This window comes from Amycolatopsis sp. lyj-108, from assembly GCF_046549005.1.
Lineage (GTDB): Bacteria > Actinomycetota > Actinomycetes > Mycobacteriales > Pseudonocardiaceae > Amycolatopsis.
Genome location: NZ_JAJPWQ010000004.1, coordinates 280,107 through 335,170 on the forward strand (window position 1 = coordinate 280,107; position 55,064 = coordinate 335,170).

A 55,064-nucleotide genomic window follows, 5' to 3' on the forward strand; every position below is an offset into this window, starting at 1 on the left:
CGGGTTCGAGCACGAGGCTGACGCCGCGCACGGCGGCGACCTCACCGCTTCCGGTGGCGTAGGTGACGCCGAGGTTCTTCAGTTCCAGCAAGGAGCTCATGAGTGCTGTCCCTTCAGGCGCGGGTTCAGCACGGTCTCCAGCGCGCGTCCGACGAGGGTGAAGGCGAGAACGACCACGACGATCGCGATACCCGGCGGCAGCAGGTTCCACCAGGCGCCCTTGCTGATCGCGCCGTTGTTCAAGGCGGTCTGCAGCATGGCTCCCCAGGAGACGGTGTTCGGGTTGCCGACGCCGAGGAACGCCAGCGTCGCGTCCGCGATGACCGCGTTGCCCACGACGAGCGTGGTGTTGGCCAGCACGAGCGGCATCACGCCGGGAAGGACGTGCTTGCCGACGATGTGCAGGTGACCGCCGCCGAGCGCTTTCGCGCGCTCGATGTACGGGCGGCCCTCGATCGTCAGGGTCTGCGCGCGGACCAGGCGCGCGGTGCTGGGCCAGGCGGTGACGCCGATGGCGATGATCACCGTCATCGTGCCCTGATCCAGCACCGAGGCGAGCGCCACGGCGAGGACGAGCGACGGCAGCACCAGGAAGAAGTCCGTGAACCGCAGCAACAGCCCGGACAGCCAGCCGCCGAAATGCGCGGCCGCGATCCCGATGACGGTGCCGATCAGCACCGAGAGGAATGCCGCCGAGAAGCCGGTGAGCAGCGAGATCCGCGCGCCCCAGAACGTCATCAGCAGCACCGAACGGCCGTCGATGTCGGTGCCCAGCCAGAACTCGCCGCTGGGCGGTTCCAGCGAACTGCCTTCGGCCTTGGTGACGTCGAGGCCGGACTCGTCCGAGATCACCGGCGCGAGGATGGCCAGCAGCGTGATGAGGCCGAGGAAGGCCAGTCCGAAGACACCCGCCTTGTTCGTCGTGAACTCGTGCCAGCGCTTCGCCACCGACTCACGGCGGCGGCGCCAGACGATCGAACCGGGTTTTTCCGCTGTGGTCATGCCGTCCGCACCCTGGGGTCGAGCACGCGGTAGAGCAACTCCGCGAGCAGGTTCATCAGCACCACCGCACCCGCGAGGGTGACGAAGACTCCTTGCAGGACAGGCAGATCAGGCCCGCGGAGCGCTTCGTAGAGCAGCTGCCCGAGCCCCGGCCAGCTGAACACGGCCTCCACCGAGACCGCACCCGAGACGACCATCCCGAACTGCATGAAGACCAGCGTCACCGTCGGCAGCAGGGCGTTGGGCACGGCGTGCCGCTTGCGGACGAGGTCGTCGCGCAGCCCCTTGGCCCGCGCGGTGGTGAGGTAGTCCGAATTCATCTCGCCGATCAGGGACGACCGCATGACCAGCATGTACTGCGCGTAGAACACCACCAGCAGGGTCACGCACGGCAGCACCAGATGGTGGAGAACGTCGAGCCCTTCGCTGAAGAAGCCCGGCGCGACATCCGGGGAATGCATGCCACGGCTCGGGAAGAGACCATTGCTGGCCACCAGCAACATGAGCCCGAGCCAGAACTGCGGTACCGACCACAGCGTCAGCGCGAGTCCTGTTTGGACCTTGTCGAACCTGCTCCCCCGGCGCCAGCCCGCGCGGATGCCGAGCCACAGGCCGAGCATCACCGCGAGCACGGTCGCGCTGCCGACGAGCAGGATCGTCGGCCACAACCGCTCGCCGACCATGTCGAAGACCGGGCGCCGCTGCAGGTACGAGACCCCCATGTCGCCCTGGAGCAGGCCGACGACGTAGTCCCAGAACTGTTGCAGCAGCGGCTTGTCGACGCCCATCTGCTCGCGCAGCTCGGCCATCATCTTCGGGTCGGTCGGCCGGTCGCGGACCATGAACCGCACGGGATCGCCGGGCAGTGTCCGGAACAGGAAGAATCCCAGCACGACGACGAGCGCGAGGCTCGCCAGCGCGCCGCCGATCTTGGAGAGCACGAACCGGGCGGTGCCGGTCCCGCCCCGGCGCTCGTCGGGATCGACGAGCGCCGGGGTCTGGCCGAGGGAACTGAGTGCTTCGGTCAACGAGCTCTACTCCCGGTCGTCGGCCGACTTGCCGCGCCGCCCGAGCAGCACGCCACCGCCGACGAGCACCACGAGCACGACCGCGCCGATGCCGATCCACAGTCCGGTGTTGCCGCCTTCCTCCGCGCCCGGTGCTGCCGCGTCGGCCGGAGTGGCGCCGTAAACGCCCCAGTAGCCGGACTGCTCGAGGATCGCGCCGTCGGGCTGCGGCTGCTTGGTGAACGAGGCGAACTTGTCCGAGCGGTAGGCCTCGAGCACGTTGTCGTAGTCCAGGACGACGTCGACGTACTCGCCCGCCAGCACGGCCTGGGCCTGCTTGACGAGCTCGGCGCGCTTGGCCGGATCGAACTCGGTCAGCTGCTTCTTGTACAGGTCTTCGTAGCGCGGGTCGCAGAAGAACGTCGCCGAGCTGCCGCCGTTGCCCTCCGCGTTCGGGCGGCCGGCGCAGGTGTTCAGGCTCAGTGCGTAATCCGGGTCGGGCGAGGTGCCGTAGCCGGAGATGGCGAGATCGTAGTTGCCCGCGGTGGTGCGGTCGTCCAGTTCGTCGTCGGAGACGAGTTCCTGCTTGACGCCGATGCCGGCGTCCTTGAGCCAGCCGGTGAGGAACTGCGCGACACGCTGGTCGAACGGCCGGTTCGCGTGGCCGGCGAGGCGGAACTCCAGCTTCGCGCCGCCGGGGGCGACGCGGATGCCGTCCGCTCCCTTGGCGTAGCCCGCCTGGTCGAGCGTGGCGTTCGCGGCGGCGATGTCGAACTTGGTCTTTTCGGCGTCGGACGGGGTCCAGGTGTAGGCCTTGTAGATCGCCGGCACGACACCGGTCCCGGCCTGGCCGTAGCCGTTCATCACCTTTTCGACGATGGTCTGGGTGTCGACGGCCTGCGCGATCGCCTTGCGGACGCGGAGATCCTTCAGGATCGGGTTCCCGTCACCGATCGGCTGGTCGAGGACGTTCTTGACGCCGAAGTTGATGATGAGCTCGTTGTACCGGCGGCCCGGCGCCTTGTTCGTGGTGATGTTCTTCTCGCCCTTGAGCGCGTCGAACTGCGTCGGCGTGAGCCGGTTGATGACGTCGACCTCACCCTGCTTCAGCGCGTTGACCGCGGCCTCGGCGTCCTTGAACTGCAGCAGCTGCAACTCGTCGACCTTGGGCGCGCCACGCCAGTAGTCCTTGTTCGCCTTGAACTTCACGAACTCGTTCTTCTTGTACTCGGTCAGCAGATACGGTCCGCTGCCGACGCCGACGACGGCCATCTCGTCGGTCGAGGGGGCGTTGAGATCCTTGATCGGCTCCCAGATGTGCTTGGGCACGATCGGGACGTCGAGTGAGGTCACGCTCGCCTGCGGGGCCTTGGTCTTGATGACGAGCGTCTTGTCGTCCGGCGCAGAAACCGACTCGAAGTTGGTGACGTAGCTGCCGTTCGCGGTGCGGGCGTTCTCGTCGTCGAGCATTCGCTGGAAGGTGTACGCGGGGTCCTGCGCGGTGATCGGCTTGCCGTCGGACCACTTCATCCCCTGACGGATGGCGAAGGTCCAGGTGAGCTTGTCGTCCGAGGTCTTCCAGGACTCGGCGATGCCACCCGTGGGCTGGGTGTCCTCGGCCGAAGGCAGGGTGAGGAACTCGTAGTTGAACCGGCCGACCTGCGTCGACGCCGCCAGCTGGGCGGTGAAGGGATTCAGGTGGTCGATGCCGGTCGTGAGCGCCACCCGGAGGACCTTGCCCTGCTGCTGTGCCGCCGCGACGGGCACGAAAGGCACCGTCGCGACCGCCGAAGCGGCAAGGACCGCGACTACGCGAAGACCGCGTAGTCGCTTCGGAAAACGCTCAGTGCGCACGAAGACCACCCCATCGAAACTCGCTGTAACCCAACCCCCGAGGCGGAAAAGTAACCACATATCGCGGTAACCGCGCAATGACTCGCCAACACCGATCGTGCACGGCGGATGCCGTCGCGTGGTCGACAGCTACTTTACGTCTCGTCGACGTTGCGGTGAGTCACCGTTTCGGCGCGCGAGACGGCACCACGTGCAGTGTCCTGGGTATTCAAGGGAAGCGTGCTTGCAGAACGCTTGCGCCCGATGATGCTCAATCGATACGTGCGACGAAGTGCGAGCAAAGCGATTCGTCACCTGCTTGCGGTACTTGCGTGCGCAACCATCGCAAGCAGGTGACGAATTGCGGGGCGTCAGCCGACGGGGACCTCACGCCGCCGCGCGGTGGCGGCGGCCGCGTAGAGCCACGCGAACAGCATCCACATGCCGGCGAAGATGAGCCCGACGGTCACGTACGCGACGGTCCACAGCACGGCGGGCGTCTCCGACTTCCGTTCCCGTTGCAGGAACTCGATCTCGGACATGAACGGGCGGGTACCGGACGCCGCGTCGATCGCCGGGGCGTCCGCGGCCGGGTCGGCGGGCGCGTAGATCGGGGCGAGCCCCATCACCCGGTTCGGGACGTGCACACGGATCCCGGTCTTCCACTGACCGAACACCGGCAGCGGCTGGGTCGTGCGATACACCCCGTCGCCGATCTTCTCCAGCGGCGCGGTGAAGAAGTCGCCGCCCTGCCAAGCGAAACCGTTCAGCCACACGGCGTCGTCGGCGAGGTCGGGACGGGAGATCGTGACGGTCGCGTCGACCCAGCGGGGCGTGCCACCGCCGTGCGGATTCGAGATCGGCAGCCCGGCCGCGGCTTCGCTCAGCCGGACGTCGGCGCTGAATCCGGCTTCCGGATCCTGCGGGACGGCGACGGCCGACATCAGGGCGACCGCGCCCAGCGCGCCGACGAGTCCGACGGTGTGCCGGGGCCCTGCCGCGGGCACCAACGTCGCCGTCTCCTCCACCCGCTGGTACTGCCAGACACCGATGAAGGCACCCGCCAGTGCGGCGCCGGTCCCGAACAGGACGAACAACGGCAAATGGGCCGTCGGCCAAGGGTTCGGCATCAGCCACTGGGTGAACGCCGCCTCGGCGAGCATCCCGGCCGTCCCCACGAGCAGACCGGCGACAGCGGCGAAGGTGTAGCCCTGACGGCTCCGCATCGCCAGCGCGACGACCTCGATGATCACCGCTTCGGCGACGTACGGCAGCAATGAGGCCACATGCAGATCGGCGAACAGCGGGATGACGGTGAACGAAGCACGGGAGGCGAGGAAGACAGCGAGGACGATCAGCGCGCCGCCGGGTCCCCAGGACAGCCGCCCGTAGGTCAGCGTCCAGGCGCCGATCAGGCCGACGAGCACGACCTGCGACAGCATCGGGAACTGCGGGACGCCGAGGTCGAACTCCATGAGGAACGCCGAAGCACCCATCATCCAGGCACCGGCGAGCACCGGGCCGAGCAGACGCACGACCGGTCCGGTCGCGCCGACCTGTCGCGCTTCGCCGAGCAGCAATTGCAACCCCAGCACCACGCAGACGCCGCCACCGATCATCAGGACGTGCGTCGGCCCCCATTCGGTGACGTCCTGGCCGAACAGGCGGTGCCAGACGTCGTCGAGCGGGAATCCCGCGATGCCGACCAGCCCGGTCGCCATCATCTGGATGGACCCCATCGGCGCCCGCCAGTGCGGGCCGATCTTGAACGTGCGCTTGGGCAGGTCCTTCGTCGCCAGTGTCGCGCTGAGCACGCCGCTGGCGAAGATGCCCATCAGTCCGAAGTAGATCGGGAAGTGCGAGGGGTTCGCGAGCGGGCCTTCGTCACGGCCGAGCTCCATGTGGATCGGCACGTCCCAATAGACGCCGATCAGCGCCGACATCCCGGAGAGGAACGCGACGAACATCGGCAGCGCCGCCCAGCGCGGCAGACCGCTGAAGTCACCCATCCAGTCGGCGACGCGGCCGATGACGGTCCGCTTCCCCGCGCGTTCGCGGAGCACGAAAAGGGCCAAGGGCAGGAAGACCGCGGTGAACATCAGGCCCGCGATGACGATCTGCCCGAATTGCGCGCCGCCGGCAGGCGGGCTCTCCTGAGCCATGAACACCGTTCTCGCCTTCCTGCTAACCTAAGTAACTGTTACCTTGGGGTAACACGATAGAGGCATGGTTCCGGCCAGGCAAGCCGGGGCGTACGACTTGGAGGAACCTCGATGCGGAGGATCGGCGGGATCTGCGGGATCACCGTGGCCGCGCTGCTGGCTGCGACCGGCTGTTCGGGATCGACCGGTTCCGAGCCGTCGCCGGGCACCGGCACCCGGACCGTGAAGTTCTCGATCACCGAGGGCAAGCGCACGGCGGGCCCGGAGGAGGTCGCGGTGCGGACCGGCGAGAACGTCGCGCTCGAGGTCACCTCCGATCAGGCGGACGAACTGCACGTCCACGGTTACGACAAGGCCGCACAGCTGGCCCCCGGGGTTCCGGGGACGGTCTCCTTCACCGCGAACATCGACGGGATCTTCGAGGTGGAACTGCACAGAAGCGGCGCGGCGGTGACCAAGCTCCGGGTGAGCGGATGATCCTGGCGCACGGCCTCGGCGGCCGGTCCGATCTGCCGGTGCCGCTGTGGCTCGCGCTCTACGCGGGAGCGGCGGCCGTCGTCGTCTCCTTCTTCGCGCTCACTGTGTTCTGGAAGGAACCAAAGCTCCGCGGCGACGACGCCGGCCGCGCACTCCCCCTCCCCCTGCAGCGGTTCGTCGACAGCACGTTCTCGCGGGTCGCGTCACGCGTGGCCGGCGCGGTGCTGTTCGCGGGTTTCCTCGCGATGGCGTGGGCCGGTCCCGGCAGTTCGGCCGACAACCCGGCTCCAGCATGGTTCTACGTCTGGTTCTGGGTGGGACTGGTTCCGCTTTCGCTCCTGTTCGGCCCGGTCTGGCGGCGATTGAATCCACTGAGGACGGTCGCGTCGCTGATCCCCGCGCGGCATCGCGAACTCCCGGACCGGCTGGGCTACCTGCCCGCGATCGTCGGCCTCCTGGCGTTTCTCTGGCTGGAACTGGTGTTCCCGCATTCGGATTCGCCGCGCGCGATCGCCCTTTTCTGCACCGTGTATGCCGTTATACACATTGCTCTCGGCGTGGTCTACGGCCCGCGATGGTTCGACCGCGGTGACGCTTTCGAGGTCTACGCGCGCCTGATCGCGGCCTTGTCCCCGTTCGGCAGGCGCGCCGACGGACGGCTAGTGGTCCGGAATCCGCTGGACGGGCTGGTCACCGTCTCCCCCGCGCCCTGGTTGACCGCGCTGGTACTGGTGGTGCTCGGCTCGACGGCGTTCGACGGCCTGACCCGGCTCCCGTTCTGGACTTCGCTGGACGCCGGCGTCCTCGGGGGTACCGCCGGGCTCGCGGCCTGTATCGCGCTCACGTACGGCGCCTACGCGGGCGCGATCAGCCTGACCAGACCGTATCTGCGCCGGGGTTTCGACCCGTATCCCGCGTTCGCGCCGTCGCTGATCCCGATCATGGTCGGCTACACGGTCGCGCATTACTTCTCGTTCGCCGTGTTCTCCGGGCAGCAGGGCTTCGGCCGTGCGATCGACTACACGGTCGTCTCGACCGGCGTGATCGCGCTGGTGCAGATCGCCGGAATCGTCGCGGGGCACGTGCTGGCCGTAACCTCGGCGCATGACCGTTCCGTCGGCGTGCTGCGCGCGAACTACGTCAAAGTGGGCCAGTACCCCATGCTGGCGCTGATGATCGGCTACACCGCGCTCGGGATCGCACTGGTGTCCGGCTCATGACCATCGCGGCGCGGGTGATGATGATGCACCAGGGCGGCTGGGACGAGATCCTCATCTTCGTCGGCCCCGTGGTGATCATCGGGCTGCTCATCTACGTCGCGCGCAAACAGGTCCCGACGACGCCCGAAGAGGACGACGACTAGGCCGTGTCCTGTGAGTACCGCCTGGCGTGCTGACCTGCGGAAAGGAAGCGGGGGACCTTTGGTGTCACGGGAAGGGGTGTGTGGATATAGGGACGTTGAGTGTCCCTATATCCACACGGTCACCACGCGGGGACCACGAACATGACTTGCAGGAAACGGCCTAGCGCGCGTTTCATAAGCCAAGTTCGCGGTCTTCGCGCCCAAGCGTGGTTCCGGACTGGCCGACAGGAGTCAGCTGCGCTCTGAGTGTCCACAAGAGACGCTTTCCAGCGACGAAATGTCTACTTTAAGGCATATGCCCCTTGAGGCAATGGGGGTCGTGAGTGGCAAGTAGCGTTCTAACCCTCTTTACCGCTCACGACCCCTCGCCACACCGCACAACTCGCCCAACTCGGACACTGACACCTCGGAAAATGTCCCTAATGGACAGTCAGGAAGGCGTCTCTTCGGCCAGTCCCGCCCCAGCCGCCAACTCCGGCCACGACACGTTTGACTTACCCCTCAATAGGAAACGGCCTAGTCACGAAACCGATCCGTCGCCGCCAGCAACGCGGCCAGGATGCCGGGTTCGTCGTACACGTGCCCGGCATCCGGCACGATCACCAGTTCCGAATCCGGCCATGCCTTGTGCAGGTCCCACGCGGAGACCATGGGCGTGGCAAGGTCGTACCGCCCCTGCACGATCACGCCGGGTATGTCCTTCAAGGTGGCGGCGTCCCGGATCAGCCGTCCTTCTTCGAGCCACCCGTTGTTCACGAAGTAGTGGTTCTCGATCCGCGCGAACGCCAGTGCGAATTCCGGCGAGGCGAATTCCGCCACCAGTTCGGGCCTGGGAAGCAGCGTCGTCGTCGCGGCCTCCCAGGTGCTCCACGCGACAGCGGCCGGCCCGTGCACCCGGGGGTCGGGGTCGGCGAGCAGCTTCGCGTACCGCTCGACGGGATCCCCGTCGAGCTCCGCGATCGGCGCCATGAACTTCTCCCACAAGTCCGGAAAAACGTTCGCCGCGCCACCCCGGTAGTACCAATTCAATTCGGACGAACGCAGCGTGAAGACCCCGCGCAGCACCAACTCCGACACGCGTTCAGGGTGCTTCTCGGCATACGCCAGCGCCAACGTCGATCCCCATGACCCGCCGAACACCTGCCACCGCGAGATGCCCAGCGACTGCCGCAGTCGCTCGATGTCCTCGACGAGATGCCAGGTCGTGTTCAACGAAAGATCGCCCGACGCGGAGGCGTGCGGCAACGACCGTCCGCAGCCGCGCTGGTCGAACAGGACGATCCGATAGGCGGCCGGGTCGAACAGCCGGCGGTGCGACGGTGAGCAGCCGCCGCCAGGGCCGCCGTGCAGGAAAACCACGGGCTTGCCGTCAGGGTTGCCGCATTCCTCCCAGTACACGAGGTTGCCGTCACCGGTGTTCAGGTGGCCTGAAGTGTAGGGCTCGATCTCCGGGTACATGCCGCCTATCGTCGGACACCTAGCGCAGCTCACGGACGAGACGAGGCTTCAGACACACCCTCAGCCGTGTTGGCCGGGCTTGCCACCGAGAAGCAACGCCCCCGCCAGCTCGGTGACCTCGTCCCTGGTGCGGCCGTTGTGGTCGGCGGCCATGAAGTGCTTGCCGATCAGGAGCGAGAACGCGAGCAGGCACCGGGCTTCGACCTCGTCCTCGTCGGCGAAGATCTCGCGCATGAGGGAACGCAGGTAATCCATCCGCTGGTTGTCGACCCGCCGGAGCCGCTCGGCCACCGTCTGGTCGCGCCGGGCCCAATCCCTGATCGCGAGGTCGATCGGCAGCAGCCGGTCCGCGGCGAGCAGTCCGGCTCGCCGGATCTTGGCCCTGGCGTCGCCGCCTTCGCGCTCGACGCTCTCGAACAGCAGGTCGGTGCTCATCCGCTCCCAGGTGACGAGCATTTCCTCCAGCAGCGTGCCCCGATCGGCGAAATGGCCGTAGAACCCGCCTTTCGTGACGCCGAGCGCTTTCGCGAGCGCCTCGACACGGACGGCGCCGGGACCTCCGGCGGCGAGGGCGTGCAGTCCCGCGTCGATCCAGGCGCTCGGCGGGGTCCGGATTTCGGCGGCCATGCGATCACCGTATCTCCCGTCACTCCGGCACCACGACGACGATATATACGCTACCGTATAGATGGCGGAAGTTCACTGGGAGGAACAACGACGATGACTGTCGGATTCGTGGCCACGCACTACCCGCACACCGATCATCACGACGATTTCGTCTCGCGCGTCCAGCGAGTCGCCACCGTCCTGCGCTCCACTCCGGGCTGCCTCGCAGCCGAATGCTGGGTGACCGCCGCCGGAGACGCCGTGGTCTCGATCGTGCGGTGGGAATCCGAGGCGGCACAGGCGGCCTCGATGCAAGCTCTGGGCTCGGCGGACGTGGACGTCGCCTTCGACGACCGCGAAGTCCGGCCGCGCGAGATCGTCCAACTGGTGTCGGCATGAAACTCGCGAACACGGCGCACACGACCCACTCCTGGCGGATCCACGAAATCGCCGGGGACTTCGACCTCGAAGACGTCTGGGCACTGGAAACACCCGGCGGTCCGGACGACTTCGCCAAGCTGGTGAAGCAGTTCTCGTCGGGCGATTTCCCGAACGGGGCGCCACTGCCCGTCCGGGCGTTGTGGGCGCTGCGCTGGAAACTCGGCGGACTGTTCGGCCTGGACAAGCGGACTTCCGGCCTCGACACCCGGGTGGGATCACTCCGCGCCAAACTGCCGGGAGACCTCCGCGACACACCGACCGGGCCGGACGAAGACTGGTCGCCGTTCACTCCGGTGTATCGGCTCGAAGACGAATTCGCCGCCGAAATGGCGAACGGGACCATGCACGGCGTCCTGCACATCGCGTGGGTCGAAGACGGGCGGGGCGGGTATCGCGGTCAGATGGCGGTGCTGGTCAAACCCAACGGCCTGTTCGGCCGGGTGTACATGGGATTCATCAAGCCGTTCCGGTACCTGATCATCTACCCGGCGCTGATGCGGATGATCGCGCGGGAATGGCGGAACCGCGGTTAGCGAAGGTCCGTGAAGGCCTCCTTGAAGGACCCTGCGTCCCTCAAGGAGGCCTTCACGGACAGCCGAACCGCGTCATCGCCTGCTGCTCCGCACGAGCGTCATGTCCTTCTCCCGCACCGGTTCCCGGCAGTGCGCGCAGACGGTCTCCGGTGCGAGGACCTCGCCGCACGAATGGCGCCACACCGTCGGCGGCGGCCCGTCCGTGACGTACCGGTCGCCCCACGCCATGAGGTTCAGCAGCACGTGGTTGAGCGCGTGCCCCGCCTCGGTGAGCACGTACTCGTAGCGCGGCGGATGCTCCTCGTAGAGCCGTTTTTCGAGGATTCCCGCCTCGACGAGCTTGCGCAGCCGCGCGGTCAGGATGTCCCGGCTCGCCCCGGTGTTGCGGACGATCTGGTCGAACCGCCGCGCCCCGAAGAACACCTCGCGCAGCGCGAGCAGGCTCCAGCGCTCCCCGATCACCTCCATCGCGTTGGCGATCGAGCAGTCCCTCGGTCCTTCGGTCATGCGACCAGCGTAAACCCAGTGAGTCTTGATTTCCAACCCACTCGGTGCCAGAGTGAGTTGGAGATTCCAACTCACTCTGGAGGCAACCGTGCACGACGCGGTCATCGTCGACGCCGTCCGTACCCCGATCGGCAAGGGCAAGCCCGGTGGCGCCCTGAACGGGGTCCATCCCGTCCAGTTGCTCGCCCACACGGTGCGCGCGCTCGTCCAGCGCAACGGCCTCGACCCGGCGCTGATCGACGACGTCATCGGCGGCGCGGTCGACCAGGTCGGCGAACAGGCCCAGAACGTCACGCGGTGGGCCGCACTCGCGGCCGGGCTGCCGGAGTCCGTGCCCGCGACCACCGTCGACCGGCAGTGCGGGAGCAGCCAGCAGGCCGTGCACTTCGCCGCGCAGGGCGTGATGGCCGGCGCGTACGACGTCGTCATCGCCTGCGGTGTCGAATCCATGAGCCGCGTCCCGATGTGGTCGAACGTGCTGCCCGGCACCGATCCGCTCGGCCCCGGCGTCGCCGAGCGTTATCCGGAAGGCCTGGTGCCGCAAGGGATCAGTGCCGAACTCATCGCCGCGAAGTGGTCGCTCAGCCGCGACGCGATGGACGAGTTCGCGGTGTCCTCGCACCGGAAGGCGGCGCGGGCGCACGCGCTCGGCCGGTTCGCGAGCCAGATCGTGCCGATCGAAACCCCGTCGGGCCTGGTCTCCACCGACGAGTCCGTCCGGCCGGGCACCGACCTCGAAACGCTGGCCAAGCTGCGCCCCGCGTTCCAGGACGAAGGGATCTCCGAAAGATTCCCGCAGATCGACTGGTCGGTGACCGCGGGCAACAGCAGCCCGATCAACGACGGCGCCTCCGCCGTGCTCATCACCTCCAGCGAGACCGCCGCCAGACTGGGCCTGCGGCCGCGCGCCCGGCTGCACAGTTTCGCCGTCACCGGCTCCGACCCGCTGCTCATGCTCACCGGCGTCATCCCGGCGACGGAGAAGGTGCTGCGGCGCGCCGGGCTGCGCCTCGCGGACATCGACCTGTTCGAGATCAACGAGGCGTTCGCCAGTGTCGTGCTGGCGTGGCAGCAGGAGACCGGGGCCGACCCGGCCAAGGTCAACGTCCACGGCGGCGCGATCGCACTGGGGCATCCGCTCGGCGCGAGCGGGACCCGGCTGATGGGCACGCTGGTCAACGCGCTGCACCACCACGGCGCCCGCTACGGCCTGCAGGCGATGTGCGAAGGCGGCGGCCAGGCCAACGCGACCATCCTGGAGGCGTTGTGACCGACCGGCTTCCCAAGAAACTGGCGAGCCATCCGTCGGTACGGGCGGTGCTCGCCAAACCGCGGGACAAGCCGTCACCGGTGATCGACGCCGGCTGGCTCAAGGAGATCTGCCTCGCCGCCGGTGCCGACGACGCGGCGGCCGTCCCGCTCGACCATCCGGATCTTGCGGGCGAACGTGAACACGTCCTGCGCGCGCTCCCCGGCACCAAAACCCTGGTCTCGCTCGTGGTGCGGATGAACCGCGACGACGTCCGCTCCCCCGCCCGCAGCGTCGCCAACCAGGAGTTCCACCGTGGCGGCGAGATCATCAACGAGGCCGGGCACACGATCGTCCGGACACTGCAGGACGCCGGATACCGCGCGATCAACCCGTCGGCGACGTTCCCGATGGAGATGGAGCACTATCCCGGCCGGATCTGGGTGGTCGCGCACAAGACCGTCGCCGTCGCGGCCGGACTCGGCGCCATGGGGCTGCACCGCAACGTGATCCACCCGAAGTTCGGCAACTTCGTGCTCCTCGCGACGTTGCTCGTCGACGCCGAGGTGTCCGGCCACGGCGAGCCCCTCGACTACAACCCCTGCCTGGAGTGCAAGCTGTGCGTCGCGGCTTGCCCGATCGGGGCGATCTCGAAGACCGGCGAGTTCGACTTCCTAGCCTGCTCGACGCACAACTATCGCGAGTTCATGAGCGGCTTCACCGACTGGGCGCAGACCGTGGCCGACAGCGAGGACGCCGCCGACTTCCGGTCCAGGGTGACCGACTCGGAGAACGTGTCGATGTGGCAGAGCCTTGCGTTCAAGCCGAACTACAAGGCCGCGTACTGCATGGCCGTCTGCCCGGCGGGTGAAGACGTGCTCGGACCGTACCTCGACGACCGCCGCGGGTTCCTCGGCACCGTGGTGAAACCGTTGCAGGACAAGGTGGAGACGCTGTACGTACGAGAGGGTTCGGCCGCGAAGGCCTACGCCGAACGCCGGTTCCCGCACAAGCCGGTGAAGGAGGTCGACGGCGGCTACCCGCGGCGGTAGGGCCGCCCCTACCTCGCGCTCGGGGGCCTGTCCCCTGTCCGGTGACGGCAGGTCTCCCTAACCTGGCGGCAAAGCCTGGGGAGGACCTTCCACATGATCGCGACCAAGCTGGCGTTCTCGTCGCTCCGCCGTCGTACCACCGGATTCATCGCGAGTTTCGTCGCGCTGTTCTTCGGCGCCACGATTCTGATGACGTTCGCGTCCCTTCTGGACACTCGCACCGCCGCCGGACCGGAGACCGCGAAGACGCTGCTGATCATGGCGAGCGTCGTCGGTGGCTGGAGCCTGGTGATCGTCCTGTTCGCGACGCTTTCGACGCTCTCTCTGCTGATCCGTCAACGCGCCCCGGAGCTGGCGTTGCTGAAGAGTGTCGGCGCGACGCCGTCCCAGATCGGCCGGATGATCGTCGGTGAAGCGGCGGCCGTCGCGGTCCTCGCCGCGGCCACGGCCGTCGTGCCGTCGGTCTTCGCCGGACGGTGGCTGGTCGCGCTGCTCGGTGACACGGGCCGCGTACCGGCCGGGCTCGAGGCGCGGTTCGGCCCGATCGCGGTCTCGATGGGCACCGGCATCACGCTTCTCGCGGCGCTGGTGGCAGGGACGGTCGCCGCGCGACAGGTGACCCGGCGCGGAGCGGTGGAGGCGATCCGCGAGGCGGGCGTCGACACCCGGCCGACCAGCCGGCTCCGGGTGGTCGGCGCCACGATCGTGCTGGCCGCCGGGCTCGGCTTCGGCGTGGTGACGATGACCGTGTTCACCGGGACGGAACCCGCGCTGATGGCGGTCGGCGGCCAGGGCGCGATCCTCGCCGCGATCGGGTTGGCACTCCTGGCCCCCACGCTGCTCGGCCCGATCGCAGCCGTGCTGGCCGCTCCGCTGCGACGCGCGGGCGTCAGCGGTCACCTCACGGCGGCGCACCTTCGTGTCCGAAGCCGCCAAATGGCCGGTGTGCTGGTGCCGATCATCCTGTTCACCGGGATCGCGACCGGGACGCTGTACATGCAGGCCATCGAGAACGCCGCCGTCACCGCACCGGTCGAGATCGCGAGCAGTATCGAGACCCTGAACTACGTCGTCGTCGGCATGATCGCGCTGTTCGCCGCCGTGATGCTGGTGAACACCGTTGTGGCCGCGATCGCCGGACGCCGCCGGGAGTTCGGTCAACAGCGGCTCATCGGTTCGACACCGTCGCAGGTCCTGCGGCTCGTCGGCACCGAAGGCATCGTCCTGGCGGCGGTCGGCGTGCTGTTCGGCTCGCTCGCCGCGGCCGTCACCGTGATCCCCTACAGCGTCGCCAGGACCGGCGGTCCCGTACCGGACGCGACGATCGGCGCCTATCTCGTCATCGTCGCCGTCGCGGTGACCCTGACCCTCGGTTCGCACCTGGGCGCGGCGGCGACGGCGATGCGCGCCCCGGCGATCAGAGCCGTCGCCCGCGGCTGAAGGGCTGTCACATCTCCGCTCCCCCACGCGTCAGGGTTACGACTGATCGATGAAGGATGGGGACCGTGGACGAACACGACTGGCTGGCACGACGCTTCGAGGGGCATCGGACGCATCTGAGGGCGGTGGCGTACCGGATGCTCGGTTCGCTCAGCGAAGCGGACGACGCCGTGCAAGAGGCCTGGTTGCGGCTGAGCCGGTCGGAGTCCGGTGACGTGGACAATCTCGGCGGCTGGCTGACCACCGTCGTCGGCCGGATCTGCCTCGACATGCTGCGCTCACGCAAGTCACGGCGCGAAGACCCGGTCGGCGCGCAGCTCCCCGACCCGATCATCGGCCGTGAGGACGGGATCGACCCGGAACACCAGGCCCTGCTGGCGGACTCGGTCGGCTTGGCGCTCCTGGTCGTCCTCGACACCCTGGACCCCGCCGAACGGCTCGCGTTCGTGCTGCACGACATGTTCGCCCTGCCGTTCGACGAGATCGCGCCGATCGTGGGCCGGTCCTCCGCGGCGACCCGGCAGCTCGCCAGCCGCGCGCGCCGCCGCCTGCAGGGCTCACCGACGGTCCCGGACGCGGACCTGAGCCGTCAGCGGGCAGTCGTCGACGCGTTCTTCGCGGCCGCGCGGGACGGCGATTTCGACGCGCTGGTCTCGGTGCTCGACCCGGACGTCATCCTCCGTGCCGAAGGCGGCGCGGCCCCGGCCGGTGCCACGCGTTTCGTACGCGGCGCGGCCACGGTCGCGAGCCAGGCGCTCATGTTCCGGTCGACGGGCGCCGGTGGGGTACCGCGCCCCGCCCTGGTCAACGGCGCGGCCGGGATGGTCGTCACCAAGGACGGCGTCCCGACCACGGTCTTCGCCTTCACCGTCGTGGACGGGAAGATCGCGGCGATCGAGATCCTCGCCGACCCGGACCGCCTCGCCGCGCTGGACTTCGAACCGCTCGGCTGAAATGTCAGGAAGGGGTCGTCCAGGACATTTCTTGTCCTGAACGACCCCTTTCCTGACATGCGCGCTGCCGGGATCAGGAGGTCGGGAAGTTGTCCGCGGTGCGGATGCGGTCCCGGATCCAGACGCCGGCGGGCTTCAGCGGAGCCGTGCCGGTGAACGAGCTGCCCGAGCAGGTGCCCGGCTTGAACACCGCGCCCGAACGGCTGTCGTCGGAGAAGTTCCAGTTGGTCCAGCTGATCTTCTTCGACGCCAGGAAGTCCAGGTACTTCTGGGAGTTGGTGAAGTCGTTCCCGCCGTCACCGCTGGCGGTCTGGGTGCCGAACTCGGTCACGAACAGCGGGATCTTGCTCGCGGCCCGGCTCAGCGCGTTGAAGTACTCGGTTTTGTGCGACGCCGCGTAGAAGTGGAACGTGTACATGAAGTTGGTGGCGCGCACCGGGTTGTTGATGATGTCGGTCTCGTTGCGGCCGTCGGAGATGCCGAGCGAGCCCCAGCCGTGGGTGCCCACGAGCACGACGCCGTCGGAGTCCTGGGCGCGGATGACCGGGATCATCTGCTCCGCGTAGCTGCGGACGCGGTCCCAGCTGACGTTGTTGGGCTCGTTGGCGATGTCGTAGATGATGTTGGTCTTGTCCTTGTGCCGCTGGGCGATCTCGGTGAAGAACGTCTTGGCGCGGCTCAGGTTCGCGTTCGGATCGCCGGGCGTGAGCTGATGCCAGTCGACCAGGGCGTACATCCCGCGTTTGGTGGCTTCCTCGATGTACCCGTGCACCATGTCGGTGAACTTGCGCGGGTTGGTCTCGTAGCCGCCTTCCTGGATGTACATCGAGATCCGGAGGACGTCGGCCTTCCAGTCGTTGGCCAGCGCGTCGAGCGAAGCGGTCTTCACGCACTGACTGAACCACTGGATCCCGTGGGTGCTCATGCCACGGAGCTGGATCGGCTTGCCGGCGGAGTTGCAGAGCTGGAGACCGCAGACCTTCAGCTGTCCGTTGATCGCCGCCGGGCTGCCCGGCGGCAGCGCGGCGGCTGCCTGCGTTGCGGGTGCTGTGCCGGTCTCGGTCGCCATCGAGGTACTCGCGGCGGCGACCGGCGCCAGCAGTCCGGCGGCCAGTGCGGCCGTCACCCGGAGACGGATCTTGTCCCAACGCATTCGGCTTCTCCTCTCGCGTCGACGGCGCCGTCGTTGGCGCGCCGACGGTCAGGGCGGCGGGATTAAATAGGAAACTTTCCTTACTATTGGAAAGTAAAGGAGAGATTACCCACGGGATCGACGGACGGTCAAGACTTGACCACCCACTGTTTCGACAAGCTCCGGCATGATCGGAGCGTGACCACCATCGTGGCCTTCCACGCCCACCCGGACGACGAAGCACTGCTGACCGGCGGCACCCTCGCCCGCGCCGCCGCGGAGGGGCACCGAGTCGTACTCGTGGTCGCCACCATCGGCATGAAAGGCCCGGCCCCATCGCGCCGGGCCGAACTCGAAGCGAGCGCGGCGGTGCTCGGCGTCGCGCGGGTCGTACACCTCGGATACGCCGGCAGTGGCCACGGCGCGATCCTCTACCCGGACCCGCCGGGCTGGGTCCGCTTCGTCCGCGCGAGCACCGACGAAGCGGCCGCGCGGCTCGTGGCGATCCTGCGCGAGGAGAAGGCGTCCGTGCTGCTGAGCTACGACCGCAACGGCGGCTACGGCCACCGCGACCACGTCAAGGTGCACCAGGTCGGCAAGCGCGCGGCGGAACTCGCCGGCGACGTCCGACTACTGGAGGCCACGATCCCCCGCGACGCCGTCGCGCGCCTGGTGCGGATCGTGCGCCTGTCCCGGATCCCGTTCCGCTACGACGTCGACGTGCTTCTCCGCGCCTACAGCGCCCGGTCCGAGATCACCCACACCTTCGACGTCCGGCGCTTCGCGCGCCAGAAGCAGGCCGCGATCGCCGCGCATTCCACCCAGGTGAAGGGAACCGGCAGGCTCGCGCCGCTGATGCGGGTCATCACCCGGCTTCCGGCGCCGCTCTTCGGCCTCGCGTTCAGCCGCGAGTGGTACATCGACGCGACGCCGCGCGGCTCACGCCCCTGACCGGCGGGCGCGATACGCGGCGGCCTTCACCCGGTTCTGGCAGGCCAGACCACAGAACCGTTTGATCTGCGCCTGGCTCGCGTCGATGTACACCTGATCGCACCGCGGCGCCGCGCACAGCCCGACGCGATGCGGGATGTGCTCGCCGAACGCCGCGGCCACCGACACCGCGAGCCCGGCCGTCCACTGCTGGACGAGGTCGGCTTCGGGGCCGTGAAAATGCAGGTGCCACGACTGGTCGCCGTGGCGGTGCAGCGACGGACGCGCCCGGCTGTCGGCGAGCATCCGGTTGAGCAACCCGGCCGCCTCGTCGTGCTCGCGCCTGGAGAGCGACTCGATGATCTCCCGCAACCGGGACGCGAGATTTCGCAGCCTCTCCGCACTGGACAGGTCGACGCGGCCGTTCCCGGTGTCACCGACCGCTTCGGCGGCCGCACGAACCAGATCACGACCGCCGAGCGCGGGCTTCGGCCTGCCGTGCACGTGGTTCCCGGTCAGCGCGTTGATCAGCACGACCCCGGTTTCCAACCGCATCGCGTGGTGCCCGTCCGGCTCGCCGGCCATTCGACCCCTCCCCCGCGCGTCACTGGTTCGCAGGACGCCCGCGGTGACGCTACCAAAGGCTCGCGCCACCACAAGGGCGGTGAAGTCTTTCGGAGCAACGGAATCCGGCGGAAGGCGGAGTGTCAGTCCACTGTGGACAGGTAGGCGCCGGAGGAACTTGGTGCAGGTCTCGTGAGTGGCTAGGACGGTTAGCGCCGAGGAGGTCTTCGGGTACCTACGTGATTGCGGCTGCGGTTGATCTCAGGCCCGGTCCGTGAAGGCCTCCGGTCAGGCGCTCACGTGAGTTTTCGTGGGACATCAGAGACCGAGCGGCCGTGTCACCACCGAGGCGGACCGGCGTCCACGATCTTCTGCGAAAGCTCCAGCGGGTCCAGATGCATCAGTGACTCCATCCACCAGGTCATCCCGGCCTTCCCGAGCGCGGGCAGATCGACCTCGATGGGTTCCTCCCACGCCGGGCTCGCGTTCCCGGCGACCGCGACGTCGAAGGGACGCCCGGGCTCCAGTCCGGCGAGGCGGAGCGCGCGGTGGGTCTCCGCGATCTCTTCGGCGGTCGGCGTGTGGTCCTCCGGGTTCGGGAAGATCCCGTCGCACAACGCCGCCCGCCGGACGACGCGCGGGTTGTCGGTCGAGCTCGCCACCCAGATCGGGATCGGGAACGGCTCGGGCGGCGCCTCGGCGAGGGCGACCTGGTAGTGCGCGCCGTCGTGGTCGAACCGCCTGCCGGACCAGATCGCGCGGATGACGTCGAGGCCTTCGTCGAACATCGCCGATCGGGTCAGGAGGTCCGTCTGCTCGCCGAACCGGCTGAAGTCACCGGATTCGTCCGAGCCGAGCCCGGTGCCGAGGATCAGCCGCCCGCCGGAAAGCCTGCTGATCGTCGACGCGTGCCGGGCGACCACCCACGGGCGGCGCCGGGCGGGCGGCGTGATCATCGGGCCGAACAGCAGGCGGCTGGTGGCGTGCGCGATCGCGCCGAGTGTCGTCCACGGGTCGGCGATGGGCATGGTGTCCGCGACCACGTGGTCCCACAGGAAGAACCCGTCCCAGCCCGCCACTTCCGCGCGCACGGCGAGGTCGACGAGCACCCCCGGCTCACCGAACGGGCCGAAAGGCGGCAGATAGACGGCGTGTCGGACCGTGCTGCCGGTCAAGTCGATCATCTCCCCAACGTCATCGTCGAAGCCCCCGGACGGCCGCTTGTTTACGCCGTTCACTCACGTTAGCGTCCGGAAGATGGCGGACACCGGTGAACGATCGACGAAGTGGCCGGAGCATCGGAGAAGGTTACGCCGGGTGTTGTCCTCGGTGGTCGCCGTCTCACTATGCGCGACACTTTCGGCCGTGAACGCGTCCGCATCGCAGGATGACGACTGGTCCCGGGACTTCTACTGGGGCGTCGCGTCTTCGGGCTACCAGTCCGAAGGCAGCGCGCCCGACAGCAACTGGAAGCGGTTCGTGGACCGTTCCGCCGGCAAGGACGGCGTCGACGAGTACCGCGACTCCGTGGACTTCCGGCACCGCTACGCCGACGACATCCGCCTCGCGGCCGGGCTCGGCGTCAACACCTATCGTTTCGGTGTCGAGTGGGCTCGCGTCGAACCCTCGCCTGGCCGGTGGGACGAGACCGAACTGGCCTTCTACGACGACGTGCTCCGGCAGGTCCGGGCCGCGGGCATGACCCCGATGATCACGCTCAACCACTGGGTCTATCCGGGGTGGGCGCTCGATCAGGGCGGCTGGGCGGAGACGCGGACCGCCGACGCGTGGCTGGGATTCAGCAGGAAGATAGTTCAGCGCTACGCCGGTCAGGACGTCCTCTGGGTGACGTTCAACGAGCCGCTCATCTTCCTCAAGAACGAACAGAAGGTCGGCGCGCTGAACGCCACGCGGTACTTCGCGGCGCAGTCCAACGTCGTCCAGGCGCACCGGCGGGCCTACGACCTGATCCACGAACTCGATCCGACTTCGAAGGTCACCAGCAACCAGGCCTACATCACCGGGGTCAACGGGATGGCCGACTGGTTCTTCCTCGACCAGGTCAAGGACAAGCTCGACTTCATCGGGATCGACTACTACTACGGCCTCAGCATCGACAACTGGACGGTCTTCGCCGCCGCCAGCGACAAGTTCTGGGACGTGAAGCTCCAGCCCGAAGGCATCTACTACGCGCTGCGCAGTTACCACGACCGGTTCCCACGCCTGCCTCTGTACATCGTCGAAAACGGCATGGCGACCGACAACGGCAAACCCCGCGACGCGGACTACAGTCGTGGCGATCACGTCCGCGACACCGTGTACTGGCTCCAGCGGGCGAAGGCCGACGGGATGAACCTCATCGGCTACAACTACTGGAGCCTCACCGACAACTACGAATGGGGCAGCTACCGTGCCCGGTTCGGACTGTACACAGTGGACGCTCTCACCGATCCCGCGCTGACCCGGCGCCCCACGGACGCCGTTCCCGCGTACCAGGGTCTGGTGACGGCGGGGGGCGTGCCGCAGGGCTACCGGCTCAAACGCGGGCCAGGGACCTGTTCCCTCGTGGACGGACTGAACAGCTGTCTCAATCCGGCCAAAGTGGACGGACCGCTCATGCCGCTGAAGTGACCAGCTCGAGCCGCTTGCCCTCGAAGGTCCGCCGCATCCGCCGGTCGTGGGTGACGACCACGAGCGCGCCGGAGTACTCCGCGAGCGCCTGTTCCATCTCCTCCACGAGATCCGGGGCGAGGTGGTTGGTCGGCTCGTCGAGCAGCAGCAGGTCGGTCCTGGCCGTCACCAGCCTGGCGAGTTCCAGCCTGCGCCGCTGCCCGACGGACAGTTCCCGCACCGGCTTGCGCAGATCCGGCGCCCGGAACAGGCCCAGCGACAGTAACCTCTCGGCCGCCTCGTCCTCGTCACCGTCACCGGCGAAGACCGCCAGGACGGTTCGGGCGTCGCCGGCGAGCCCGCCGTTCTGGTGCAGGAACCCGATCCTCCCCGCGCGCTCCGCCGATCCCGTCGACGGCGCCAGTTCCCCGGCGAGCACCCGCATCAGGGTCGTTTTGCCCGCCCCATTGGGTCCGGTCACGAGGATCCGTTCGCCGGGCAGCACGCTGAGCGACGTCCGCGGCAGCCGGCCGTCGACCGACACGTCGTCGACCTTCACGACGTACTGATCGGCTTCCGCCTCCCCCGCGGCGATCCGCGCGCTGAACCGGAGCGGCTGCGGCGGAGGCGGGACCGCGTCGGCGTCGAGCCGCTGGATCCGCTCGCGGGCCGAGCGGATCCGGCTCATCGCCCCGTGTGCCCGCGAGCGGGCACGGAACGCGCCGGCCCCGCTGAAGGCCGCCGGGGCCTTGCGCGGGATCGCCGAGAACCGGTCGATGTTGACGTCCGCCAGCCGTTCGTAGCGGGCTTTCTCCAGCCGCCACTCCTCGTACTCCCGGACCCATCGGGCCCGCGCGGCCTCCTTCGCGGCGAGGTAACCCGCGTAACCGTTGCCGTGCCGGTGCACGGTCCGGCGATCGGCGTCGACCTCGAGGATGGTGGTGGTGACCCGGCTGAGGAACATCCGGTCGTGGGTGATCGCGACGATCCTGCCGCGATGCCCGCGGAGATGGTTCTCCAGCCAGGCGACGGCTTCGTCGTCGAGATCGTTGGTCGGCTCGTCCAGCAACAGCAGTTCGGGCGATGCGGCCAAGGTGGCCGCGAGCGCCAGCCGGGACCGCTGCCCGCCGGACAGGCTGCCCAGCGCACGGCCGCGGTCGAGGCCCGGCTGCCTGAGCCCGTGCAGGGCGACCTCCACCCTGGCGTCGGCCTCATAACCGCCGCGGGCTTCGTAGGCGGTGATGAGATCGCCGTAGGCAGCGAGGTCTTCGGTGGTCTCGAGCGACGTCTCGGCCGCGCGGAGCCGGGATTCGAGTTCCCGGATGTCGGCCAGCGCGAGGTCGATCGCGTCGCCGACCGTGGCGGTTTCGGGCAGTTCCAAGGTCTGCGGGAGGTAGCCGGCACCTCCGGGCGCGGTGACGGTCACCGTGCCGTTGTCCGCCCGGTCGCGGCCGGCGATCAGCCTCAGGAGAGTGGACTTACCCGAACCGTTGTCGCCGATGACGCCCGCCTTCTCCCCCGGTTTGACACTGAAGGAGACCTGATCGAGCACGACATGGTCGTCGAAACGCTTGGTGACACCGGAGAGCACGAGTTGTGTCCCGGGATTTTGACACGGGGTACGCATAGGGGCGTCCTCCTGGATTCTCGAAGGAAGAAGAGCGCGTGCGGAAGGACGCGGCCCGGCGGAGCGAAGGCTCTACGCCAGGGCCGCGTCGAAGACGAGAATCACAGGTTGAAGAAAATCCCCATGGCGAAGACGGTAGCCGGGGAACCCGGACGGGTAAAACGAATTAAAGGTTGTGTACGGGTTCACAGAGTGGTCTGTGTCCCCATACCGCGACAGCGGCGCCCCGGTGACCGAGAATCGAAGATGGAGGTTTTCGCGGTCTGAGGGAATGGGGTTCCTCGTGCACGGGTCCAGCGGTCCGATCGCCCGGTTCAGGCGACGGCTCTTCCCTGGTCACAACTCGCTCGCCCGTGGCTCCGACCGATTCGAAGCCCTTCTCCTCAAGCTCGTCATCCTCGCGGCGCTGCTCGCCGTGCCGGTCGCGGCCGCCGCCGGCTCGGCCAACCACGGCAGGCAGGTCGCCGCGGCCGCCGTCGACTCGGCCGGACGTCAGGCCACCACCGCGTACCTGCTGAAGGCCGCACCCGTCCGCATCGTCGACAGCGAGAGCGTCGGGACCGACGACCCGACCACCGAGGCGACCTGGACCGACTCGCGCGGCGTGCGGCACACCGGCGGTGTCCTCGCCACGCCGGGCAGCCCCGCCGGAACGGCCGTGCCGATCTGGATCGACGCCCGCGGTGACCTCACCGCCGCACCGAGGACAGCGTCGACGGCCGTGTTCGATTCCGTGCTCGTCGGACTCTGGCTCTGGTTCGCGGTGGTCGGCTCGCTCGTCCTGCTGCACCGGGTCGTCCGGCTGATGCTCGACCGGCATCGGTACGCGGCGTGGGAACGCGCCTGGGCGGTCTACCCGCGTTCCGGTTCTTGGCCCTGATCCCGGCGGCGAGGGCAAAGAACCTCGGCTAGTCTGCCCCGCATGCGCATCATGATCTCGGCGGACATGGAGGGCGCCACCGGCGTCACCTGGACCGAGGACGTCATCCCCGGCACCGAGCAGTGGCAACGATTCCGGCGCCTGTTCACCGGCGACGTCAACGCCACCATCGCGGGCCTCTTCGACGCCGGCGCCACCGACGTTCTGGTCAACGAGGCGCATTCGTCCCAGCGGAATCTCCTGCTCGAAGACCTCGACGGCAGGGCGCGCATGCTCACCGGCAGGCACAAACCGCTCTCGATGATGCAGGGCATCGACACCGGCGTGGACGGCGTCGTCTTCCTCGGCTACCACGCCGGCGCCGGTTTCGACGGCGTGCTGTCCCACACGTACCTGGAGAATCAGATCACCGGCGTGTGGCTCGACGACGTCCCCGCCAGCGAAGGCAGGCTCAACGCCGCGATGGCCGCCGAGTACGGCGTCCCGGTGCTGGTCGTCTCCGGCGACGACAAGGCCTGTGACGACGCCCAGGATTACGCGCCGGAGGCCGAACTGGTCACGGTCAAGGAGTGCGTCAGCCGCTACGCCGCGATCTGCCTGCCGCCTGCCAGGACCGCCGAACTGCTGTCCTCGGCCGCGGCGGACGCGATGAATCGGGCGGGCCGGGTCGAACGGTTCACCACCCCGCATCGGATCGAGGTCGAGTTCGACGCGAGCCATCTCGCGCAGGCGGCGGCGGTGATCCCGACGGTGGAACAGATCGGGGTGCGGCGGGTCGGCTTCGACGCGCCGGACATGACCGAAGCGATGAAGGCGTTCAAGATCGTCACGGCGATCGCGGCCGGGGCGGTGCAGGGTATCTATGGCTGACATGGAATCGCGGAGCGAGGTTCACGACCGACCTCTCGACATCGAACCCGCCGGGCCGAAGGCCCCGCTATCGCGGCGGCAGGGCGTCGTCCACGCTGACCGGCCGGACGTTCGCGGGCCGCGCCCTGGCGACGTGATCGCGGCCGCGGGTTCCGAAGACAACGCTGAGATTGATGTTGTCGAAGTCTGCTCGCGGCTGATCCGGTTCGACACCACGAACCGGGGCGACGGGGACTCCGAAGGCGAGCGCGAAGCCGCCGAGTACGTGGCGACGCTGCTGTCCGGGCTCGGGATCGGCGCGAAGATCATCGAGTCCGCGCCCCGGCGCGCGAACGTGATCGCCCGGGTCCCCGGCACCGACCCGAGCCTGCCGGCGCTCCTCGTGCAGGGCCATCTCGACGTCGTCCCCGCCGACGCGGCCGACTGGTCGGTGGACCCGTTCTCGGGCGAGGTCCGCGACGGGTTCCTCTGGGGCCGCGGCGCCGTCGACATGAAGGACTTCTGCGCGATGGTGCTCGCCGCCCTCGCCACCGGCGTCCGCCCGCGGCGTGACATCGTCCTGGCGTTCGTGGCCGACGAGGAGGACAAGGGCGAGTACGGCGCGCACTGGCTCGCCGCGACGCACCGGGACCTGTTCGACGGCTGCGCGGCCGCGATCAGCGAGTCGGGCGGGTACTCCTACCACGTTCCCGCCGCCGACGGCCGGACCGTGCGGCTCTACCCGGTGGCGACGGCCGAACGCGGCACCGCGCATCTGCGGCTGACCGCCAAGGGCCGCGCGGGGCACGGATCGCGCCCCAACGACGAGAACGCGGTCACCCGGCTGGTCACGGCGCTCGGCAAGCTCGCCGCGCACCGCTGGCCGATCCGGCTGACCCCGACGGCGCGAGCGTTCCTGGAACGCACCGGGGAGGCGCTCGGCGTCCCGGTCGATCTGTCCGATGTGGACGGAACGATCGCGCGCCTCGGGCCGGCCGGCGCACTGGTGGTGCCGACCGTCCGCAACAGCACGACGCCCACCATGCTCGACGCCGGTTACAAGGTGAACGTGATCCCGACTTCAGCCGAGGCGCAGGTGGACGTCCGCGTCCTCCCCGGCACCGAACCGGAACTGCTCGCCGAGATCGACGCGATGCTCGGCGAGGGCGTCACCCGCGAGTTCGTCGCGCACCAGCCGCCGGTCCAGGCGCCGGTGGATTCGCCGTGGTTCGACGCGATGGCGGGCGCTTTGCGCGCGGAAGACCCCGAAGCCGTCGTGGTCCCCTACTGCATGGGTGGCGGAACGGACGCGAAGGCGTTCAGCCCGCTCGGCATCGACTGCTACGGCTTCGCCCCGCTGTGGCTGCCGGAAGGCTTCCCCTACCGGGCGATGGCGCACGGTGTGGACGAACGGGTTCCGGTGGAAGGACTGCGGTTCGGCACGCGGGTGCTGCGGCACTTCCTGGCGACCTGCTGACCCGGCCCTGCCGTGTCGCGCCTCCAATCACGCGAGATCGCTGCCTGGATACACGTCCCGAGAGCGGCTTCGCGTCAGAAAGCCCTTCATCCGAATTTCATGAAAGCAACCTAGCGTCGGCGGCGTGAGACCTCTGACTTCGCTCGTCCGGACGGGCGTGCTCCTGCTCGGCCTCGTCACCGCCCTTTCCGCGTGCCGGGCCGGGCTTCCGATACCGCGTTCCGACCCTTCGCCCGCGACGCCCACTTCGGACTCCGCTTCCCCGGTCGAGACCCAGACTCTGACGGTGACGTCCCCGGCGCCGACCTCTTCGTCCGCGCCGGGTCTCGAGCCCGCCGCGATCGACAGGGTGTTCCAGGTCTACATGAACGGGCTGGCCAATCACGACATGACCGCGTTGCGCAGCGGGACCTGTCCCCGTCTGCGGTCGACCCTGCTCGGTTTCGAACTCCACGGGCACTACGTCGAACGCTGGCAGATGCTGCCGTACACGGTCCCGTCCGGGCAGGAGTTCGTGACGGTCCAGGCCACGGTCACCCAGCGGAACGCACGCACCGGCAAACTCGCCGGTGACGTCGTCTATTCCTGGTACGTCGAGCGGAGCGAGGACACCGCCTACTACGTTTGCGGGTGGCTCGACCACAAGTGACCCAGGAGGCCACCGGTGAAATCCGTCCTGCGACTCGCACGGGACGAACGGGCGGACTTCGCCGCGTTCCTGCGCTCGCTGTCCCCAGAGCAGTGGGACGCTCCGACGCTGTGTGCGGAGTGGTCGGTCCGGGAGGTGGTCACCCATGTCGTCGACTACGACACCCTGCGCCTGCGCGACGTCCTCGGCCAGGCCGTCCGCGGAAGGCTGCGACTGGATCGGATCAACGCGCTCGGCGTCGCGCGAAAGCCCGACCGGACGCCTGAAGAACTGATCGCGAGGTTCGAGGACCATCTCGAACCCCGCGGCCTGACCGCCGCGTTCGGCGGGCGGGTGGCGCTGCTCGACGGGCTCATCCATCAGCAGGACATCCGGCGGCCGCTGGGGCTTCCCCGCGAGGTGCCGCCGGACCGCCTGCGCCACGCGTTGGCCTTCGCCCGCTATGCCCCGCCGATCAAGGCCAACCGGCGGGCGGGCGGGCTCCGGCTCGTCGCCACCGACCTCGACTGGTCGGCCGGATCCGGACCGGAACTCCGTGGTCCCGGCGAGGCGCTCCTGCTGGCGATCGCCGGGAGGGTCGTGGCGCTCGACGAGGTTTCCGGGCCCGGCGCGGCGATCCTCGCGTCCAGAATGGACGGATAGGCCGGGTCAGCCGACCGCCACGGGAACAGCTGCGGTGGCCATCCGGTGACGGATCGCGTTGCCGAGCAGCCACTGTCCCACGGCCGCCGCCAGGCAGAGTCCGAAGCAAACCGTCCACAACACGGGCGCGCCCAGTACCAGCAGCTGCGTGCCGCCGAGCGGGGCGACGAACGCGGCGAGACCCGCCGCCGTGCCATAGGCGCCGTTGTACCGGCCCCGCAGATGCGGTGGGGCGAGCTCCGCCACGATCGCGACGCCCACCGACTGGATCACGATCTCGCCGAGGGTCCACACCACGGCGCACGCGGCGTACACCAGCGTCGTCGACGCGAAGGCCGTGGCGCCGAAACCCAAACCCGTCAACAGGATCCCGAACGTGAGCACCCGCGAAGGGTCCCAACGGCCCAGCCGGTGACCCACCAGTGGTTGCACGACCACGATGACGACGCCGTTGACCGCCATCACCAAGCCGAACCCCGCGGGCGAAAGCCCGTCCTCTCGCATCGCCAGCGGCAACGTGGCCAGGCTCTGCAGGAACACGAACGCGACCACCAGCGAAATGAGCATCAGCCCGGCCATGACCCGGTCGCGCAGAACAACGGAGAAGCCACCCGGCTCCCGCGATCGGCCGCCGCCACGCGTCTCCGGAACCGCCCGCCAGACCAGCAGGCCGAACAGCACGCACGTCGCCGCGTCCACCCAGAACAGCGTCGTGAAACCGGCGCGGGCCATCGTGCCGCCCAGCACCATCGCGATCGAGAAGCCGAGGTTGATCGCCCACAGCAGCAGCCCGAAGGCCCGCGTGCGGTCGGCGCCGGGCACCAGATCCGCCACGATCGACTGGGTGGCCGGGCGGAACACGTCGAGCGCCAGCCCGAGCAGGAACGCGGCGACCGCGATCAGTTCGAGGCGCTCGACGTAACCCAGTACCAGCATGATCGCGCCGGTGGCGAGCATGCCGCCGGTCAGCGTCGCCCGCCTGCCGATACGGTCGGCCAGCAGGCCGCCGATGAGCTGCGAGAACACCTGGCCGATACCGAGCAGCGCCAGCACCGTTCCCGCCGTCGCCACCGAAAGACCGCGATCACTGGTCAGGTACAGCGCCAAGAACGGCAGGACCATCGTGCCGAGCCGGTTGACGAGCGTTCCCGTCCACAGCACCCAGAACGACTTGGGCAGCCCGCCGAGCCGCGTCCGGAAGAACCCCGGCGCCGTCACGATTCGAGCTCGTAGCAGCCGACGCCGTCGAGGTACCGCAGCGTGCCGAGGTCGCGCAGGACGTACTCCTCGATCTCGTGCATGAACGTGACGACCACCGGGAACGTCGTGTCGTCGATGGTGCGGCGCAACGGCTTCCCCGGCCGGGTCAGCACGAACATCTCGTGGAAGCTCTCCAGCCGCTCGATCTCGTCGAGCGCGGTGTACCGGCGGAGCGTGCCTTCGACCGGTGAGAGCAGCGCGGACCAGGCGTAGTGCCGCCGGATCCGGTAGTCCTCGCCCCACCGCTCGCGGAACCGCTCCGGCCGCAGCACCGCGTCGGCCATCCAGTCCAGCTGGGACTCGCCGATCGCGAGCCGCGCCAGATGCGGCAGGTCGCCGCCCGAGAGCCGCGAACCGACCTCGATCAGCCGTGGGCCCTGTGGGGTCCGCTTGATCTCGACGTGCGCGGCGCCGTGCCGGATGCCCAGCGCGTCGAGTACGGCGAACGCGTAATTCACCAGTTCGTCGTGGCCCGGCCCGCGTCTCGGCACGATCTGGCAGGCGCCGAGCAGGTCGGACACCCCGTTGATGGCGAAACGCGAGCTCTTCCAGATGTCGCACACCTGGTGCAGGCCGTCCATGCTCACCGTGTTGACCATGTACTCGCTGCCGGCGAGGTACTCCTGCGCGATGACGAAGTCGTTGTCCTCGGAGAACACGTTCTGGCGGCCGGTGATCGTGCGCAGCGCCCCGGCCGACCGCTCCGGAGTGTCGCAAAAGGACACTCCGTCGCCGCCGGCACTGCGGTTCGGCTTGACGACGATCCGCCCGCCCACCTCCCGGTGCCATGCGGCGAGTTCGGCCTCGTCCGCGGTCAGCAGCTGCCGTGCGACGGGCAGTCCTGCCGCGGCGACGGCCTCGCCCATGGCGGACTTGTCTCGTCTGGCAAGGGAAAGCGCGGTGCCGTTCGACGGAACGCCCAGCGCCTCGCTGAGTTCGTCGGTGAAGGCGACCGCGTATTCGCCACCGGCCACGACCGCGACCGGCTCGTGCACGGCCAGCGCGTCCAGCGTCTTCGCGAGATCGCCGTCGTGGACGATGTTCTCGCGATAGTTGCTCATGGTCGGTGAGGACTTCCGGTACTGACCGGGCGCGTCGGGCGCGCTCTGCACGCGCACACATTCGGCGCCCAGCGCCAGGAACGTCGGCGCGATGTGCCGGGCGGTCTGCGGCAACCCGTGATCGGCCGTTTCGTAGGTGTCCACGAGCACGACACAGGGCTTCGTCGACAAGCCTTTCACCCCTCAACCGGTGGGATTCGGAACACCGACGTTCTCATCCGCCGTGATCAACGGGCATCTCCCCGATTGCGATCCCACGCCGGACTTCTTCCGGAAAGCGATTCAAAGCACGAAAGGAGAGGAAATGACCTTTTCGGAGATGCGACGGTTTCGGCACCCGCCCCCAGTGCCCGATCCGAAGTGAGGTCAGATGACGCCGACGGTCACCATGGAACCTTGGGAGAGAAATGCGGTAAAGCACGCCGACGAACGGTTGAACGGGGCCCGTGATCCACAGTGGTGGTACACCGGGATCCGCCCGGAGCCCGGCCGGTGCCCGGGTGTCGCCGAATCCGGCGAGATCAGCGCGCTGCCGTTGCCCGAGCTGTCCGTATGCAGCCGCGAAGAGGTGCTGGACTACTTCGACAACGCCTGGACCTTGCACGAGGTGATGTTCGCCGGGTTGAAAGGCGCGGAGGCGTTCTACCGCCCGCCGGACCACAACCTGCGGCATCCGATGATCTTCTACTACGGCCACACGACCGCGCTGTACGTCAACAAGTTGCGGGTCGCCGGACTGCTGGACGCGCCGATCGACGCCTATCTCGAACACGTCCTGGAAATGGGTGTCGACGAGAACTCGTGGGACGACATGTCGAAGAACGACATGGTGTGGCCGTCGGTTTCGGAGGTGAAGGACTACCGGGCCGAGGTGTACCGGACGGTCGTCGGCATCATCGAGACCACCCCGTTCGCCCCCGACCTCGGGCGGCCGGTGACGATGGACGACCAGGCCTGGGCGCTGTTGCTGTCCATCGAGCACGATCGCATCCATCTGGAGACCAGTTCGGTCCTGGTCCGCGAAATGCGTTCCAGCCTCGTGGAACGACCCGCCGCTTGGCCGTCGCCGTCACCGCTGCGCCGCACCACCGAGTCCGGCAAGCCCGAACCCGGTTCCGTGCCCGCCAACGGCACCGTCACCGTGCCCGGGCGCACGGCTCAGCTGGGCAAGCCGCTGTCCTTCCCGTCCTACGGCTGGGACAGCGCGTACGGCTCACGCCGTCAGGAGCTGCCGGACTTCGAAGCGGCCCGCTGCCTGGTGAGCAACGGCGAGTTCCACGGGTTCGTCGCCGACGGCGGTTATCGTCGGCCGGAGTTGTGGTCGGCCGAGGGCGAGGCGTGGCGCCGCTTCCGCAACACCAAGTGGCCGCGGTTCTGGGTGCCGACCGGCCCGACCGGGCTGCACGCGTTCCGGCTGCGCACGCTGTTCGACGAGATCGACATGCCGTGGGACTGGCCGGTGGTGGTGAATTACCACGAGGCCAAGGCCTTCGCCGCCTGGCGGTCCGAAAAGGACGGACGTGAATACCGGCTGCCGACCGAAGCGGAATACTTCCTGCTGCGCGACCTGCCGGAGCGTCCTGGCGTCGAGGACGACGTGGTCATGCGGCTCGACGGCGGACAGCTGCGCGATGCCGGCATCAACCTTGGTCTGGCCTGGGGTTCGGAGGGCCCCGTCGACCACTCGCCGACGACGTCGCAGGGCCTGCACGACGCCGCCGGCAACCTGTGGACCTGGAGCGAAGACACCTTCAACCCGCTCGAGGGCTTCACCCCGCACCCGTACTACGAGGACTTCTCGGTACCCAGTTTCGGTGGGCAGCATCAGCTGATCGTCGGTGGCGCGTACATCAGTACCGGCGAGCTGGGCAGCATCTGGGCGCGGCACTTCTACCGGCCGCATTTCCTGCAGCAGGCGGGGATCCGGCTGGTCGTGGCGCCGGAGTCCACTCTGGACGGTGACGCGCGGGCGGAACTCGACCGGGCGTTGCTCGGCCAGTACGGCACCGCCGAACAGGCCTTCGGCCGGGCCGGGCATCCACTGGCCACGACCGCGGGCTATCCGGATCGGCTGGCCAGGAGGTTCACCCAGGCCGCCGCCGAAGCCGGGGTCGAGTTGCGCCGCGTCGCGGATCTCGCCACCGCGGCGGGCGGGTTGGCGTTCTCATTGGCCGAGCGGCCGATCGAGGTCGTCGGCCTGGACGACCGGCCCATGTTCGTCGCTGCGGCGGACCGGCTGGCCGAGGGCTGGGATGTCGGCTACCGAGTGCCGGGGCGCGGGGAACTCCACGCGCGGCGGCCGTCGATCACCCCGGACGGCAGCGTCTCGTTCACGCTCGCCGAGTCCGGCCGTCCGCCGGCCGCGCTGGGCACGTTCGACGGCGTGGTCGTGGCGGACGCCTTCGACCGGCTCGGTGGCGCGGCGGGCTACCTGCGCCCGCTCGTCGGCTCGGAGAACTTCCTGCGCGCCGGAGGGCTGCTGCTCGTGGCACTCCCGCGGGCGTCGGCCGCCGAGCTCGCGAACGTCCTCGGCGAGGCGTTCGAGCTGCTGTCGGAAAGCACGGAGCCGAGCCTGACCCGGGCCGACGGCCGCCGGTACGAGATCACCGACCTGGAGGTCTCCATCTGGCGCAAGCGCTGATCCTGACGGCGGGCCGCATCGGGTGCCTCACCGACGCGGCCCGCCGCGGGCTTCACAAAACCGCGGCCAGGGCGTTGAAAGCGGTGTTCAACCGCTCGCAATGAGCGGTGGCGACGGCGTCGAGGTCATCCCCGGCGAGGCGGCGCCGGGTCGTCGCCACGGCGACGGTGCGATAGGCGGCGACGATGAGTGCGGCGACCAGTTCACTGTCGCCCGTGAAGCGGGTATCGCTTTCGAGTTCGTCGGCGAGCTCCGCCTCGATCTCGTGCTCGAATTCGCGCAGCCGGGAAATGAGCGCGCGCGATCCGGCGACGGTGCGCGCGAGCGGTTCGCCGGCCTGGCTCAGCCCCGACAGCGGATGCCGCTCCTCCGCGAGTGCGAGTGTCGTGCGGCGGAACGCTTCGACGACACCGACGTCGTCCGGCCGCTCGCGGATCGCGGCCCGGGCGATGCCGACGGCGTCGGGCAGCCGATCGAGCGCGAGGTCCTCCTTGCGTTCGAAGTGCGAGAACACCGTCACCTTCGAGACACCGGCCGCGGCGGCGATCTCGGCGACGGTGACGTCGTCGAAGCCCCGCGCCACGAACAGTTCCGTCGCGACCGCGGCGATATGCGCCCGCGTCTTCGAGCCGCCACGATCTCCTCGCTTCGCCATGTGACAACCTTACCTTTACTCACTATGCTTACTCGGTAAGCTTATCGAGTAAACCTTGGAGTCGATACATGGAGCGCACCGATGTGATCGTCGTCGGAGCAGGGCCCACCGGCCTGTTCCTCGCGAGCGAGCTGGCCTTGCGAGGAGTACGGGTGACCGTCCTGGAGCGGCTCGATGAACCGGATCCGACGATCAAATCCGGTTCGATCAACGTCGCCAGCGCCGAGATCCTCGACCGGCGAGGTCTTCTACCCGCCGCGGAGGAAGTGCAGCGCCGTCGTCTGGCGGAGGCCACCGCCTTCACCGCCGGCCGCTCCAACCGGACGGTGCGCGAGTTGACGGACGCGGCGGGCAGGAACTCCCGCCGATTCCCGGTCCTCGGGCATTTCGCGGGGCTCATGTTCCGGCACGACCTGGTCGACCAGAGCGATCCGGTCCTGGCCGCGCATACGGCGGTGGCGAACGGGATCATGGTGCCGCAGCACGACCTCGAACTGCTGCTCGGCGAACACTGCGCGCGGCTGGGCGTCGAGATCCGCCGCGGCGTCGAGGTCCGGGACCTGCGCGGCACCGGTTCGGACCTCGGCGACGACGCCGACGTGATCGTCGAGACCAGCGCGGGTGACTTCACCGCCGGATGGGTCGTCGCGGCCGACGGCGGGCGAAGCGTCGTCCGCAAACGGCTCGGCGTCGATTTCGTGGGCACCGGCCCGGAACTGGTGGGCTATCAGGCCATCGCGGATTTCGACGACGCGAGCGAACTGCGCCGAGGCTGGAACTGGACGCCCCGCGGCATCTACACCTACGGACCGGTGCCGGGTCGCGTTCTCGTCGCCAGGTTCGCGCCCCAGCCCGAAGACAAGAACGCGCCCGTCACCCTCGAAGAGCTGCAGGACTCGGTGCGCGACGTCACCGGCGTCCCGGTCACGATCACCGGACTGCGGGGACGGGCGACCCGATGGTCGGACAACGCGCGCCAGGCGCGGACCTACCGTCACGGCAGGGTGTTCCTCGCCGGAGACGCGGCGCACGTGCACTCACCGTTCAGCGCGCAGGGGCTCAACCTCGGCCTCGGCGACGCGGTGAACCTCGGCTGGAAACTCGCCGCGACCGTCACCGGTACAGCGCCCGCCGGACTGCTCGACACGTATCAGACCGAACGGCATCCGATCGGCGCGTGGGTCCTCGACTGGACGCGAGCCCAGGTGGCCCTCCTGCGCGGCGACGAACGGACCGAGCAACTGCGGAAGGTCGTCGGCGACGAACTGTTCGGCGTCCCCGGCGCGACCAACCGGATGATCGCGCTCTCCTCCGGGATCATGCAGCGGTACGACGTCACCGAGAACGACACCGCCGACACCGCCCCGGTCGGCGCGATCGTCGGAGACGTCGAACTGAAGTCCGGGGGCCGGCTGGCCGACCACGCCCACGGCGGCCGCTTCGTGCTCGTCGACCGCTCGGCCGACGGCCGGTATGCCGAGGCCGTGTCCGGGTTTCCGGAAAGCGTCGCGTACGCGGCGGATCCGGCGTCCGACGCCTCGCTGCCGAGTCTGCTCGTGCGCCCGGACGGGGTCATCGTTTGGGCCGACGCGTCCGGGGACTTCGCCGATTCCGCACCGAAGCTGCTCGACGCCGCGATCCAGCGATGGGTGGGGTCTCGCGAGCGGTGAGGGCCCCACGAGACCGGGCCCACACCGCCATGATCACCCTGTCGGGCCATGTGTCCGTAGAATCCGGTGACGATGCGACGTTTCCGGTGGTGGTGGGGTGCTCTCGCGCTCACGTTCGTGGTGGTTCTCGTCGGGTTCATTGCCTTTACCGGGTCGGAAAGCCGCCCAGGGCAGCCGTCCCCGCGCCAAGGCCCACCGGGAACGGGGCCGCTGACGGTCGTCTCCATCGGCGACAGCACCGTTTCCGGTGAGGGCGCGGGCGACTACACGCCCACGACCAACGGGCAGGGCGGCAACTGGTGCCACCGCTCCCCCAACGCCTTCGTCGAGCAGATCAAGATCCCCGACGTCACCGCGCGGGTGAACCTCGCGTGTTCGGGGGCGCCCTCGGAGCAGATCGCCCTCGGCGAGGCGAAGCAGTGGACCGAGCCGTCACAGGCGCAGCAGCTGGCGAACCTGATCAAGGACCACCGGGTCGCCGCGGTGGTGATCGCGATCGGCGCGAACGACGAGCCGAAGTTCTCCGCTCAGGTCAACGAATGCTTCAAGGCCTGGTTCTCCCCGCAGAATCCGCCGTGCAGCGCGGCGCTTCGCACCACCTGGAAGTCCAAAGTGGACGCCATGGTGCCGAAGGTGACCAATGCCGTCGCCGACGTCAAGAAGGTGCTGGCGCAGGCCGGTTACGTCCCGGCGGACTACCAGCTCGTGCTGATGTCGTACGCCTCGCCCGTCGGCCCCCAGATCCCGGAGGCACTGCGCAGCCTCAACGGCTGCCCGTTCCGCACGGAGGACCTGGAGTGGATGCGCCGCGACGGCGTCCCCATTCTGGCGGATGGGCTGAAGCGGGCGTCGAGGGCGACCAGCGCGCGGTTCCTCGACCTCTCGCGGGCGGGCGCCGGCCATGAGGCGTGCAGCAGCGACCCGGCGAACGAGTGGTTCAGCAGGCTGACCCTGCAGCTGCGCGACCTCGGCCAGGTGGACCGTGCGAGCCACGCGTTGCAGGAGTCGTTCCATCCCAACGCGAACGGGCACGTGCAGATCGCGAACTGCCTCAACGAGTTCCTCGCCGCCCGCGACGGCAACGCGTCGTGTCTCTCGGGCCCCGACGGCAAGCTGCACGCCGCGCCCGAGGTGATCGCCCGTTAGCCGGCTAGAGGTCCAGGGCGGCGCGCAACGCGATGTCGATGCGCTCCTGGACCTCTTGGTCGATCTCCGCGATCTTCTCGTCGAACCACGGCCGGTACAGGCGCGTGAGGTTCAGCGTGGAGACCCAATAACGCGCGTCGACGGCGACGCCGAGGATGTCCTGCGGGTCACGGTCCAGCAGTTCGGTGCCGAGCAGCCACGGCCGCTCGGATTCGTTCACCCCGTCCGAGGACAGCAGTACGACGGTGCGCTGCCGTGCCGGTTCGGTCGGGGGGTGGTACGTCCAGACTTCACCCCTGTGCACGCAGATCCTTCTCCGCGGCTGTCAGCTCGGCCTCGTCCGATTCGGCGGACGGTTCGACCGGGGCGCGCTGCGGGGTGTATCCGGTGCGGACGGCTTCCCTGCGGGCCGCCTTGGACAACCACGACGAGACCGAGATCCCGTGTGCTTTGGCGGCCCGCTCGGCGAACTCGAGCGCACCACTGTCGAGTGAGAGTGTGACCTTACGTGTTGCCATACCTTTTATCGTACCAGCGCCGCGCAAGCCCACCCGTTTTCCGGTTTCACAGGGTGGGAGAGCGGCCCTCGAACGGCGTCGACAGCACCACCGTGGTCCGCGTCGAGACCTTGGCGGACTCGCGGATCCGGCGGAGCAGGTCCTCCAGGCCGAGCGGCGACGCCACCCGGACCAGGAGGATGTACGACTCGTCCCCGGCGACCGAGTAGCAGGACTCGATCTCCTTGATGTGCTCCAGACGCTGCGGATAGTCGTCCGGGGCGGCCGGATCGTTCGGGGTCAGCGAGATCAGCGCCGTGAGCGGGAGGCCGATCTGCTCGCCGTCGAGCCGCGCGGTGTACCCGAGGATGACCCCGCGCTGCTCCAGGCGCCGCACCCGCTGGTGCACCGCCGACACCGACAGGCCGACCCGCTCGGCCAGATCGGTGAAACTGCGCCGTCCGTCCGCGGCCAGCTCCTGGACGATGGCCTGATCCAGCGGCTCCAGACCACCGGTCATGCGTCGAGCACGATCAAGTCGTGCGGACGCTGGTTGACCGGCTCGACGCCGTCTTCGGTGACCACGACGATGTCCTCGATGCGGGCACCCCAGCGGCCGGGCTGGTAGATGCCGGGCTCGACGCTGAAGGCCATGCCGGGCTCGAGCGGCAGCGCGTTGCCCTTGATGATGTAGGGCTCCTCGTGCACGTCGAGGCCGATGCCGTGGCCGGTGCGGTGGATGAAGAACTCGCCGTAACCGGCCTCGGCGATGATGTCGCGCGCGGCGGCGTCGATCGACTCGGCGGTGACGCCGGGGCGGACGGCGTCGACGGCGGCCTGCTGGGCCCGCTGCAGGACGGCGTACGTCTCGGCGACGTCGGCGTCGCGCGGCTCACCGACCGCGTACGTGCGGGTGGAGTCGGAGTTGTAGCCCTCGGCGATCGGGCCGCCGATGTCGACCACGACGACGTCGCCGCGCTCGATCACCCGCTCGGAGACGTCGTGGTGCGGGCTGGCGCCGTTGGGGCCCGAGCCGACGATCACGAAGTCGGCGTGCGTGTGGCCCTCTTCGACGATCGCGGCGGTGATGTCGGCGCCGACCTCGGCCTCGGTGCGGCCGGGACGCAACCATTCGTGCACGCGGGCGTGCACGCGGTCGATCGCCGCGCCCGCGTCGCGCAGCGCCTGGATCTCGGCGGCGTCCTTGCGCATCCGCAGTTCGCGCACGATCGGCCCGGCCAGCGTCTGCTCGGCGTCGCCGAGCGCGCCGCGGAAGGCGAGCACGTGCAGCGCCGGGGTGAAGTCGCTGACCGCCACGCGGCCTGGCTTGCCAAGCCTGTCGGCGACCAGCTCGTAGGCGTTGTCACCGTCGACCCAGGTGACGATCTCGATGCCGAGTTCGTCGGCGGGGACGTCGGCGTAACCGGGCGCCTCAAGCTTCGGCAGCACCAGGGCCGGGACGCCGTCGGCCGGGATCACCAGCGTGGTCAGCCGTTCGAAGGAGCCCCCGGCCTGGCCGATGAGGTAGCGCAGGTCCGAGCCGGGTGCGATCAGCAGGGCGTCGGTGTCCGCGGCGGCCGCGGCGGCGCGGGCCCGGTCGAGGCGGGCGCGGAGACTGGCGGCGTCGGGGGCTGGGTTGTGCAGGGAACGGCGCGACATGACGCCGAGCCTAGTCGGTCCGCGCCCCTTGGTTCACCGGCCGGTCATCCCCGATCGGGGCGGGATCGTCGAGCCCGCGCCAAACCCGGAAGATCGCCGGGAAGGTACCGGCGATCAGGTACAGGCCACCGAACACGGAGAGCGCGCCGACGAGCCCGATCCCGTCGAGCAACAGCCCTGCCGCCATCGAGCCGAGCGGCATCGCGGCGAGCACCCCGCCCACGAGAAGGCTGAGCACACGACCCCGCACGGCCTCCGGAACCCGTTCGTAGACCACCGGGAGCACGATCGGGTTGAGCGCGCCCGCCCCGATCCCGGCGACCGCCAAGCCCGCGAGCAGCACGACCGGCGTCGGCTCCAGCGCGAGCAAGGCGAACCTCGGCGCGCCTTCGATTCCGACGGCGGCGAGGATCGCCGTCCGCCGCGAGAACCGGTGGCCGATCCAGCCGTAGATCGCCGAACCGAGCAGCGCACCCGCCGCGACCGCGGTGATCATGGCGCCGATGAGCGCCGTGCTGTGCAGGACCTGGTCGCCGTAGGCCGGATAAAGGACACCGAGCAGCCCGAAGTCGAGGCTGTTGGTGAGCATCAGCATGCCGACCACCGCGCGCAATACCGCGTCGCGTTTGACGTACCCGAGGCCTTCGCGCAGTTGCTTGAGGTAACCGCCCGACGGCGGTCTCGGCGGACCGGCCGCGACCGGGATCAGCGCGAACACCAGCGCCGAGGACAGCAGGAGCGCGCCCGCGTCGACGAACAGCACGGGCATCGGCCCGATCAGCGCGATCAGCGCACCGGCGGCGGGGCCGCCCACCATCCGGCCGGTTCTCATCGCCGCTTCGACGGCGCTCGCCGCCCTGCTCACGCGGACATCGCCGAGTTCGGCCACGCCGGGGAGCAGCACCTGCTTCGCCGTGTCGGCGGGCCCTCGGGAAACACCCATCACGAACGACAGCACGATCAATCCGGGCAGGCTGAGCCCGGTCGTGCCCATCGCGAGCGGGATCAGGAGCACCGTGACGGTGGTCAGCAGATCCGCGCCGACGCTGGCGCGGCGCGTGCCGACCCGGTCCACGATCGGCCCGCCCAGCAACGCGGCGACCATCAGGCCGAGTACTTCGGCCGCGGTGACGAGGCCGGTCTTGGTGCCGCTGCCCGTGCTCTGCAGCACGAACCAGGGAATCGCGAGCAACGTCATCATCACCCCGGCCGAGGAGATCCCCGAAGCCACGATCAAGGCCCCCAGTGGCATCCGGCTCATGGCGTCTCCGGCCGCGATTTCCTCGGGAAGGCCGCCCACTGCACGCGGACCTGGGTGTCGCCGTCCTTCTCCGGACGGCGGTAGCGGTTGACCACTTCGAGGATCTCGTCGCTCAGCGCGGCGGCCTCGTCCGGCGTCAGCGAGAGCTGCGAGTCGTCGAAGGTGATCTTGTCGATCCACTCGTCGGCCCAGTCCCGCACTTCGGCGACGAACTGCGCTTCGGCGGCGTAGCGCCGCTCGACCATCGTGTGGGCGTAGGCATTGAAAGGGCCGGCGAGATCGGGATCGTCGATGAAGTCCCGGGCGCGCATCCGGTCCCCCTCGTGCAGCGCCTTCCACCACCTGTCGCGTCTGCTGCCGCGTTCGGTGTCCTCCGCGATCAGCCCGGATTCGGCCAGCTGACGCAGATGCCAGCTCGTGGTCCCGGAGCTCTCCCCCACCCGCTTCGCCAGCCCGGACGCCGTCGCCGGACCGTCCTCTCGCAGCAACTCCAGGATCTTGACGCGCAGTGGGTGCGACAGCGCCCGCAGAACACGGCCGTCGACCCGCGCGAGATACCTCTCGCTCTTCCCCATGCCTTCCACGCTACAACCGCAGAGACTTCTTTGCAAAGAGTTCTCTGCGTTTAGTCGGCCCAAGAGCGGGATTCTGGAGTTTGACTTCAAGTTAAGTGCAGGTTTTACGGTCTTGGCATGACTACGAACTCGCCTTACCAACTAGCCGTCGTGATCAGCAGCGTCCGCGAGGGCCGCTTCGCTCCCGTCGTCGCGAACTGGTTCCTCGACCGCGCCAAACAGCGCGACGACGTCACCCTGTCCGTCATCGATCTGGCCGAAGCCCCCGGCGATCTCTCCCCCGGCGTCGCCGCCGCGGACGCCGTCGTCGTGATCGTTCCCGAGTACAACCACAGCTACCCCGGCCCGCTCAAGACCGCGCTCGACGCCACCGGCCCCGAATGGCACGGAAAGCCCGTCGCCTTCGTTTCCTACGGCGGCATCTCCGGCGGCCTGCGCGCGGTGGAGCACCTGCGCCCGGTCTTCGCCGAACTCCACGCCGCGACGATCCGCGAGACCGTCAGCTTCCCTTACGCCTGGAACCACTTCGGCCCGGACGGTGAGCACGACGACTTCGAAGGCGCCTCCATCGCGGCCACCACACTGCTGAATCAGCTGAACTGGTGGGCCAACGCCCTGCGCGACGCACGCCAGGTGCGGCCGTACGCGGCTTGACCGGTATCCGTGGAGGACTCGGCTGGGGGTCGGGTCCTTCACGGACATCCGGGCCGGGACATGGCAGGCTGTCCGCGTGACCGGACCACTCGCTCTCCTCGATTCCGCGAGCCTCTACTTCCGCTCGTTCTACGCGCTGCCCGAGTCGATGACCGCCCCCGACGGGACGCCGGTCAACGCCGTGCGCGGGTTCACCGACACCGTCGCGCGAATCCTCGTCGACCGGCGCCCCGCACGGCTGGTGGCCTGCCTGGACGCGGACTGGCGGCCGAAGTTCCGCACCGATCTGCTGCCCAGCTACAAGGCGCACCGGGTGGCCGAAGAGATCCCGGAGGGCAGCGACGTCGAAGAGGTGCCGGACACGCTCACTCCGCAGGTGCCGATCATCCTGGAACTGCTGGAGGCCTTCGGGCTCGCGACGGCCGAAGCGGCCGGATACGAGGCCGACGACGTCATCGGCGCGCTCGCGATCCGCGAGCAGAACTCCCCCGTCGAGGTCATCACCGGTGATCGCGACCTGTTCCAGCTGGTCCGGCACGAACCGACGTCCACCGTGGTCATCTACGTCGGCAAGGGCTGGAACAAGGCCGAGATCCTCGGCCCCGACGAACTCGCCGAGAAGTACGGGATCCCGGCCGCGAACGCCGGCCCCGGGTACGCCGACATGGCCGCGCTGCGCGGAGACCCGTCGGACGGGCTGCCGGGTGTCGCCGGGATCGGCGAGAAGACGGCGGCGAAGCTGATCACCCAGTTCGGTTCGCTGCAGGAACTCATCGAGGCGTCCACCGCCGGCGACTCGCGGGTGCCGCTCAAGACGCGGTTGCGGCTGAGCGACGCCGCCGACTACCTCGCGGTCGCGCCGACCGTCGTCCGGGTCGCGGCCGACGCGCCGGTCGAACAGTCCCGCCCGGACACCGTCCCGTCCGAACCCGCCGACCCGGACAAGGTCGCGGAACTGGCGGAGCGCTGGAATCTCGGCCGTTCGGTGGAGCGCCTGCTGGCCGCGCTCCCCAAGCCGTGAGCAACACCGAGGCCGACCCGGCCGAGCTGCTGTGCCGGGAGCGGCCGGGCGAGGGTGTCACCGTGCTGACCCCGCGCGACGTCCCGCTCGGCGGCCCGCGCGCGATCCGGGTCCGCCGGACACTTCCGCAACGGCAGCGATCGCTGATCGGCGCGTGGTGTTTCGCCGACCACTACGGCCCCCAGGACGTGTCGGATTCCGGCGGGATGGACGTCGCGCCGCATCCGCACACCGGATTGCAGACCGCGAGCTGGCTGTTCAGCGGCGAGATCGAGCATCGCGACAGCATCGGCACACGGGCCATGGTCCGGCCGGGTGAACTCAACCTGATGACCGCCGGCCACGGTATCGCGCACTCCGAGGTCACCACAGTGTCCACAGTGTCCACATCGGACACCGCGACGCTGCACGGCGTCCAGCTGTGGATCGCGCTGCCGGACGAACATCGCGACACCGCGCGGGATTTCCGCCACTACGCGCCGCCGTTGCTCCGGCTGCCCGGGGCCACCGCACGCGTCTTTCTCGGCAGCCTCGCCGGGACCACATCGCCGGTTCCGGCGTTCACTCCCCTGCTGGGCGCCGAGCTCACCGTGGAGCCCGGAGCGACGCTGGCCCTCGACGTCGACCCGGCCTTCGAACACGGTGTCCTGCAGGACGTCGGCTCCGTCACCGTCGCCGGAGCCGCACTGGGCACCGGCGAACTCGCCTACCTCGCGCCCGGCGCCGGACGGCTGGAGTTGACGAACTCCGGCACCGAACCGGCCAGGGTGCTCCTGCTCGGCGGGACCCCGTTCACCGAGGAACTCGTCATGTGGTGGAACTTCGTGGGCCGCAGCCACGAGGAGATCGCCGAGTACCGCGAGGCGTGGCAGGCACAGGCGGACCGGTTCGGCCGGGTGGAGGGCTACCAGGGCACGACGGCGTGGTTGCCCGCACCCACACTGCCGCAGGTGCGGATCAAACCTCGTCGCAATCCGGCCTAGCGACGCGACCTCGGGGCCGCTAGAGACGCCAAGTACATGAAGGCCCCCTTCCTTGCGCCTAGGTACAGGAAGGGGGCCTTCATGTACTTGGGAGCTAGAAGAACGTCCCGCACCACGGCGGCCGCGCGGTGTGGAACAGCGCGTCGGCCCGGGCGACCGCCGCCTCGTCCACCACCTCGACACGGCCCGACAACGCCAGATCACCGAAGAGACCGTGGCCGAGGTACAGCGACGACAAGGCGGCGACGTCCAGCCGCAGATCGGCGTCGGCGGTCGTCCGCTCCGCGCCGTCCGGGCCGACCACGTAACGGCCACTGTTGTCCGGAAGCTGCTTGTCGAGCACTTCGAGCACCACGGGTTCGGCGGTACCGTAAGTGCGTGCCCGCAGCGCGGCGGAGACGTCGACGAGCCGAAGCCACAGGTCGTCGATGACCTCGATGGTGTTCACCGCACGCGGGTCGGTGAGCAGTCCGGCGATCGGCTCGTCCATCGGGCGGCCGCGTCCGGTGACGGCCGAAACCAGGTCGATCGACAGAAGGAACCGCCACAGTCCCGCCCAAGCCCGCGGCGTGGCGGCATGGAGTTCCCGGATCTCCAGGATCGCTCCGCGTTCCGGCGCCTGCCGGTCGCGCACGTCGATGGTCTGGTAGACGACGAAACCGTCGTCCCCGTCGGGTCCACTGTGGACCGCGACGCGATAGCCGTCGTTCCCGGTGACCACCCGGTCGAAGAAGCCAGGCCACCAGTGCGCCGGCCGGGCGACGAACCCCGGCCGCGTTCCCTCGAAGCCGTTGTACAGCGCGGGAACACGCTCCACGGCCTCGGCGGGGGTGACGAACCTGACCACCCCTTCCCGCCCCACGCCGTCACGGAGCCGGGCGCGTGGACGTTCGACGGAAACGCCTTTGCCGAAAGTGGCCGCGCCGTAACCGAAGCGGCCGTAGATCACGGCTTCCGAAGCGTGTAGCGCGGCCAGGGGGACACCGCGTGCCGCGAAGTCCTCCAGCTGAACCGCCATCATCGAGGTGAGGATCCCGCGGCGGGTCCAGTCCGCGCGGACTCCGATCCCGTCGACGGCCGCCGTGACGAGCTTCTGTCCACCGGGGACGGTGAGCTCGACATCGAAGGAGCTGGCGATCCCCACCGGGGTGCCGTGGTCGTCGAACGCGGCGAATTTCCCGGCGGCGGGCCAGGACGGAGCCATCTTCGCCCAGACCTCGTCCGAGGCGGGCCTGCCGTGCAGGGACTCCGCCAGGACGTCGAGGCAGGCCCGTTGTTCACCTTCGGCCACGGCACGCACAGGGAATTCGCTCATAGCGGGAGATCCTGCCGTCCGGTCCCGGCGAACCCAACCGGTTTTCAGGCGGGCGCGCCGACTTCGTAGCGGCCGTCGTCACCGGTGACGGTGATCGTGACGGTCTTGCCCTCGCCGCCGACCTGGACGGTGCAGGTGAACGTGCTTCCGTCCTTGACCGTCTGGTTCGGCGGGCACAGCACGTCGCCGACCTCGCTCACCTGATAGGTCTCGGTCAGGATCTTCCGCACGTCCGCCTGCATGGTCCTCGGGTCGAAGACCCTTCCCGGAACGGTGGAGGACGACCCGCCCGACGTGCCGGACGCGCTCGAAGAGGCGCTCGTCGTCGGCGGGACCGTGACGGTCTTCGTCGCCGGCGCGGGTGCCGGGGTGTCCGAACACGCCGCCAGTACGACGAAAGCGGCACCACACAGACCGACCGTCGCGACGGCTCGCCTGCTCACGCTTCTCCACCCCCACCGGTGTGATCATCCAACGTCAGAAGAAGGTACCGCACCAGGGATTCACTCGCGTGCCGAACAGCAGGTCCGCCCGCTCCAGTGCGGTCTCGCCGGTGGCGCGGACACGTCCGGCGGCCGCGAGATCCGACGGGCGCCAGCCGCCGAGGTACACCATCGACAGGGTGTCGGCGTGTAGTTCGAGATCCGCCGGGTCGGTGGTGCGGACCGCGCCGTCCTCGGAAAGGCGGTAACGACCGGAGTTGTGCTCCAGGAGCGGGTCGATGACTTCGATGACGATCGGCTCGCCCCGATACGTGCGGGCGTCGAGCATCGCGGCGACGTCCACCAGCCGGAGCCAGCCCTCGTCCTGGACCTTCTGCACGAGGGTGTGCCGCGGGTCCGTGAACAGCAACTCGACCGGTTCGTCGAGCGGCCGTTTCTCCGCGGTGATGCGGTCGACCAGGTCCACGGACAGCAGGTGACGCCACAGCCCGGCGAACGCGTCGGGGTTCGCGTAGTTGAAGGACTGGATCTTCAGCTGCGCCGGTGCCCCGAAGTGGGCCCTCTCGACGGTGTAGGTGACGTAGCCGTCGGTCCCGTCCGGGCCCTGGTGCACGGCGGTCGCGATCGGCGTGGTCGCCCGGCGCACCTCCCGGACGTAGCCCGGCCACAGGTTCGGGCTCCGCGCGATCATGCCGGGCCGTGTGCGTGGAAGGGCGTCGAAGAGCGACGGCCATTGCTCGATCGTGCTTTCCAGGTCCAGCAAGGAGATCTGTCCGCCCGTCGGTACCTCGGGGCGGAACCGGGCACGGTTCCGGTCGATCTCGATCGACTTGCCCCTGGCCGCGATGCCGTAGCCGAACCGTCCGTAGATCGCGCCTTCGGAAGCGTGCAGCATCGCCGCGGGGATGCCGCGAGCGGCGAAATCCTCGAACTGGGCGCGCATCAACGCCGTCAGCACACCACGGCGGGTGCGGTCGGCGCGGACGCCGACGAGGCTGACCGCGGCGAGCGGCGTGGTGCCGCCGCCGGGCAGCGTCACTTCCGAGTCGAAGGACCGGGCGGTGCCGATCAGCTCCGGGTCGAACGCACCCCACCCGCGGTCCGGCTGGAAGGACCCGTCGGCGGCCGACCACTCCTCGTCGGTCATCTCCTTGACGTGCAAGGCACGCCGGAACAGATCGGTCGCCGCACGGTCCTCGTCGGACCGCAGCGGCCGCACGGAAAAGTCGCTCATGATCCGATCATGCAGGAACGACCGTGCCCGGCGCCCGTCGTTTATTTGGTGACGGCGGGCGGCGAGACCTCGTAGTTGCCGGTGTCACCCTTCACGGTGATCGGCACCTCCTGCGGCTTGCCCTCGATCGTGGCGGTGCAGGTGAACTTCACCCCGTCCTTGACCTCCTGGCCTGCCGGGCAGGTGACCGCGCTGATCTCCTTGATCCCGTAGGTCTCGGTGAGCAGCTTCTGCACGTCGGTCTGCATCTGCGTGTTGTTGAAGACCTGGGTGTTGAACCAGCCGGGAGTGACGAACCCGAGGATGCCGACCGCCGCGATGATCACCACGAGCGCGCCGATCCCGATGAACAGGCCCTTCTTGGACTTCGGCTTGTCCTGCGCCTCGCCCTGGGTGCCCTGGAACTGGCTCTGGCCGTAGTCGTACTGGCCGGGCTGCTGCCCGTACTGCGGCTGCTGCTGCGGACCGCTCTGGGGGTAGCCCGGCTGCTGCTGGGGCCCGCTCTGCGGATAACCCGGCTGCTGCTGGCCGTATTGCTGCTGACCCCACTGAGGCTGCTGTTGCTGCGTCTGCGAAGGGTCGTGACCGGGCTGCTGCGGATACCCCGGCTGCTGCTGGGCCGGGTCGTAGGGCGCGGGCTGCTGACCCCATTGGGGCTGTTGCTGCTGGGTCTGCGACGGGTCGTGCTGCGGCTGCTGGCCCCACTGCGGTTGCTGCTGCGGGCCGCTCGGCGGTTGAGTGCCGCCCGGCTGTTGCCCGTAGCCCGGCTGCTGCCCCCACTGGGGCTGCTGCTGCGGGTCGTTGCCGCCATACGGCGTGCTCATCGTTTCGCCTCCGCCTGTTCCGCCATCGTGACCGGCCGGATCACTGACCGTCGTGGGCGATCCAACCACAGGTTGGCACCCCTGCCCACTGTTCGCGGGTGGTGTCGGGGCAACTGGCCGCGACCGTGCTCACACCGGCGGCTCGGGCACTCCGCCGGTCGGCCCAACGTCCGGTGAGTGGTGAGGACGGTCCTAACCGTCCATACCACTCACGACCAGCCGTACCGAACCGGCGGGTTCGCGTGACGGGATGGCCGACACCGGTGATCCGACGGACGACACGCGCGCGGGCGGGTTGGTTCCGCCGCGAGTCGTCCGTCTGAACACGCGTGTCGTCCATCCCGTCACGCGAAACCGCCATCCACGCACCGTGCTGAGCCACGGTCGCCTCACGGGACCGGTCCTCAGGGCCGAAGGCGTCCTTCGCCGCATCAGACGCGGCGAAGGCTCCCTTCACCCCACCATCGGACCGACCCGGGAATTCACGACCCAGGTCACGCGCCGCCGGCCGCCACGACTCCGCGCCGCAGAGCCTTCACCGCGTCCGAAGCGGCAGCCCCGACCGGATCCGCCTTCCCGAGGACGTCGCGGATCTGGTCCAGCAGGTCGATGACCTGCCGCGACCACCGCACGAAGTCACCCGCGGACAGCTCCTGCCCGTTCGCTTCGGCGGCGGTGAGGACCTTCTCCAGCGACTCGCCGCGGGCCCACCGGTAGACGGGCCAGGCGAAACCGGCGTCGGGCTCGCGGGTGCGGTCCAGCTTGTGGCGCCGCTCGTCCTCGGTGAGCTCCATCCACAGGCGCGTGGTCGCCTGCCAGGCGTCGACCACCTTGCCCAGGGGCAGGCGAGGCTCCCCCGCGGTGTCCCGGCGCGCCTCGAAGACCAGCGTCGAGACGACCGCCGCGAGTTCGGGCGGGGTGAGGCCCTTCCACACGTCGTGCCGGATGCATTCGGCGGCGAGCAGGTCGGACTCGCTGTAGAGGCGGGTGAGCCGCTTGCCGTGTTCGGTGACGCGGTTCTCGCCGTCGCCCTTCGACTCGGGGCCGAGGTAGCCGCGTTCGCCGAGCAGCCGCAGGATGCGGTCGAAGGCGCGCGCGAGCGAATGCGTGGTCGCGGCGACCTTGCGTTCCAGTTGCTCGGTCTCGGCGGTGAGCCGCTGGTACCGCTCGACCCAGCGCAGGTTCGCCTCGCGTTCGGCCAGGCCGTGGCAAGGATGCGCGCGCAGCGCACGCCGCAGCGCGGCCAGCTCACCGTCCTCATTGGCCCCGGCGCGGCGTTTTTGCCTGCCGGGCAAGGAGATTCCCGCGCTGCGCAGACTCGCGGCGATGTCACGACGGGTCTTGGGCGAACGCAGCTCGATGTGCTTCGGCAGCTTGATGTTCCCCAGCGCCTCCACCGGCGCCGGGAAGTCGGAGACCGAGAGCGGGCCGGACCAGCGGTCCTCGGTGACCACGACGGGCCGCGGTTCGCGGATCGGGTCGAGCCCCGGGTCGACGACGACCGCGAGCCCCGCGCGGCGTCCCGCGGGCACGGCGATGACGTCGCCCTTGCGGAGCTTCTCCAGCGACTCGGCGGTGCCTGCCCGGCGAGCGGAGGTGTTCTGCCGCGAGAGTGCCTTCTCCCTGGCGGAGATCTTCGCGCGTAGATCGACGTACTCCAGCATCTCGTCGAAATCGCCGGTGATGGCGGAGGTGTAGCCCCGCAGGGCCTCCTTGTTCCGCTCGATCCGCCGCGCCGTCCCGACCACCGACCGGTCGGCCTGGAACTGCGCGAACGACTGTTCCAACAGGTCACGGGCCGCCTCGGCGCCGACCTGGGCGACCAGGTTCACCGCCATGTTGTAGCCGGGCCGGAAGGACGACCGCAGCGGGTACGTCCTGGTCGAGGCAAGCCCGCCGACCTGCTTCGGGTCGATCCCCGGCTGCCAGGCGACGACGGCGTGGCCTTCGACGTCGATGCCGCGCCGCCCGGCTCGCCCGGTGAGCTGCGTGTACTCCCCCGGCGTCAGGTCGACGTGCGCCTCGCCGTTGTACTTCACGAGCCGCTCCAGCACCACGGTGCGTGCGGGCATGTTGATGCCGAGCGCCAGCGTCTCGGTGGCGAAGACGACCTTCACGAGGCCCTGGACGAACAGCTCCTCGACGGTCTCCTTGAACGCCGGGAGCAGCCCGGCGTGGTGCCCGGCGATACCGCGCTCGAGCGCCTCACGCCATTCCCAGAAGCCGAGGACGCCGAGGTCGCCTTCGGGCAGGTCCTTGGTGCGTTCGGCGACGATGCGGCGGACCTTCTCGACCTCTTCGGGACCGTTGAGCCGCAGGCCCGACCGCACGCACTGGCCGACAGCGGCATCGCAGCCGGCGCGGGAGAAGATGAACACGATGGCGGGCAGCAGGCCGGCGTTGTCCAGCCGCTCGACCGTGTCGGTGCGGGACGGCGGCCGGTACCTCGGCATCCGCGACGGCCCGCCTCGACGGCCTCTCGGCCCGCGCAACCCGGCCGGGGCGAACCGCCCGCCGATCTCCTCGGTGCGGCGAAGCAGGCTGGGGTTGATCCGCAGTTCGGCGCCCGGCGCGTTCTCCTCCTGGCCGGCGAACAGATCCAGCAGCCGGTTGCCGACCAGCATGTGCTGCCACAGCGGCACGGGGCGGTGCTCGTCGACGACGACGGACGTGTCACCGCGGACCTCGACGAGCCATTCGCCGAACTCCTCGGCGTTGCTCACCGTGGCCGACAGGCCGACGACGCGGACGTGCTCGGGCAGATGGAGGATGACCTCTTCCCAGACCGCGCCGCGGAACCGGTCGGCGAGGTAGTGGACCTCGTCCATCACCACGTACGCGAGTTCGCCGATGGTCGAGGACCCGGCGTAGAGCATGTTGCGCAGGACCTCGGTGGTCATGACCACGACCTGCGCGTTGCCGTTGATCGAGGTGTCACCGGTCAGCAGGCCGACGGCGTCGGCGCCGTGCCGGGCGACGAGGTCGGCGTACTTCTGGTTCGACAACGCCTTGATGGGGGTCGTGTAGAAGCATTTGCGGCCCTCGGCGAGGGCGAGGTGCACCGCGAACTCGCCGACCACGGTCTTCCCGGCGCCGGTGGGCGCGCAGACGAGCACGCCGTGACCGTCTTCGAGCGCCTCGCAGCCGCGGACCTGGAAGTCGTCGAACTCGAACGACGATTCCGCCGCGAAGCGGGTCAGCTGGGGGTACCGGCCGCGGCGCTGGGAGGCGGCGTATGCCTCGGCCGGGGTCTGAGGAGGGCTATTGACCACTTCGTCAGGGTTCCATACCCCACCGACAGTTCGCACTCGGTGTGACGATCTCGGGAACGGTCGCGGCGCCTGTGTCATCCAAGGGCCGGATCCGAGATCGAGAGGGGACGCCATGGAGATCGCTTGCCCGCAATGCGCGCAGGTCGACCAGGTGCAGAGCGTGCCGGCGGTGTTCCAGAGCGGCCAGACCACCTACCGGGTGCAAGGCGGCATGACGGCCATCCCGGCGGGCGACGGCGTGGTCTACACCGCGACTACGCACACCGGCGTGTCGGTGACCGCGACCGCGGCATCGCTCAACCCGTACCCGGTGCTCCGCGGCGGCGGATGCTTCCTGACGCTCGCGCTGGTGATGCTGATCCCCGCGTTCGTGTTCGTCGCGTTCGCCACCGACGTGCTCGCCGACAACCCCGCTCCGACCGCGGGCGGCCGCGTCGGTGCGGCCATCGGCGCCTGGATCTTCCCGTTCGGGGCCTTCGCACTGGTCGCGCTGTTCGCCGTGCTGTTCGTGCTCAGGCTGCGGCGCAACGCGCGGATCCGGCGAGGGATCCCCGACGCGCTCGCGTACTGGCGGCAGGCGTGGTTCTGCCATCGCTGTGGCGGCGTGTTCTTCCCGCGTGGCGAACTGATGTCGGCCGCGACGTTCCGCGGACAGGTGTGGCGCGCTGGCGACTACGCGGGGCTCATCCGAGGACGGTGAGCGCGCCAGGGACGCAGGTGATGTCGATCGGCGGTCGTCCGAGCGGCTCGCCGTCCGCGTAGACGGGCAGATCGCTGCCCGCCAGGTGGATCTGACCGGCCTTGAGGGTCCGCACCGCCGGATGCGCCAAGTGCTGCCCGGAGCGGACACCGGGCAGCATGCGGATCAGGTCGCGCCTGGTCGCGTTCCCGACGACCGTGACGTCGAACAGGCCGTCTTCGGGGTCCGCGCCGGGGCAGATCGGCATGCCGCCGCCGTAGTACGGGGTGTTGCCGACGGCGATCATGGCGGCGTCGAGTTCGATCGTCTCGACGTCGGTGCGGAGCACGACCGGGCGGGGCCGGAACGCGGCGAGTTCGGCCAGGATCGCGACGTCGTAGCGGCGCGGGCCGCGAGGCCAGGTCAGCCGGTTGGCGCGTTCGGTGACCAGCGCGTCGAAGCCGGAGCAAAGAACCGTGGCGAACCATTCGCCACCGGCCCGGCCGAGGTCGATCCTCCGTCGTTTCCCGTCCACGATCCGCCTGGCGGCGAGGTCGGCGGCGGCGTGCGGCCGTTCGGGGATCTCGAGTGCCCTGGCGAAATCGTTGCCGGTGCCCGCGGGCACGAGCCCGAGGGCGACACCGGATTCGGCGCAGAACTGCACGCCCTGATGCGCCGCGCCATCGCCGCCGAGTACGACGAGGACGTCCAGCCCGGCCGCGCGCGAGTCGGTCATCAGCGCGCGGGATTCCTCGACCGTGTCGGCGACGAGGACGTCGAGCCGGTCCACGACGGGCCGCAGCCGCGCCGCGACCGACTCCATCAGCCGTCCCGCGGCCCCGTTACCGGAGGCGGGGTGGACGGCCAGTGCCGCGTGCATCCCCGGCTCAGGTGACGTCGTCGGTGCTGGTGCGCTTGCCGTTCGTGGCGGCCGACGGCTCCTCGTCGATCTTGCTCGGCGTGTAGTCGAACGGCGCGGCCTCGTCGTCGTCGAGCTGGTCCCAGCCCTCGGTGCCGCGTTCCTTGTCGAGCTTGCGGTCGTGGAAACGCGCGATCTGGATCGACATCTCCAGCAGGACCACCAGCGCGCCCGCCAGCGCGATCATCGAGAAGGGGTCCGAACCGGGCGTCGCGAAGGCGGCGAAGACGAACACGACCATGATCAGGCCGCGACGCCACTTCTTCAGCATCTGGTACTTCAGGACGCCGACGCGGTTCAGCATCACCACGAACAGCGGCAGCTCGAAGCTGACGCCGAAGATCAGCAGCAGCGACAGGATGAACGAGATGTACTTGTCACCGGTGAGCGCGGTGATGAACTGGTCGCCACCGAAGTTCATCAGCAGCTCGAGTGCGTGCGGGATGAGCAGGTACGCGAGCACGGCGCCGGTGGCGAAGAGGATCGACGCGAAGAAGACGAAGGTGAGCGCGTACTTGCGCTCCTTCGAGTAGAGGCCGGGCGCGATGAACGCCCAGATCTGGTAGAGCCACAGCGGCGCCAGCAGCACCGCACCCGCGGCGATACCGACCTTCAGCTGGATCATGAAGGCTTCGAACGGGACCGTCTGGAGCAGCTGACAAGGGCCGGTCGGGGAACCACCGAGCCTGCGCTGGTGCGGAATGCCGCAGTACGGGCCGGTCATGATCTGGCCGAGCGACGGGATCGGGCCCACCCTGGTCTGGAACCAGAGGAAGCCGATGATCCCGCCCGCCAGGATGGCGAGCAGCGCGAAGCCCAGACGGCGCCGGAACTCGTAGATGTGCTCGATGAGCGTCATCGTGCCGTCGGGGTTGCTCCGACGGCTGCGCTTGCGCCGCTTCGTGCCGCGGCGCTCCTCACCGGAGGCGGAATCCGCCACTGGACAGTCCGTTCTCGTCAGGGTCCACCATGAGCGCGCCGAGACTTCGGCGCGCTCATCCGCGAACAGGCTCCGCTGGGCTGGCTGGAAGCTGGCTTACCGAGACCTCGGCTCAGCTGGCGTTCTTCTGCGCCTGCTCGGCCGGAGCGGGGGTGGCGGCCTGCTGCTTCTTGAGCTCGTCGAGCTGACGCTGGAGGTCGGCGACCTGCTTGTCCGCCGCGTTCGCGGCGGGCGCGGGCGTGGTGGCCTGCGGCAGCTGCTTGGTCTCGACCTCTTCGGTCTCGGCGGCCTTGTCCTTGTCTCCGGCCATGTCCTTGGTCTCGGCCTTGAAGATCTTCATGGACTTGCCGATGGACCGCGCGGCGTCCGGAAGCCTCTTGGCGCCGAACAGCAGGACAACGACGAGCACCAGGATGATGATGTGCCACGGCTGCAGCGCGTTCATCGTTTGCGGCCTCCTTCTCGAGTCTCTCAGGTGTGATGTTACCGGTCTTCGAGCCCACGTCGTTCCGCGATCGCCACGCGAAGCGCGGCCGACCGGGCGCGAAGGAGCCCTGTCCGTTTTCGGGTGTTCGTAGCCACCATGCTCATCGTATGGGTGAGCACGCGCAAGACTCTGCGTAATTTGATGAGCAGAACAAAGAGCAGGAGCAGCCCGGCGACGGCGAGCGCGATGCTCGGCAGGTACGACACGGCGTCACCCTACTGCTCGTAGGTTGACGTTAGGTGACGAGCCCGGGCCAGCGCGTCGGCCGCGCGTCGACGAACTGCCTCACCGAGCGCGGCAGGGCTCTCGACGTGTGCGTCTCCGCCCAAACCGAGGATCAGCCGGACCATCCAGGACTCGTCGGCGTAGCGCATCCGGATCCGCAGCCGTCCGCCGTCGAGCTCGTCGAGCTCCTCGCAGGGGTAGTACTCGGCTACCCAGCGTGTGTCGGGGTCGAGGACGAGGACGGCTTCCTGCTGATCGGGACGCGGGCGGAAAACACCATCGGAAATGTCAGTGGGCCGCGCGTGGGCCGGCGGGACGGCGGGTTCGTCGAGCACGGTGAGCTCGTCGATACGGTCGAGGCGGAACAGCCGGACATCCTCGGCCCGGCGGCACCACGCTTCGAGGTAGCCGACCGCCTGCACGATGAGCAGCCGCATCGGATCGACGGTGCGTTCGGTGATCGCGTCCTTCGACGCCGTGTAGTACCGGATCCGCAACGCGCGCTTCGCGGTGAGAGCGGCCCGGACGGCTTCGCGGGTGCCGGCGGTCTTCTTGCCTTCCCGCACTCCCCCGCCGACGACGATCCCCGACGGCTGGGCCTGCCCCGCGGCGACCTCGATCTTCGCGATGGCGCGGCGGACCGCGTCGGCGTCGACCACGCCGGGCGTCTCGGCCAGCGCCCGCAGCGCGACGAGCATGGCCGTCGCCTCGCCGCCGGTGAGCCGCAGCGGGCGGTTCATACCGGCGTCGTGCGTGACGACGATCGTGTCGCCCTCGAAGGACAGGTCGATCAGGTCGCCGGGGCCGTAGCCGGGCAGCCCGCACATCCACAGCAGTTCGAGGTCCTTGCGCAGCTGCTTGGGCGTGACGTCGAAGTCGTGGGCGGCGTCGTCGATCTTGATCCCGGGCCTGGCGAGCAGGTACGGCACGAGCGCGAGCAGCCGCGGCATCCGTCCGGTGGCGCTCATCGGGCACCGCCGGCGTGCGCGATGGCCTCGAGGCGGCTGAAGACGGACTTCGCGAGGACCTCGGGCTCGAGAACGAGGACGTCCGGGCCGTGGGCGGTGAGCCAGTCGGCGGCGGATTCGGGGTAGTACAGCTCGATCTCCACGAGGTCGCCTTCTTCTCCCCCAGCGTCGCTGCGGCCGACCACCCGGCCGCGGCGGCGGACCCCGGCGGCCCTGCCGTCAGCGACCCAGACACTGGCCGTGGTCACGGCGGACGGGTCCTCACTGCTGCTGGCCGAGACCATTCGCAGCAGGTTGATCCCTTCCGGACGCTCGACGACGCCGGGCGGTCCGAAAGCATCGACCTTCCCTGTCACGCGCGATAGCCTGAAGCAGCGGGACGCGCCGCGATCCCTGTCGTGGCCGACGACGTACCACCGGCCCCGCCACGACACCACTCCCCACGGTTCGAGGGTGCGGATCTTGCGTTCGGCCGAACCGCTGCGGCGGTACTCGAACCGCACCGCCTGCCCGGCCTGGACGGCGGCGAGCAACGGACCGAACGCCGGTTCGGCGCGGACGCGGGGCTCGACGACCGTCGGGGCGTGATCGTCGACCTCGACGCCCGCCGCGCGGAGCTTCACCAGCGCGCCTTGGGCCTCACCGGTCAGTTCCGGGGAATCCCAGAGCCGGACGGCGAGGCCGACCGCGGTCGCCTCGTCGGGCGCGAGGTCGATTTCGCCGAGTTCGTAGTCGCGCCGCGCGATGCGGTAACCGTCGATCGCGTCGAACGCGGAATTGCGGCCGGTCTCCAGCGGGATGCCGAGTTCACGCAGTTCGGTCTTGTCGCGCTCGAACATCCGGAAGTACGCCTCGTCGCTGGCCGCGTCGGCGTACCCGGGCACGATGCCCCGGATCCGCTCGGCGGTGAGGTACTGCCGAGTGGACAGGAGGGCCAGAACCAGGTTGACCAGACGTTCGGCGCGAGCGGTGGACACCCGGCTACCCTAGCCCGCGCCGTCCGGCCCGATGGTGACAGCCGCCGATCGCGCGTCGTAACGATCCCTGGCGGTCTCGACCTCGTCGAAGCGCGTCTCGGCCCAGTCCTTGATCCCGGCCAGCAGTTGCCGGAGGCTCCGGCCGAGTTCGGTCAGTTCGTAGTCCACGCGCACCGGCACGCAAGCGGTGACCGTGCGGGTCAGCAGGCCGTCGCGTTCCAGGGTCCGCAGGGTCTGCGTGAGCATCTTCTGGCT

At 69.2% G+C, this 55,064-nt stretch carries 56 protein-coding genes (2 of these 56 cut by a window edge); 23 read left to right on the top strand and 33 right to left on the bottom strand.

Annotated features, from left to right (window positions below; translation table 11 throughout):
- From nikE to ACLJO0_RS17350, 5 genes are all read right to left on the bottom strand, one after another.
- Positions 1-100 carry the 5' end (the start) of a nickel ABC transporter ATP-binding protein NikE gene (gene nikE / locus ACLJO0_RS17330; protein WP_410579534.1) on the bottom strand. Its footprint begins 1,550 nt before the window's first position, so the window shows 100 of its 1,650 coding nt (coding positions 1-100); the start codon lies at positions 98-100; the stop codon falls past the left edge of the window.
- The gene (locus ACLJO0_RS17335) at positions 97-1,002 is read right to left on the bottom strand and encodes an ABC transporter permease (RefSeq protein WP_410579535.1); all 906 of its coding nucleotides are present in this window, start codon (positions 1,000-1,002) and stop codon (positions 97-99) included. Before ACLJO0_RS17335 ends, nikE begins: the two co-directional genes overlap by 4 nt.
- A complete protein-coding gene (locus ACLJO0_RS17340) occupies positions 999-2,030 on the bottom strand; it encodes an ABC transporter permease (protein WP_410579536.1) in 1,032 nt (343 codons plus the stop codon). Before ACLJO0_RS17340 ends, ACLJO0_RS17335 begins: the two co-directional genes overlap by 4 nt.
- A 6-nt stretch (positions 2,031-2,036) precedes the next feature.
- Positions 2,037-3,923, bottom strand: a complete 1,887-nt coding sequence (locus ACLJO0_RS17345; RefSeq protein ID WP_410579537.1) for an ABC transporter substrate-binding protein — start codon at positions 3,921-3,923, stop codon at positions 2,037-2,039.
- Between the two features lie 290 nt (positions 3,924-4,213).
- Positions 4,214-6,004: a hypothetical protein gene (locus ACLJO0_RS17350; RefSeq protein ID WP_410579538.1), complete on the bottom strand. Its 1,791-nt coding sequence runs from the start codon at positions 6,002-6,004 to the stop codon at positions 4,214-4,216.
- Between the two features lie 111 nt (positions 6,005-6,115).
- On the opposite strand from ACLJO0_RS17350, the gene ACLJO0_RS17355 reads away from it, so the two are divergent.
- The 3 genes from ACLJO0_RS17355 to ACLJO0_RS17365 are packed head-to-tail and all read left to right on the top strand — an operon-like array spanning position 6,116 to position 7,844.
- Entirely contained in the window at positions 6,116-6,481 is a 366-nt protein-coding gene (locus tag ACLJO0_RS17355) for a hypothetical protein (RefSeq protein WP_410579539.1), read from the top strand.
- The gene (locus tag ACLJO0_RS17360; protein WP_410579540.1) at positions 6,478-7,701 is read left to right on the top strand and encodes a hypothetical protein; all 1,224 of its coding nucleotides are present in this window, start codon (positions 6,478-6,480) and stop codon (positions 7,699-7,701) included. Before ACLJO0_RS17355 ends, ACLJO0_RS17360 begins: the two co-directional genes overlap by 4 nt.
- Entirely contained in the window at positions 7,698-7,844 is a 147-nt protein-coding gene (locus tag ACLJO0_RS17365; protein ID WP_020635224.1) for a hypothetical protein, read from the top strand. Before ACLJO0_RS17360 ends, ACLJO0_RS17365 begins: the two co-directional genes overlap by 4 nt.
- A gap of 516 nt (positions 7,845-8,360) precedes the next feature.
- On the opposite strand, the gene pip is transcribed toward ACLJO0_RS17365, so the two are convergent.
- Positions 8,361-9,302, bottom strand: coding sequence for a prolyl aminopeptidase (pip, locus tag ACLJO0_RS17370; protein ID WP_410579541.1), 942 nt, complete (start codon positions 9,300-9,302; stop codon positions 8,361-8,363).
- Positions 9,303-9,362: 60 nt separating this feature from the next.
- On the bottom strand, positions 9,363-9,929 hold the full coding sequence (locus ACLJO0_RS17375; protein ID WP_410579542.1) for a TetR/AcrR family transcriptional regulator: 567 nt from the start codon (positions 9,927-9,929) through the stop codon (positions 9,363-9,365).
- Between the two features lie 93 nt (positions 9,930-10,022).
- On the opposite strand from ACLJO0_RS17375, the gene ACLJO0_RS17380 reads away from it, so the two are divergent.
- The gene (locus ACLJO0_RS17380) at positions 10,023-10,307 is read left to right on the top strand and encodes an antibiotic biosynthesis monooxygenase family protein (RefSeq protein ID WP_410579543.1); all 285 of its coding nucleotides are present in this window, start codon (positions 10,023-10,025) and stop codon (positions 10,305-10,307) included.
- Entirely contained in the window at positions 10,304-10,882 is a 579-nt protein-coding gene (locus tag ACLJO0_RS17385) for a DUF2867 domain-containing protein (protein WP_410579544.1), read from the top strand. Before ACLJO0_RS17380 ends, ACLJO0_RS17385 begins: the two co-directional genes overlap by 4 nt.
- Positions 10,883-10,954: 72 nt before the next feature.
- On the opposite strand, the gene ACLJO0_RS17390 is transcribed toward ACLJO0_RS17385, so the two are convergent.
- Positions 10,955-11,389, bottom strand: a complete 435-nt coding sequence (locus tag ACLJO0_RS17390) for a winged helix-turn-helix transcriptional regulator (protein WP_410579545.1) — start codon at positions 11,387-11,389, stop codon at positions 10,955-10,957.
- Between the two features lie 88 nt (positions 11,390-11,477).
- Here ACLJO0_RS17390 and ACLJO0_RS17395 point away from each other — a divergent pair, with 88 nt between their 5' ends.
- The 4 genes from ACLJO0_RS17395 to sigJ all read left to right on the top strand — a co-directional run bounded on the left by ACLJO0_RS17395 (position 11,478) and on the right by sigJ (position 16,083).
- On the top strand, positions 11,478-12,659 hold the full coding sequence (locus ACLJO0_RS17395; protein ID WP_410579546.1) for a thiolase family protein: 1,182 nt from the start codon (positions 11,478-11,480) through the stop codon (positions 12,657-12,659).
- Positions 12,656-13,690 (top strand): (4Fe-4S)-binding protein, encoded by a 1,035-nt coding sequence (locus tag ACLJO0_RS17400; RefSeq protein ID WP_410579547.1) that lies wholly within the window; start codon positions 12,656-12,658, stop codon positions 13,688-13,690. Before ACLJO0_RS17395 ends, ACLJO0_RS17400 begins: the two co-directional genes overlap by 4 nt.
- A 93-nt stretch (positions 13,691-13,783) precedes the next feature.
- Positions 13,784-15,130, top strand: coding sequence for an FtsX-like permease family protein (locus ACLJO0_RS17405; protein ID WP_410579548.1), 1,347 nt, complete (start codon positions 13,784-13,786; stop codon positions 15,128-15,130).
- Between the two features lie 65 nt (positions 15,131-15,195).
- Entirely contained in the window at positions 15,196-16,083 is an 888-nt protein-coding gene (gene sigJ, locus ACLJO0_RS17410) for an RNA polymerase sigma factor SigJ (RefSeq protein ID WP_410579549.1), read from the top strand.
- A 73-nt stretch (positions 16,084-16,156) separates the two neighbouring features.
- Here sigJ and ACLJO0_RS17415 read toward each other — a convergent pair whose 3' ends face one another.
- Positions 16,157-17,236 carry a glycoside hydrolase family 5 protein gene (locus ACLJO0_RS17415; protein ID WP_125794068.1) on the bottom strand — a complete coding sequence of 360 codons (1,080 nt, stop codon included), beginning with the start codon at positions 17,234-17,236 and terminating at the stop codon, positions 16,157-16,159.
- Between the two features lie 177 nt (positions 17,237-17,413).
- Between ACLJO0_RS17415 and ACLJO0_RS17420 the strand changes: the two genes are divergently transcribed.
- Positions 17,414-18,166 carry a PIG-L deacetylase family protein gene (locus tag ACLJO0_RS17420; protein WP_410579550.1) on the top strand — a complete coding sequence of 251 codons (753 nt, stop codon included), beginning with the start codon at positions 17,414-17,416 and terminating at the stop codon, positions 18,164-18,166.
- On the opposite strand, the gene ACLJO0_RS17425 is transcribed toward ACLJO0_RS17420, so the two are convergent.
- Together ACLJO0_RS17425 and ACLJO0_RS17430 are read right to left on the bottom strand one after the other, a co-directional pair.
- Positions 18,155-18,730 carry a CGNR zinc finger domain-containing protein gene (locus ACLJO0_RS17425; protein WP_410579551.1) on the bottom strand — a complete coding sequence of 192 codons (576 nt, stop codon included), beginning with the start codon at positions 18,728-18,730 and terminating at the stop codon, positions 18,155-18,157. The two genes, ACLJO0_RS17420 and ACLJO0_RS17425, sit on opposite strands and share 12 nt — an antisense overlap.
- A 317-nt stretch (positions 18,731-19,047) precedes the next feature.
- Complete coding sequence (locus ACLJO0_RS17430; RefSeq protein ID WP_410579552.1) at positions 19,048-19,893, bottom strand: LLM class flavin-dependent oxidoreductase; 846 nt, start codon at positions 19,891-19,893, stop codon at positions 19,048-19,050.
- A gap of 181 nt (positions 19,894-20,074) precedes the next feature.
- Between ACLJO0_RS17430 and ACLJO0_RS17435 the strand changes: the two genes are divergently transcribed.
- A complete protein-coding gene (locus ACLJO0_RS17435) occupies positions 20,075-21,340 on the top strand; it encodes a family 1 glycosylhydrolase (RefSeq protein ID WP_410579553.1) in 1,266 nt (421 codons plus the stop codon).
- Here the strand turns inward: ACLJO0_RS17435 and abc-f are convergent.
- Positions 21,324-22,946, bottom strand: a complete 1,623-nt coding sequence (abc-f, locus tag ACLJO0_RS17440; RefSeq protein ID WP_410579554.1) for a ribosomal protection-like ABC-F family protein — start codon at positions 22,944-22,946, stop codon at positions 21,324-21,326. The two genes, ACLJO0_RS17435 and abc-f, sit on opposite strands and share 17 nt — an antisense overlap.
- A gap of 283 nt (positions 22,947-23,229) precedes the next feature.
- On the opposite strand from abc-f, the gene ACLJO0_RS17445 reads away from it, so the two are divergent.
- The 5 genes from ACLJO0_RS17445 (at position 23,230) to ACLJO0_RS17465 (ending at position 27,443) form a co-directional block, all read left to right on the top strand.
- Positions 23,230-23,826: a hypothetical protein gene (locus tag ACLJO0_RS17445; protein ID WP_410579555.1), complete on the top strand. Its 597-nt coding sequence runs from the start codon at positions 23,230-23,232 to the stop codon at positions 23,824-23,826.
- A gap of 42 nt (positions 23,827-23,868) precedes the next feature.
- Positions 23,869-24,696, top strand: coding sequence for a M55 family metallopeptidase (locus ACLJO0_RS17450; protein WP_007035431.1), 828 nt, complete (start codon positions 23,869-23,871; stop codon positions 24,694-24,696).
- Complete coding sequence (locus tag ACLJO0_RS17455) at positions 24,689-26,152, top strand: M20/M25/M40 family metallo-hydrolase (protein WP_410579556.1); 1,464 nt, start codon at positions 24,689-24,691, stop codon at positions 26,150-26,152. The genes ACLJO0_RS17450 and ACLJO0_RS17455 overlap by 8 nt, the downstream gene beginning before the upstream one ends.
- 124 nt (positions 26,153-26,276) lie before the next feature.
- Positions 26,277-26,801: a hypothetical protein gene (locus ACLJO0_RS17460; protein WP_410579557.1), complete on the top strand. Its 525-nt coding sequence runs from the start codon at positions 26,277-26,279 to the stop codon at positions 26,799-26,801.
- 15 nt (positions 26,802-26,816) lie between these two features.
- Positions 26,817-27,443: a maleylpyruvate isomerase family mycothiol-dependent enzyme gene (locus ACLJO0_RS17465; RefSeq protein WP_410579558.1), complete on the top strand. Its 627-nt coding sequence runs from the start codon at positions 26,817-26,819 to the stop codon at positions 27,441-27,443.
- 6 nt (positions 27,444-27,449) lie between these two features.
- Here the strand turns inward: ACLJO0_RS17465 and ACLJO0_RS17470 are convergent, their stop codons facing one another.
- Positions 27,450-28,661 carry an MDR family MFS transporter gene (locus tag ACLJO0_RS17470; RefSeq protein WP_410579559.1) on the bottom strand — a complete coding sequence of 404 codons (1,212 nt, stop codon included), beginning with the start codon at positions 28,659-28,661 and terminating at the stop codon, positions 27,450-27,452.
- Positions 28,658-29,935, bottom strand: coding sequence for an ATP-grasp domain-containing protein (locus ACLJO0_RS17475; protein WP_410579560.1), 1,278 nt, complete (start codon positions 29,933-29,935; stop codon positions 28,658-28,660). The genes ACLJO0_RS17470 and ACLJO0_RS17475 overlap by 4 nt, the downstream gene beginning before the upstream one ends.
- 199 nt (positions 29,936-30,134) lie before the next feature.
- On the opposite strand from ACLJO0_RS17475, the gene ovoA reads away from it, so the two are divergent.
- Positions 30,135-32,405 carry a 5-histidylcysteine sulfoxide synthase gene (gene ovoA, locus ACLJO0_RS17480; RefSeq protein WP_410579561.1) on the top strand — a complete coding sequence of 757 codons (2,271 nt, stop codon included), beginning with the start codon at positions 30,135-30,137 and terminating at the stop codon, positions 32,403-32,405.
- Positions 32,406-32,457: 52 nt separating this feature from the next.
- On the opposite strand, the gene ACLJO0_RS17485 is transcribed toward ovoA, so the two are convergent.
- Entirely contained in the window at positions 32,458-33,060 is a 603-nt protein-coding gene (locus ACLJO0_RS17485) for a TetR/AcrR family transcriptional regulator (RefSeq protein WP_410579562.1), read from the bottom strand.
- A gap of 68 nt (positions 33,061-33,128) precedes the next feature.
- Here ACLJO0_RS17485 and ACLJO0_RS17490 point away from each other — a divergent pair, with 68 nt between their 5' ends.
- Both ACLJO0_RS17490 and ACLJO0_RS17495 read left to right on the top strand, forming a co-directional pair.
- Positions 33,129-34,730, top strand: a complete 1,602-nt coding sequence (locus ACLJO0_RS17490; protein ID WP_410579563.1) for an FAD-dependent oxidoreductase — start codon at positions 33,129-33,131, stop codon at positions 34,728-34,730.
- A 72-nt stretch (positions 34,731-34,802) separates the two neighbouring features.
- The gene (locus ACLJO0_RS17495; protein ID WP_410579564.1) at positions 34,803-35,876 is read left to right on the top strand and encodes a GDSL-type esterase/lipase family protein; all 1,074 of its coding nucleotides are present in this window, start codon (positions 34,803-34,805) and stop codon (positions 35,874-35,876) included.
- A gap of 4 nt (positions 35,877-35,880) precedes the next feature.
- On the opposite strand, the gene ACLJO0_RS17500 is transcribed toward ACLJO0_RS17495, so the two are convergent.
- Genes ACLJO0_RS17500 through ACLJO0_RS17525 form a run of 6 tightly spaced genes read right to left on the bottom strand, consistent with a single transcriptional unit; the run spans position 35,881 to position 39,868 of the window.
- Positions 35,881-36,180 (bottom strand): hypothetical protein, encoded by a 300-nt coding sequence (locus ACLJO0_RS17500; RefSeq protein ID WP_005150941.1) that lies wholly within the window; start codon positions 36,178-36,180, stop codon positions 35,881-35,883.
- The gene (locus ACLJO0_RS17505) at positions 36,167-36,394 is read right to left on the bottom strand and encodes a hypothetical protein (RefSeq protein ID WP_007035425.1); all 228 of its coding nucleotides are present in this window, start codon (positions 36,392-36,394) and stop codon (positions 36,167-36,169) included. Before ACLJO0_RS17505 ends, ACLJO0_RS17500 begins: the two co-directional genes overlap by 14 nt.
- A gap of 46 nt (positions 36,395-36,440) precedes the next feature.
- Complete coding sequence (locus tag ACLJO0_RS17510; protein WP_125787729.1) at positions 36,441-36,893, bottom strand: Lrp/AsnC family transcriptional regulator; 453 nt, start codon at positions 36,891-36,893, stop codon at positions 36,441-36,443.
- Positions 36,890-38,032, bottom strand: a complete 1,143-nt coding sequence (locus tag ACLJO0_RS17515) for a M24 family metallopeptidase (protein ID WP_125794082.1) — start codon at positions 38,030-38,032, stop codon at positions 36,890-36,892. The genes ACLJO0_RS17510 and ACLJO0_RS17515 overlap by 4 nt, the downstream gene beginning before the upstream one ends.
- 10 nt (positions 38,033-38,042) lie before the next feature.
- Positions 38,043-39,293, bottom strand: coding sequence for an MFS transporter (locus ACLJO0_RS17520; RefSeq protein WP_410579565.1), 1,251 nt, complete (start codon positions 39,291-39,293; stop codon positions 38,043-38,045).
- Positions 39,290-39,868 carry an ArsR/SmtB family transcription factor gene (locus tag ACLJO0_RS17525; RefSeq protein WP_410579566.1) on the bottom strand — a complete coding sequence of 193 codons (579 nt, stop codon included), beginning with the start codon at positions 39,866-39,868 and terminating at the stop codon, positions 39,290-39,292. Before ACLJO0_RS17525 ends, ACLJO0_RS17520 begins: the two co-directional genes overlap by 4 nt.
- A gap of 117 nt (positions 39,869-39,985) precedes the next feature.
- Between ACLJO0_RS17525 and ACLJO0_RS17530 the strand changes: the two genes are divergently transcribed.
- The 3 genes from ACLJO0_RS17530 to ACLJO0_RS17540 all read left to right on the top strand — a co-directional run bounded on the left by ACLJO0_RS17530 (position 39,986) and on the right by ACLJO0_RS17540 (position 42,526).
- The gene (locus ACLJO0_RS17530; RefSeq protein ID WP_125787725.1) at positions 39,986-40,522 is read left to right on the top strand and encodes an NADPH-dependent FMN reductase; all 537 of its coding nucleotides are present in this window, start codon (positions 39,986-39,988) and stop codon (positions 40,520-40,522) included.
- A gap of 76 nt (positions 40,523-40,598) precedes the next feature.
- Positions 40,599-41,543, top strand: a complete 945-nt coding sequence (locus tag ACLJO0_RS17535) for a 5'-3' exonuclease (RefSeq protein ID WP_125787724.1) — start codon at positions 40,599-40,601, stop codon at positions 41,541-41,543.
- Positions 41,540-42,526: a pirin family protein gene (locus ACLJO0_RS17540; protein ID WP_410579567.1), complete on the top strand. Its 987-nt coding sequence runs from the start codon at positions 41,540-41,542 to the stop codon at positions 42,524-42,526. The genes ACLJO0_RS17535 and ACLJO0_RS17540 overlap by 4 nt, the downstream gene beginning before the upstream one ends.
- Positions 42,527-42,620: 94 nt before the next feature.
- Here the strand turns inward: ACLJO0_RS17540 and ACLJO0_RS17545 are convergent, their stop codons facing one another.
- From ACLJO0_RS17545 to ACLJO0_RS17565, 5 genes are all read right to left on the bottom strand, one after another.
- Positions 42,621-43,841 (bottom strand): GNAT family N-acetyltransferase, encoded by a 1,221-nt coding sequence (locus ACLJO0_RS17545; RefSeq protein ID WP_410579568.1) that lies wholly within the window; start codon positions 43,839-43,841, stop codon positions 42,621-42,623.
- Positions 43,842-43,885: 44 nt separating this feature from the next.
- Entirely contained in the window at positions 43,886-44,284 is a 399-nt protein-coding gene (locus ACLJO0_RS17550) for a DUF4333 domain-containing protein (protein ID WP_125794088.1), read from the bottom strand.
- A 34-nt stretch (positions 44,285-44,318) separates the two neighbouring features.
- Positions 44,319-45,518, bottom strand: coding sequence for a GNAT family N-acetyltransferase (locus tag ACLJO0_RS17555; RefSeq protein WP_410579569.1), 1,200 nt, complete (start codon positions 45,516-45,518; stop codon positions 44,319-44,321).
- 41 nt (positions 45,519-45,559) lie between these two features.
- Positions 45,560-46,342 (bottom strand): DUF4333 domain-containing protein, encoded by a 783-nt coding sequence (locus ACLJO0_RS17560; RefSeq protein WP_410579570.1) that lies wholly within the window; start codon positions 46,340-46,342, stop codon positions 45,560-45,562.
- A gap of 494 nt (positions 46,343-46,836) precedes the next feature.
- A complete protein-coding gene (locus ACLJO0_RS17565) occupies positions 46,837-49,614 on the bottom strand; it encodes a DEAD/DEAH box helicase (RefSeq protein WP_410579571.1) in 2,778 nt (925 codons plus the stop codon).
- A gap of 112 nt (positions 49,615-49,726) precedes the next feature.
- On the opposite strand from ACLJO0_RS17565, the gene ACLJO0_RS17570 reads away from it, so the two are divergent.
- Positions 49,727-50,314 (top strand): hypothetical protein, encoded by a 588-nt coding sequence (locus ACLJO0_RS17570; protein ID WP_410579572.1) that lies wholly within the window; start codon positions 49,727-49,729, stop codon positions 50,312-50,314.
- On the opposite strand, the gene ACLJO0_RS17575 is transcribed toward ACLJO0_RS17570, so the two are convergent.
- The 7 genes from ACLJO0_RS17575 to ACLJO0_RS17605 form a co-directional block, all read right to left on the bottom strand.
- Complete coding sequence (locus ACLJO0_RS17575; RefSeq protein WP_410579573.1) at positions 50,298-51,173, bottom strand: diacylglycerol/lipid kinase family protein; 876 nt, start codon at positions 51,171-51,173, stop codon at positions 50,298-50,300. The genes ACLJO0_RS17570 and ACLJO0_RS17575 overlap by 17 nt on opposite strands.
- A gap of 7 nt (positions 51,174-51,180) precedes the next feature.
- Positions 51,181-52,152 carry a twin-arginine translocase subunit TatC gene (tatC, locus tag ACLJO0_RS17580; RefSeq protein WP_410579574.1) on the bottom strand — a complete coding sequence of 324 codons (972 nt, stop codon included), beginning with the start codon at positions 52,150-52,152 and terminating at the stop codon, positions 51,181-51,183.
- A gap of 112 nt (positions 52,153-52,264) precedes the next feature.
- Positions 52,265-52,597 (bottom strand): Sec-independent protein translocase subunit TatA, encoded by a 333-nt coding sequence (gene tatA / locus ACLJO0_RS17585; RefSeq protein WP_125794096.1) that lies wholly within the window; start codon positions 52,595-52,597, stop codon positions 52,265-52,267.
- A 38-nt stretch (positions 52,598-52,635) separates the two neighbouring features.
- Positions 52,636-52,845, bottom strand: coding sequence for a bacteriophage holin (locus ACLJO0_RS17590; RefSeq protein WP_125787713.1), 210 nt, complete (start codon positions 52,843-52,845; stop codon positions 52,636-52,638).
- A 9-nt stretch (positions 52,846-52,854) separates the two neighbouring features.
- Positions 52,855-53,832, bottom strand: a complete 978-nt coding sequence (locus ACLJO0_RS17595) for a helix-turn-helix transcriptional regulator (protein ID WP_410579575.1) — start codon at positions 53,830-53,832, stop codon at positions 52,855-52,857.
- The gene (locus ACLJO0_RS17600; RefSeq protein ID WP_125794098.1) at positions 53,829-54,809 is read right to left on the bottom strand and encodes a helix-turn-helix transcriptional regulator; all 981 of its coding nucleotides are present in this window, start codon (positions 54,807-54,809) and stop codon (positions 53,829-53,831) included. The genes ACLJO0_RS17595 and ACLJO0_RS17600 overlap by 4 nt, the downstream gene beginning before the upstream one ends.
- 9 nt (positions 54,810-54,818) lie before the next feature.
- Positions 54,819-55,064, bottom strand: partial view of a winged helix-turn-helix transcriptional regulator gene (locus ACLJO0_RS17605; RefSeq protein WP_125794099.1) — the 3' portion only. 186 nt of this gene lie beyond the right edge of the window; 246 of the gene's 432 nt are visible here — the last part of the coding sequence; its start codon lies beyond the right edge, outside the window; the stop codon is at positions 54,819-54,821.

Excerpts from the sequence above, each read along its gene's own strand:
- ACLJO0_RS17520 (WP_410579565.1), bottom strand. The coding sequence starts at position 39,293 with ATGAGCCGGATGCCACTGGGGGCCTTGATCGTGGCTTCGGGGATCTCC.
- pip (WP_410579541.1), bottom strand. The coding sequence starts at position 9,302 with ATGTACCCGGAGATCGAGCCCTACACTTCAGGCCACCTGAACACCGGT.
- ACLJO0_RS17595 (WP_410579575.1), bottom strand. The coding sequence starts at position 53,832 with ATGAGCGCCACCGGACGGATGCCGCGGCTGCTCGCGCTCGTGCCGTAC.
- ACLJO0_RS17385 (WP_410579544.1), top strand. The coding sequence starts at position 10,304 with ATGAAACTCGCGAACACGGCGCACACGACCCACTCCTGGCGGATCCAC.
- ACLJO0_RS17545 (WP_410579568.1), bottom strand. The coding sequence starts at position 43,841 with ATGAGCGAATTCCCTGTGCGTGCCGTGGCCGAAGGTGAACAACGGGCC.
- ACLJO0_RS17430 (WP_410579552.1), bottom strand. The coding sequence starts at position 19,893 with ATGATCGACTTGACCGGCAGCACGGTCCGACACGCCGTCTATCTGCCG.
- ACLJO0_RS17510 (WP_125787729.1), bottom strand. The coding sequence starts at position 36,893 with ATGACCGGTGGTCTGGAGCCGCTGGATCAGGCCATCGTCCAGGAGCTG.
- ACLJO0_RS17425 (WP_410579551.1), bottom strand. The coding sequence starts at position 18,730 with ATGGCCGGCGAGCCGGACGGGCACCACGCGATGCGGTTGGAAACCGGG.
- ACLJO0_RS17405 (WP_410579548.1), top strand. The coding sequence starts at position 13,784 with ATGATCGCGACCAAGCTGGCGTTCTCGTCGCTCCGCCGTCGTACCACC.
- ACLJO0_RS17490 (WP_410579563.1), top strand. The coding sequence starts at position 33,129 with ATGGAGCGCACCGATGTGATCGTCGTCGGAGCAGGGCCCACCGGCCTG.
- ACLJO0_RS17570 (WP_410579572.1), top strand. The coding sequence starts at position 49,727 with ATGGAGATCGCTTGCCCGCAATGCGCGCAGGTCGACCAGGTGCAGAGC.
- ACLJO0_RS17505 (WP_007035425.1), bottom strand. The coding sequence starts at position 36,394 with ATGGCAACACGTAAGGTCACACTCTCACTCGACAGTGGTGCGCTCGAG.
- ACLJO0_RS17380 (WP_410579543.1), top strand. The coding sequence starts at position 10,023 with ATGACTGTCGGATTCGTGGCCACGCACTACCCGCACACCGATCATCAC.
- ACLJO0_RS17335 (WP_410579535.1), bottom strand. The coding sequence starts at position 1,002 with ATGACCACAGCGGAAAAACCCGGTTCGATCGTCTGGCGCCGCCGCCGT.
- ACLJO0_RS17530 (WP_125787725.1), top strand. The coding sequence starts at position 39,986 with ATGACTACGAACTCGCCTTACCAACTAGCCGTCGTGATCAGCAGCGTC.
- ACLJO0_RS17525 (WP_410579566.1), bottom strand. The coding sequence starts at position 39,868 with ATGGGGAAGAGCGAGAGGTATCTCGCGCGGGTCGACGGCCGTGTTCTG.
- ACLJO0_RS17450 (WP_007035431.1), top strand. The coding sequence starts at position 23,869 with ATGCGCATCATGATCTCGGCGGACATGGAGGGCGCCACCGGCGTCACC.
- ACLJO0_RS17365 (WP_020635224.1), top strand. The coding sequence starts at position 7,698 with ATGACCATCGCGGCGCGGGTGATGATGATGCACCAGGGCGGCTGGGAC.
- ACLJO0_RS17360 (WP_410579540.1), top strand. The coding sequence starts at position 6,478 with ATGATCCTGGCGCACGGCCTCGGCGGCCGGTCCGATCTGCCGGTGCCG.
- ACLJO0_RS17375 (WP_410579542.1), bottom strand. The coding sequence starts at position 9,929 with ATGGCCGCCGAAATCCGGACCCCGCCGAGCGCCTGGATCGACGCGGGA.
- ACLJO0_RS17575 (WP_410579573.1), bottom strand. The coding sequence starts at position 51,173 with ATGCACGCGGCACTGGCCGTCCACCCCGCCTCCGGTAACGGGGCCGCG.
- tatA (WP_125794096.1), bottom strand. The coding sequence starts at position 52,597 with ATGAACGCGCTGCAGCCGTGGCACATCATCATCCTGGTGCTCGTCGTT.
- ACLJO0_RS17560 (WP_410579570.1), bottom strand. The coding sequence starts at position 46,342 with ATGAGCACGCCGTATGGCGGCAACGACCCGCAGCAGCAGCCCCAGTGG.
- ACLJO0_RS17515 (WP_125794082.1), bottom strand. The coding sequence starts at position 38,032 with ATGTCGCGCCGTTCCCTGCACAACCCAGCCCCCGACGCCGCCAGTCTC.
- ACLJO0_RS17390 (WP_410579545.1), bottom strand. The coding sequence starts at position 11,389 with ATGACCGAAGGACCGAGGGACTGCTCGATCGCCAACGCGATGGAGGTG.
- ACLJO0_RS17345 (WP_410579537.1), bottom strand. The coding sequence starts at position 3,923 with ATGTGGTTACTTTTCCGCCTCGGGGGTTGGGTTACAGCGAGTTTCGAT.
- ACLJO0_RS17495 (WP_410579564.1), top strand. The coding sequence starts at position 34,803 with ATGCGACGTTTCCGGTGGTGGTGGGGTGCTCTCGCGCTCACGTTCGTG.
- ovoA (WP_410579561.1), top strand. The coding sequence starts at position 30,135 with ATGACGCCGACGGTCACCATGGAACCTTGGGAGAGAAATGCGGTAAAG.
- ACLJO0_RS17415 (WP_125794068.1), bottom strand. The coding sequence starts at position 17,236 with ATGCGTTGGGACAAGATCCGTCTCCGGGTGACGGCCGCACTGGCCGCC.
- abc-f (WP_410579554.1), bottom strand. The coding sequence starts at position 22,946 with ATGCGTACCCCGTGTCAAAATCCCGGGACACAACTCGTGCTCTCCGGT.
- ACLJO0_RS17355 (WP_410579539.1), top strand. The coding sequence starts at position 6,116 with ATGCGGAGGATCGGCGGGATCTGCGGGATCACCGTGGCCGCGCTGCTG.
- ACLJO0_RS17350 (WP_410579538.1), bottom strand. The coding sequence starts at position 6,004 with ATGGCTCAGGAGAGCCCGCCTGCCGGCGGCGCGCAATTCGGGCAGATC.
- ACLJO0_RS17455 (WP_410579556.1), top strand. The coding sequence starts at position 24,689 with ATGGCTGACATGGAATCGCGGAGCGAGGTTCACGACCGACCTCTCGAC.
- ACLJO0_RS17485 (WP_410579562.1), bottom strand. The coding sequence starts at position 33,060 with ATGGCGAAGCGAGGAGATCGTGGCGGCTCGAAGACGCGGGCGCATATC.
- ACLJO0_RS17555 (WP_410579569.1), bottom strand. The coding sequence starts at position 45,518 with ATGAGCGACTTTTCCGTGCGGCCGCTGCGGTCCGACGAGGACCGTGCG.